Annotated in this window: 50 protein-coding genes and 7 pseudogenes (2 of these 57 only partly in view); 26 read left to right on the top strand and 31 right to left on the bottom strand. The window is 70.0% G+C overall.

The window, feature by feature from the left end:
• Positions 1–190 carry the beginning of a cupin domain-containing protein gene (locus M6G65_RS00555; protein ID WP_250103433.1) on the bottom strand. The gene continues 1,001 nt to the left of window position 1, outside the view, so 190 of the gene's 1,191 nt are visible here — the first part of the coding sequence; it begins with the start codon at positions 188–190; its stop codon lies beyond the left edge, outside the window.
• Between the two features lie 297 nt (positions 191–487).
• Here M6G65_RS00555 and proB point away from each other — a divergent pair, with 297 nt between their 5' ends.
• The 10 genes and pseudogenes from proB (at position 488) to M6G65_RS33860 (ending at position 10,148) form a co-directional block, all read left to right on the top strand.
• The gene (proB, locus tag M6G65_RS00550) at positions 488–1,603 is read left to right on the top strand and encodes a glutamate 5-kinase (protein ID WP_238197526.1); all 1,116 of its coding nucleotides are present in this window, start codon (positions 488–490) and stop codon (positions 1,601–1,603) included.
• Between the two features lie 159 nt (positions 1,604–1,762).
• The gene (locus tag M6G65_RS00545; protein ID WP_250103432.1) at positions 1,763–3,061 is read left to right on the top strand and encodes a glutamate-5-semialdehyde dehydrogenase; all 1,299 of its coding nucleotides are present in this window, start codon (positions 1,763–1,765) and stop codon (positions 3,059–3,061) included.
• A 52-nt stretch (positions 3,062–3,113) separates the two neighbouring features.
• A complete protein-coding gene (locus M6G65_RS00540; protein ID WP_238197588.1) occupies positions 3,114–3,755 on the top strand; it encodes a nicotinate-nucleotide adenylyltransferase in 642 nt (213 codons plus the stop codon).
• A 9-nt stretch (positions 3,756–3,764) separates the two neighbouring features.
• On the top strand, positions 3,765–4,202 hold the full coding sequence (gene rsfS, locus M6G65_RS00535) for a ribosome silencing factor (protein ID WP_373323820.1): 438 nt from the start codon (positions 3,765–3,767) through the stop codon (positions 4,200–4,202).
• 13 nt (positions 4,203–4,215) lie between these two features.
• Entirely contained in the window at positions 4,216–4,710 is a 495-nt protein-coding gene (gene rlmH, locus M6G65_RS00530; RefSeq protein ID WP_238197528.1) for a 23S rRNA (pseudouridine(1915)-N(3))-methyltransferase RlmH, read from the top strand.
• A gap of 6 nt (positions 4,711–4,716) precedes the next feature.
• Positions 4,717–6,099, top strand: a complete 1,383-nt coding sequence (locus M6G65_RS00525) for a murein hydrolase activator EnvC family protein (RefSeq protein ID WP_373323821.1) — start codon at positions 4,717–4,719, stop codon at positions 6,097–6,099.
• Positions 6,099–7,439 carry a S41 family peptidase gene (locus M6G65_RS00520; RefSeq protein ID WP_238197529.1) on the top strand — a complete coding sequence of 447 codons (1,341 nt, stop codon included), beginning with the start codon at positions 6,099–6,101 and terminating at the stop codon, positions 7,437–7,439. The genes M6G65_RS00525 and M6G65_RS00520 overlap by 1 nt, the downstream gene beginning before the upstream one ends.
• Positions 7,440–7,609: 170 nt before the next feature.
• Positions 7,610–8,842: a divergent polysaccharide deacetylase family protein gene (locus M6G65_RS00515; RefSeq protein ID WP_238197530.1), complete on the top strand. Its 1,233-nt coding sequence runs from the start codon at positions 7,610–7,612 to the stop codon at positions 8,840–8,842.
• Positions 8,843–8,937: 95 nt separating this feature from the next.
• Positions 8,938–9,492: an RNA pyrophosphohydrolase gene (locus M6G65_RS00510; protein WP_238197531.1), complete on the top strand. Its 555-nt coding sequence runs from the start codon at positions 8,938–8,940 to the stop codon at positions 9,490–9,492.
• A 24-nt stretch (positions 9,493–9,516) separates the two neighbouring features.
• A pseudogene (locus M6G65_RS33860) lies at positions 9,517–10,148 on the top strand (DUF2939 domain-containing protein).
• A 16-nt stretch (positions 10,149–10,164) separates the two neighbouring features.
• Here M6G65_RS33860 and M6G65_RS00500 read toward each other — a convergent pair.
• Together M6G65_RS00500 and M6G65_RS00495 are read right to left on the bottom strand one after the other, a co-directional pair.
• Entirely contained in the window at positions 10,165–10,527 is a 363-nt protein-coding gene (locus tag M6G65_RS00500; RefSeq protein ID WP_238197533.1) for a photosystem reaction center subunit H, read from the bottom strand.
• Between the two features lie 24 nt (positions 10,528–10,551).
• On the bottom strand, positions 10,552–10,983 hold the full coding sequence (locus tag M6G65_RS00495) for a response regulator (RefSeq protein ID WP_250103431.1): 432 nt from the start codon (positions 10,981–10,983) through the stop codon (positions 10,552–10,554).
• A gap of 207 nt (positions 10,984–11,190) precedes the next feature.
• Between M6G65_RS00495 and M6G65_RS00490 the strand changes: the two genes are divergently transcribed.
• The 4 genes from M6G65_RS00490 (at position 11,191) to M6G65_RS00475 (ending at position 14,825) form a co-directional block, all read left to right on the top strand.
• Positions 11,191–11,865, top strand: a complete 675-nt coding sequence (locus tag M6G65_RS00490) for a YoaK family protein (protein ID WP_238197535.1) — start codon at positions 11,191–11,193, stop codon at positions 11,863–11,865.
• Positions 11,862–12,875: a WD40 repeat domain-containing protein gene (locus M6G65_RS00485; protein WP_238197536.1), complete on the top strand. Its 1,014-nt coding sequence runs from the start codon at positions 11,862–11,864 to the stop codon at positions 12,873–12,875. Before M6G65_RS00490 ends, M6G65_RS00485 begins: the two co-directional genes overlap by 4 nt.
• Positions 12,876–12,945: 70 nt before the next feature.
• The gene (locus M6G65_RS00480; RefSeq protein WP_238197537.1) at positions 12,946–13,470 is read left to right on the top strand and encodes a DUF2937 family protein; all 525 of its coding nucleotides are present in this window, start codon (positions 12,946–12,948) and stop codon (positions 13,468–13,470) included.
• 116 nt (positions 13,471–13,586) lie between these two features.
• Entirely contained in the window at positions 13,587–14,825 is a 1,239-nt protein-coding gene (locus M6G65_RS00475; protein ID WP_238197538.1) for a peptide ABC transporter permease, read from the top strand.
• Between the two features lie 4 nt (positions 14,826–14,829).
• Here M6G65_RS00475 and M6G65_RS00470 read toward each other — a convergent pair.
• Both M6G65_RS00470 and M6G65_RS00465 read right to left on the bottom strand, forming a co-directional pair.
• A pseudogene (locus M6G65_RS00470) lies at positions 14,830–15,847 on the bottom strand (alpha/beta hydrolase).
• 102 nt (positions 15,848–15,949) lie between these two features.
• A complete protein-coding gene (locus tag M6G65_RS00465) occupies positions 15,950–17,308 on the bottom strand; it encodes an RsmB/NOP family class I SAM-dependent RNA methyltransferase (RefSeq protein WP_238197591.1) in 1,359 nt (452 codons plus the stop codon).
• Between the two features lie 153 nt (positions 17,309–17,461).
• Between M6G65_RS00465 and M6G65_RS00460 the strand changes: the two genes are divergently transcribed.
• Positions 17,462–17,635 carry a hypothetical protein gene (locus M6G65_RS00460; RefSeq protein WP_238197540.1) on the top strand — a complete coding sequence of 58 codons (174 nt, stop codon included), beginning with the start codon at positions 17,462–17,464 and terminating at the stop codon, positions 17,633–17,635.
• 21 nt (positions 17,636–17,656) lie between these two features.
• Here M6G65_RS00460 and panE read toward each other — a convergent pair whose 3' ends face one another.
• Positions 17,657–18,601 carry a 2-dehydropantoate 2-reductase gene (gene panE / locus M6G65_RS00455; protein WP_238197541.1) on the bottom strand — a complete coding sequence of 315 codons (945 nt, stop codon included), beginning with the start codon at positions 18,599–18,601 and terminating at the stop codon, positions 17,657–17,659.
• Positions 18,602–18,608: 7 nt separating this feature from the next.
• Entirely contained in the window at positions 18,609–20,102 is a 1,494-nt protein-coding gene (guaB, locus tag M6G65_RS00450) for an IMP dehydrogenase (RefSeq protein WP_238197542.1), read from the bottom strand.
• Between the two features lie 274 nt (positions 20,103–20,376).
• Here guaB and M6G65_RS00445 point away from each other — a divergent pair, with 274 nt between their 5' ends.
• Together M6G65_RS00445 and M6G65_RS00440 are read left to right on the top strand one after the other, a co-directional pair.
• Entirely contained in the window at positions 20,377–20,691 is a 315-nt protein-coding gene (locus M6G65_RS00445; protein ID WP_250103430.1) for a zinc-binding metallopeptidase family protein, read from the top strand.
• A complete protein-coding gene (locus M6G65_RS00440; protein WP_250103429.1) occupies positions 20,622–21,509 on the top strand; it encodes a M20 family metallopeptidase in 888 nt (295 codons plus the stop codon). Before M6G65_RS00445 ends, M6G65_RS00440 begins: the two co-directional genes overlap by 70 nt.
• Positions 21,510–21,526: 17 nt before the next feature.
• On the opposite strand, the gene M6G65_RS00435 is transcribed toward M6G65_RS00440, so the two are convergent.
• Positions 21,527–22,417: a DUF3313 domain-containing protein gene (locus M6G65_RS00435; RefSeq protein ID WP_238197592.1), complete on the bottom strand. Its 891-nt coding sequence runs from the start codon at positions 22,415–22,417 to the stop codon at positions 21,527–21,529.
• A gap of 205 nt (positions 22,418–22,622) precedes the next feature.
• Between M6G65_RS00435 and M6G65_RS00430 the strand changes: the two genes are divergently transcribed.
• Positions 22,623–24,071, top strand: a complete 1,449-nt coding sequence (locus M6G65_RS00430; protein ID WP_250103428.1) for an MFS transporter — start codon at positions 22,623–22,625, stop codon at positions 24,069–24,071.
• Here M6G65_RS00430 and M6G65_RS00425 read toward each other — a convergent pair whose 3' ends face one another.
• The 4 genes from M6G65_RS00425 to M6G65_RS00410 form a co-directional block, all read right to left on the bottom strand.
• A complete protein-coding gene (locus M6G65_RS00425) occupies positions 24,072–24,596 on the bottom strand; it encodes a DoxX family protein (RefSeq protein WP_238197545.1) in 525 nt (174 codons plus the stop codon).
• A gap of 75 nt (positions 24,597–24,671) precedes the next feature.
• Complete coding sequence (locus tag M6G65_RS00420) at positions 24,672–25,943, bottom strand: multidrug effflux MFS transporter (protein ID WP_192706903.1); 1,272 nt, start codon at positions 25,941–25,943, stop codon at positions 24,672–24,674.
• 87 nt (positions 25,944–26,030) lie between these two features.
• A complete protein-coding gene (locus M6G65_RS00415; protein ID WP_238197546.1) occupies positions 26,031–27,317 on the bottom strand; it encodes an MFS transporter in 1,287 nt (428 codons plus the stop codon).
• A 35-nt stretch (positions 27,318–27,352) separates the two neighbouring features.
• Positions 27,353–27,886, bottom strand: a complete 534-nt coding sequence (locus M6G65_RS00410) for a MarR family winged helix-turn-helix transcriptional regulator (protein WP_238197547.1) — start codon at positions 27,884–27,886, stop codon at positions 27,353–27,355.
• A gap of 43 nt (positions 27,887–27,929) precedes the next feature.
• Here M6G65_RS00410 and M6G65_RS00405 point away from each other — a divergent pair, with 43 nt between their 5' ends.
• A complete protein-coding gene (locus M6G65_RS00405) occupies positions 27,930–32,774 on the top strand; it encodes an NAD-glutamate dehydrogenase (protein ID WP_250103427.1) in 4,845 nt (1,614 codons plus the stop codon).
• An 18-nt stretch (positions 32,775–32,792) separates the two neighbouring features.
• On the opposite strand, the pseudogene M6G65_RS00400 reads toward M6G65_RS00405, so the two are convergent.
• A pseudogene (locus tag M6G65_RS00400) lies at positions 32,793–33,967 on the bottom strand (MFS transporter).
• Positions 33,968–34,235: 268 nt separating this feature from the next.
• Positions 34,236–34,736, bottom strand: coding sequence for a Ros/MucR family transcriptional regulator (locus M6G65_RS00395; RefSeq protein ID WP_238197550.1), 501 nt, complete (start codon positions 34,734–34,736; stop codon positions 34,236–34,238).
• A gap of 322 nt (positions 34,737–35,058) precedes the next feature.
• On the opposite strand from M6G65_RS00395, the gene M6G65_RS00390 reads away from it, so the two are divergent.
• Positions 35,059–36,864, top strand: a complete 1,806-nt coding sequence (locus M6G65_RS00390) for an outer membrane beta-barrel protein (RefSeq protein WP_238197551.1) — start codon at positions 35,059–35,061, stop codon at positions 36,862–36,864.
• A 6-nt stretch (positions 36,865–36,870) separates the two neighbouring features.
• Here M6G65_RS00390 and M6G65_RS00385 read toward each other — a convergent pair whose 3' ends face one another.
• Together M6G65_RS00385 and M6G65_RS00380 are read right to left on the bottom strand one after the other, a co-directional pair.
• Complete coding sequence (locus M6G65_RS00385; protein WP_238197552.1) at positions 36,871–37,575, bottom strand: SDR family NAD(P)-dependent oxidoreductase; 705 nt, start codon at positions 37,573–37,575, stop codon at positions 36,871–36,873.
• A gap of 55 nt (positions 37,576–37,630) precedes the next feature.
• A complete protein-coding gene (locus tag M6G65_RS00380; RefSeq protein ID WP_238197553.1) occupies positions 37,631–38,119 on the bottom strand; it encodes a nucleoside deaminase in 489 nt (162 codons plus the stop codon).
• A 144-nt stretch (positions 38,120–38,263) separates the two neighbouring features.
• Between M6G65_RS00380 and M6G65_RS00375 the strand changes: the two genes are divergently transcribed.
• From M6G65_RS00375 to rsmD, 4 genes and pseudogenes are all read left to right on the top strand, one after another.
• Positions 38,264–38,455 (top strand): CsbD family protein, encoded by a 192-nt coding sequence (locus M6G65_RS00375; RefSeq protein ID WP_238197554.1) that lies wholly within the window; start codon positions 38,264–38,266, stop codon positions 38,453–38,455.
• Positions 38,456–38,533: 78 nt separating this feature from the next.
• A complete protein-coding gene (locus tag M6G65_RS00370) occupies positions 38,534–38,710 on the top strand; it encodes a DUF1328 domain-containing protein (RefSeq protein ID WP_238197555.1) in 177 nt (58 codons plus the stop codon).
• Between the two features lie 125 nt (positions 38,711–38,835).
• Positions 38,836–40,685, top strand: a pseudogene (locus tag M6G65_RS00365) (pseudouridine synthase).
• Positions 40,682–41,239 carry a 16S rRNA (guanine(966)-N(2))-methyltransferase RsmD gene (gene rsmD / locus M6G65_RS00360; RefSeq protein ID WP_238197557.1) on the top strand — a complete coding sequence of 186 codons (558 nt, stop codon included), beginning with the start codon at positions 40,682–40,684 and terminating at the stop codon, positions 41,237–41,239. Before M6G65_RS00365 ends, rsmD begins: the two are co-directional and overlap by 4 nt.
• Positions 41,240–41,246: 7 nt before the next feature.
• On the opposite strand, the gene M6G65_RS00355 is transcribed toward rsmD, so the two are convergent.
• The 4 genes from M6G65_RS00355 to M6G65_RS00340 form a co-directional block, all read right to left on the bottom strand.
• Positions 41,247–41,603 carry a cupin domain-containing protein gene (locus tag M6G65_RS00355; protein ID WP_238197558.1) on the bottom strand — a complete coding sequence of 119 codons (357 nt, stop codon included), beginning with the start codon at positions 41,601–41,603 and terminating at the stop codon, positions 41,247–41,249.
• A 72-nt stretch (positions 41,604–41,675) separates the two neighbouring features.
• A complete protein-coding gene (locus tag M6G65_RS00350) occupies positions 41,676–42,125 on the bottom strand; it encodes a helix-turn-helix domain-containing protein (protein WP_238197559.1) in 450 nt (149 codons plus the stop codon).
• Between the two features lie 403 nt (positions 42,126–42,528).
• Positions 42,529–43,467 (bottom strand): alpha/beta fold hydrolase, encoded by a 939-nt coding sequence (locus M6G65_RS00345; RefSeq protein ID WP_238197593.1) that lies wholly within the window; start codon positions 43,465–43,467, stop codon positions 42,529–42,531.
• A gap of 2 nt (positions 43,468–43,469) precedes the next feature.
• Entirely contained in the window at positions 43,470–44,132 is a 663-nt protein-coding gene (locus tag M6G65_RS00340; protein ID WP_250103426.1) for a phasin family protein, read from the bottom strand.
• Between the two features lie 81 nt (positions 44,133–44,213).
• Between M6G65_RS00340 and M6G65_RS33635 the strand changes: the two are divergent.
• Positions 44,214–45,390, top strand: a pseudogene (locus M6G65_RS33635) (AMP-binding protein); the annotation flags it as partial.
• 45 nt (positions 45,391–45,435) lie between these two features.
• On the top strand, positions 45,436–45,867 hold the full coding sequence (locus M6G65_RS33855) for an AMP-binding enzyme (protein ID WP_430929586.1): 432 nt from the start codon (positions 45,436–45,438) through the stop codon (positions 45,865–45,867).
• 84 nt (positions 45,868–45,951) lie between these two features.
• Here the strand turns inward: M6G65_RS33855 and M6G65_RS00330 are convergent, their stop codons facing one another.
• From M6G65_RS00330 to M6G65_RS00280, 11 genes and pseudogenes are all read right to left on the bottom strand, one after another.
• Positions 45,952–46,275 carry a DUF6285 domain-containing protein gene (locus M6G65_RS00330; RefSeq protein ID WP_238197562.1) on the bottom strand — a complete coding sequence of 108 codons (324 nt, stop codon included), beginning with the start codon at positions 46,273–46,275 and terminating at the stop codon, positions 45,952–45,954.
• Positions 46,276–46,277: 2 nt separating this feature from the next.
• On the bottom strand, positions 46,278–47,291 hold the full coding sequence (locus tag M6G65_RS00325) for a phosphotransferase family protein (RefSeq protein ID WP_238197563.1): 1,014 nt from the start codon (positions 47,289–47,291) through the stop codon (positions 46,278–46,280).
• Positions 47,292–47,294: 3 nt separating this feature from the next.
• Positions 47,295–48,062 (bottom strand): SDR family NAD(P)-dependent oxidoreductase, encoded by a 768-nt coding sequence (locus M6G65_RS00320; protein WP_250103425.1) that lies wholly within the window; start codon positions 48,060–48,062, stop codon positions 47,295–47,297.
• Between the two features lies 1 nt (position 48,063).
• Positions 48,064–49,241, bottom strand: a pseudogene (locus tag M6G65_RS00315) (acetyl-CoA C-acyltransferase family protein).
• A gap of 16 nt (positions 49,242–49,257) precedes the next feature.
• Positions 49,258–50,463: an acyl-CoA dehydrogenase family protein gene (locus M6G65_RS00310; RefSeq protein WP_238197566.1), complete on the bottom strand. Its 1,206-nt coding sequence runs from the start codon at positions 50,461–50,463 to the stop codon at positions 49,258–49,260.
• Between the two features lie 163 nt (positions 50,464–50,626).
• A pseudogene (mutL, locus tag M6G65_RS00305) lies at positions 50,627–52,581 on the bottom strand (DNA mismatch repair endonuclease MutL).
• 68 nt (positions 52,582–52,649) lie between these two features.
• Entirely contained in the window at positions 52,650–53,006 is a 357-nt protein-coding gene (locus M6G65_RS00300; RefSeq protein WP_250103424.1) for a hypothetical protein, read from the bottom strand.
• A 138-nt stretch (positions 53,007–53,144) separates the two neighbouring features.
• Positions 53,145–54,131, bottom strand: a complete 987-nt coding sequence (locus tag M6G65_RS00295) for a branched-chain amino acid ABC transporter permease (RefSeq protein WP_192706881.1) — start codon at positions 54,129–54,131, stop codon at positions 53,145–53,147.
• A 21-nt stretch (positions 54,132–54,152) separates the two neighbouring features.
• A complete protein-coding gene (locus M6G65_RS00290) occupies positions 54,153–55,040 on the bottom strand; it encodes a branched-chain amino acid ABC transporter permease (protein ID WP_238197568.1) in 888 nt (295 codons plus the stop codon).
• A gap of 28 nt (positions 55,041–55,068) precedes the next feature.
• Positions 55,069–56,286, bottom strand: coding sequence for an ABC transporter substrate-binding protein (locus tag M6G65_RS00285; RefSeq protein WP_238197569.1), 1,218 nt, complete (start codon positions 56,284–56,286; stop codon positions 55,069–55,071).
• 293 nt (positions 56,287–56,579) lie between these two features.
• Positions 56,580–57,268, bottom strand: partial view of an ABC transporter ATP-binding protein gene (locus tag M6G65_RS00280; RefSeq protein ID WP_238197570.1) — the 3' portion only. It continues 55 nt past the right edge of the window; the window shows 689 of its 744 coding nt (coding positions 56–744); the start codon falls outside the window, past its right edge — the gene reads right to left on this strand; the stop codon is at positions 56,580–56,582.

The following is a 57,268-nucleotide window of genomic DNA, read 5'->3' as shown; positions in this document are numbered from 1 at the left end:
CGCCGACATCCTTGGGATCGTGGTAGGCAACCTGAGCGCCCGGGGGGAGCTGCTGAACGTCACGGCCGAAGCCGCCGGCGCCCGGCGCGCCGTGGTCGGTCGCCGCCGCAGCGGCCTGCTGCGTGAGAGCGACGAGACCGCCAGCGCCGAGCGCGGCGGTCCCGAGAAACGCGCGTCGATTCGCGTCCATCGTGTCTGTTTCCTGTCTGTCGTGAGGCCGGGCGACCCTGCGCCCGCTACGACGCGCCACCCGTGAGGCCCGGCGCGCTGTCGCGCTGCAATATCGACATTTGGAATGCCAAATACTCACGAGGTCGTGAGGGATGATGACGCTTCGGAAAACGTGTCAGGCGTGACGGTCGACCAGAAGCGGCGGATGTTTTCGGGATTCGGCAGTGCGGACCCGGGGCTGCACTGCGCCCCGGTGGCTGTTCAACCGCTCGGTCTTCGTCCAAACCGCGTCGGTGCAGCCGCCGCTACAAGAATCATGATCCCTGCCCTCGAAGATTTCCGCCGCATCGTCATCAAGGTCGGCTCGGCGCTTCTGGTCGATCGCGGCGCCGGCCGCCTGCGGCACGCCTGGCTTGCGGCCTTGGCCGAGGACATCGCGGAACTGCACGCCCGCGGGGTCGATGTGCTCGTCGTGTCTTCGGGCAGCATCGCGCTCGGGCGGACGGTGCTCGGCCTGCCGGCCGGCGCCCTGCGGCTCGAGGAGAGCCAGGGGGCTGCCTCGGTCGGTCAGATCACCCTCGCGCGGCACTGGGCCGAGGCGCTGGGCCACCACGGCATCGTCGCCGGGCAGATCTTGGTGACGCCCCAGGATACCGAGGAGCGCCGCCGCTACCTGAACGCCCGGGCGACGGTGCTGAAGCTCCTGGAGATGCGTGCGGTGCCCGTGGTCAACGAGAACGACACGGTGGCGACCTCGGAGATCCGCTACGGCGACAACGATCGACTCGCCGCCCGCGTCGCCACCATGATCGATGCCGACGTGCTGGTCCTGTTCTCGGATATCGACGGCCTCTACACGGCGCCGCCGAAGAGCGATCCGGACGCGCGCCACCTGCCGGTGGTGGAGCGCATCACCCCCGAGATCGAGGCGATGGCGGGAGGCCCGGCCTCGGAGCTGTCGCGGGGCGGGATGCGCACCAAGGTCGAGGCGGCCAAGATCGCCGCGTCCGGCGGCACGCATCTGGTGATCGCCGACGGGCGGGGAAAAAACCCGTTGAAGGCGATGCGGGACGGGGCTCGCTGCACGTGGTTCCTGTCGGGCTCCACGCCGACCGCCGCGCGCAAGACCTGGATCGCCGGCTCGCTCGAGCCGCGCGGGACGCTGACCATCGATCCCGGTGCCGTCAAAGCCCTGCGCGGTGGCGCCAGCCTGCTCCCCGTCGGCGTGCGCGCAATCGAAGGCAGCTTCTCCCGCGGCGATGCCGTGGTGATCCGTGATCCGGAGGGCCGCGTGCTCGGCCGAGGTCTTGTGGCCTATGACAGTGCCGAGGCCGGATTGATTATCGGACACCCGAGCGCCCGTATTCCGGACGTGCTCAATTATCCCGGCCGTGCCTGGATGGTGCACCGCGATGACTTGGCATTGTTCTAGTTAATCCGGTTCTCCCGCAATCTGCTTAATCTTTCCGGGATCGATGACTGAGCTGAAGGGCAACCAAGCGCTCTTGTATGTGCGGTGTCCGGTGTGCAAATAGCGTCCCTCAACCCCGTCCGGCCAGATGAGCGGCCGTCGCGTAGCGAGGACGCCGAAGTGCCCGTCCTGAACCTGAGATCGGATTTCGCCGAGGCTGACGCGCTTCCGGAGCAGATGGCCGCCATCGGCCGTCGCGCTCGGGCGGCGGCACGGCGGATGGCGCTGGCTTCGGCCCGGACCAAGGATGTCGCCTTGAAGGCGATCGCGGAGCGCCTGCGGGCGAGCCGGGATGAGATCCTGAACGAGAATGCCCGCGATGTCGCGGCGGCCCGCAATGCCGGCCAGAGCGCCGCGCTGATCGATCGGCTGACCCTCGATCGCGGCCGTCTCTCTGCCATGGCGGATGCCGTGGAGAAGGTCGGATCGCTGGCCGATCCGGTGGGGCGCCAGCTCGCCGCGATCGAGCGGCCGAACGGCCTGCTGATCGAGCGCATCGCTGTGCCGCTCGGAGTCGTCGGCGTGATCTTCGAGAGCCGCCCGAACGTCACCGCGGATGCCGGCGCCCTGTGCCTCAAGGCCGGCAACGCGGCGATCCTCCGGGCCGGGTCCGACTCTCATCGGACAGCCATGGCGATCGCCCGGGCGATGAGCCGCGGTTTGGCCGATGCCGGTCTGCCGGAGGACGCGATCCAGCTTGTGCCGACCCGCGATCGGGCCGCCGTCGGCCTGATGCTGGCCGGCCTCGATGGCTGCGTCGACGTGATCGTGCCCCGGGGCGGCCGCGGCCTCGCCGAGCGCGTCCAGGCCGAGGCTCGGGTGCCGGTCTTCGCGCATCTCGACGGAATCAACCACGTCTACGTCGCCGCGGCGGCGGACCTCGACATGGCCCGGACTGTCCTGCTGAACAGCAAGATGCGGCGGACCAGCGTCTGTGGTGCCGCCGAGACCCTGCTGGTCGATCGCGCCTGCGCGGCGACGCATCTCGCGCCCCTCGTCACCGCACTGGCCGATGCCGGCTGCGCCGTCCGGGGCGATGCCGAGACCCAGGCGATCGACCCGCGCGTGACTGCCGCCTCCGAGGAGGATTGGCACACCGAGTATCTCGACGCTATCATCGCGGTTCGCGTGGTGGACGGGATCGATGCGGCCATCGAGCACATCGAGACCTACGGCTCGCACCACACCGACGCGATCATCACGCAGGATGATGTCGAGGCCACGCGCTTCCTGGCCGAGGTGGATTCGGCGATCGTGACCCACAACGCCTCGACGCAGTTCGCCGACGGCGGCGAGTTCGGTTTCGGGGCCGAGATCGGCATCGCCACCGGACGCATGCATGCGCGCGGGCCGGTCGGTGTCGAGCAGCTGACCACCTTCAAGTATCGCGTCCACGGCAGCGGTCAGATTCGCCCGTGATGTCAGCCCAAGGCCCGGCGTGCGGCTGAACCTGCCGCCGAGCGCGCCCGGGATGCGGATCGGCCTCTACGGCGGATCCTTCAATCCGGCCCATGCCGGCCATCGCCACGTCACCCTGATGGCCCTGCGCCGGCTCGGGCTGGACCGGGTCTGGTGGCTCGTGAGCCCAGGCAACCCGCTCAAGAGCCGGAACGCTCTGCCGCCTGTCGAGGTTCGGTGTCGCCAAGCCGAGCGGATCGCCCGGCATCCGCGCATCGCCGTGACCGGCGTCGAGGCGGTGCTCGGCATTCGCTTCACCGTGCAGACCCTGCGCGTCCTCACCCGCCGATGTTCCGGCGTGCATTTCGTCTGGATCATGGGGGCTGATTCGCTCGGGACGTTTCACCGCTGGAAGGGCTTCGCCGAGATCGCGCATCGCGTGCCGATCGCAGTCATCGACCGGCCCGGCTGGACCTTGACCCCGCTGAGCGCGCGGGCTGCGCGCCGCTTGGCGGGAACGCGTCTGCCGGAGGCGGCTGCGCCGACGCTCGCGCTGCGCCCGCCCCCCGCCTGGATCTTCCTGCACGGTCCCCGGTCGCATCTCTCCTCGACCGCCATCCGCAACGGAATGCAGGGAAGTCGTGAGCGACAGGTCGCGGCGCAGTTGCAATCGGCGCCCGAAGCCGCCAATTTCATACTATCCCACGAGCCATGATGCGGCCGCGTGGCATCACGAGGAACTAGGACTCTGCCCGAGACCATCCGCACGGAGACGATCCGCACCCCCGTCCAGGCACCGGAGGAATCCGGTCAGGCGCGCTCGGACGATTTGAAGGCTCTCGCTCTCGGATGCCTCGACGAGATGAAGGCGGAGGAGACGATCGCGATCGATCTGGCCGGCAAGACATCGCTCGCCGACACGATGATCATCGCGTCGGGACGCTCGCAGCGCCATGTCGGCTCGATCGCCGACAAGATCATCCAGGAGATGAAGAACCGCGGCTTCGGCAATGCCCGGGTCGAAGGTCTGCCGGCCTGCGACTGGGTCCTGATCGACGCCGGCGACGTGCTGGTTCACATCTTCCGCCCCGAGGTGCGCGGCTTCTACAATCTTGAGAAGATGTGGGGCGCGGACCGTCCGGTCGGGCTCGCGGCCGGCTAGGCGTCTCACCCGCTTGCGCCTGCTCCTCGCAGCGGTCGGGCGGCTGAAGGCCGGCCCGGAGCGCGAACTCGCGTCACGATACCGCGACCGGACCGCCCAATTGGGCCGCGGGCTCGGCTTCCCGTCCTGCGACAGCGTCGAGATTCCGGAATCTCGCGCACGGAGGGCCGTCGATCGTTCTAGCGAGGAAGCTGCGGCGCTCGCCGCTCTGCTGCCCTCCGGCGGCGTCCTCGTCGCGTACGACGAACGTGGCCGGGCCGATCTAGCCAGCGAGGCTCTCGCGCAGCGCGTCGCAGCGTGGCGCGATGTCGGCCGGCCGACGCTGGTCGTGGCGATCGGCGGGCCCGACGGTCTGGACGCCTCAATTCGGACGAAGGCGGAGCTGATCCTGTCGTTCGGGGCTGCAACTCTGCCCCACGGACTCGTGCGCGTGCTGGCTCTCGAACAGATCTATCGCAGCCTGGCGATCCTGGCCGGCCACCCGTATCACCGGGGCGAAGCAGGCTGATCCGACGTGGCGACCGCAGACGCAGGCCCGACTGGTCACCCCAATCAAGTTCGCGCGTTCCGGACGGCCCTCGCCGCGCTCCTGGCTGTGTCGGCGTTCGTGTCGCTCGCCGTGCCGGTCTGGGCCGAAACGCCGCCGCCGAAGGACGCGGAGGCGATCCAGCGCGCGGACGAGGAGCGTGCCCGCCGGGCCGAGAACCTGAAGCGGGTGCAGGAGGCGCTCGCCGCCAGCGCCGGCCAGCGGACGCAGTTCGAATCCGAGATCGCCGCGATCGGTTCCGATCGTGCCAAGCTGGACGCCGCCCTCCTCGATGCCGGACGACAGGCGCAAGCCACCGAGGAGCGGCTGAGCCGCCTCGAGGAGCGCCTGAAGGCGATGAGCGAGAGCGAGGCCGCGATCCGGCATTCGCTCCAGGCCCGGCGCGGCATCGTGGCCGAGATCCTGGCCGCACTGCAGCGGATGGGACGCAGGCCTCCGCCCGCGGTGCTGGTCAGCCCGGAGGACATGCTGGCGGCGATCCGGACGTCGATGCTGCTCGGCGCGGTGGTCCCGGAACTGCGCGGGGAGGTCGATACCCTGGCGGCCGATCTCGCGGAGATGATCCGCCTGCGCGGCCTGATCGCGCAGGACAAGGAAGGCCTCAGCAACGACCTTGCGGGCTGGGCGCGTGAGCAGCAGCGGCTTCAGGCGCTGGTCGCAGCCCGGCGCGCCCGCCAAGCCGAGATCGAGAGCGGCCTCACCGCGGAGCGGCGGCGCGCCGCAGAGCTCGGCGTCCAGGCCAAGAACCTGAAGGATCTGCTGGACAGGACCGAGGCGGAAGTCGTAGCGGCGAAACGGTCGGCCGAGGAGGCGAAGGCCGCGGCCGAGCGCGAGATCCGGGTGACGCAGGAGCGATTTGCCGCGGCGGGCTTCCGGGATCCCGCCCGCCTGGCACCCAAGATGCATTTCGCCGACGCGCGGGGCGAAGTGCCGCGGCCGGTGAGCGGGCGCATGGCGCGGGGCTTTAACCAGCCCGACGGCAATGGGGGCAGCACCCGCGGCGTGTCCTTCGCGACGCGCCCGAAGGCGGTGGTGTCCTCGCCGGCGGATGGATGGGTGCAGTTCGCGGGCCCTTTTCGGTCCTATGGCCAACTCTTGATCATCAACGCGGGCGACGGCTACTATCTTTTGCTCGCGGGGATGGATCAGATCAGCGTCGAGGTCGGCCAGTTCGTGCTCGCGGGCGAACCGGTCGGCAACATGGGCGAGAAGGGTGCGGGCCCAGGCGGGTCCGACGGCGATCCCACCCTGTACGTCGAGTTCAAGAAGGACGGCGGCTCCATCGATCCGGAGCCGTGGTGGGCGAAGAGCCCCAACAATACGGTACTTGGCGAGAAGGTTCGCGGCTGATGCGCAAGACATCCCTGATCATGCTGGGCGCCTTCCTGGGTGCCGGCACCTCCATGGTGGCCACCCAGACCGACTTCCTGTCGGGGCCGCGGGCCGTGGCCGCCTCGGCCGAGACCTATCGTCAACTCAGCCTGTTCGGCGACGTGTTCGAGAAGGTCCGCACCGACTACGTCGAGAAGCCCGATGAGTCGAAGATGATCGAGGCCGCGGTCAACGGCATGCTGACCTCCCTCGATCCGCATTCGAGCTACATGGACGCCAAGGCGTTCCGCGACATGCAGACCACCACCCGCGGCGAGTTCGGCGGGCTCGGCATCGAGGTCACGATGGAGGACGGCCTGATCAAGGTCGTCACCCCGATCGACGACACTCCCGCCGCCAAGGCCGGCCTGCTCGCCAACGACGTCATCACGCAGATCGACGACGATCAGGTCCAGGGCCTCACCCTGAACCAAGCCGTCGACAAGATGCGCGGCCCGGTGAATTCCAGCGTCAAGCTCAAGATCTCCCGCAAGGAGTCGAAGGAGCCGATCGACGTCACGCTCACCCGCGACGTGATCAAGATCAAGCCGGTGCGCTCGAAGGTCGAGGGCGGCGACGTCGCCTACATCCGTCTCACCCAGTTCAACGAGCAGACCTTCGACGGCATGCGCGCCGCCATCGACAAGCTCACGAGCGATATCGGTGCCGACAAGATCAAGGGCTACGTCATCGACCTGCGTAACAACCCGGGCGGCCTGCTCGACCAGGCCGTGATGGTCTCGGACGCGTTCCTGGACCGCGGCGAGATCGTCTCGACCCGCGGCCGCAACCCGGACGAGACGCAGCGCTTCTCGGCCAAGGCCGGCGACCTGACCAAGGGCAAGCCGGTGGTGGTGCTGGTCAACGGCGGCTCGGCCTCCGCGTCCGAGATCGTCGCCGGCGCCCTCCAGGATCACAAGCGCGCGACCATCATGGGCACGCGGTCCTTCGGCAAGGGCTCGGTGCAGTCGATCATCCCGCTCGGCGGCTCAGGCGCGCTGCGGCTCACGACGGCTCGCTACTACACGCCGTCGGGCCGCTCGATCCAGGCGAAGGGCATCGAGCCCGACGTCGAGGTGCTGCAGGACGTTCCCGACGAGCTGAAGGGCAAGGACGAGACTAAGGGCGAGGCCGGCCTCAAGGGGCACCTCAAGCAGAAGGATACCGACGAGCGCGGCGGTTCGTCCGCCTACGTGCCGCCGGATCCGGCCAAGGACAAGCAGCTGATCTCGGCCGTGGACTTCCTGCACGGGATCCAGAAGGGCGCGGCCAACGGCACGCCGGCGGCGCAGCAGCAGAAGCCAAGCCTGCCGAACTGATTCTGTCGCAGAGACAGCTCGATAAGCGGTCCCGTCCGGCACACCAGCCGGGCGGGATTTTTGTCTTCCGGGGCTGCCGTTAGCGGAACGTTAACCATGCCGAACCGGAATGGGGCGGGATCCGCGCCGCGCTCGCCGGCGCATGGACCGCGATCCCGCAAGAGATCCGCTTGACCGAGTCCACCGACGATATCCTCACGCGGCCCCTCGGGGTGCCGGAGGCGCCGGAGCCACCCGCCGGCCGGTTCGAGCGCCTCGTCGCGGTGCTGCGCCGGCCCATGGTTGCGGGCAGCGCGATCGCGATCGCCCTCGCCGGTTCGGCCGGCCTCGTCCTGCTGCTCGGCGATCCCCAGGGCGGCGAGCCGCGCGTCGAGGCGAAGATCACCCTCCGCGAACCCTCGATTCGGCCCGCTGCTCCGATTCCGCCCGCCGTCGATCCGCAGGCTACAGCGCCAGCGCCCGCGGCGTCCCGGCTCCAGCGGAGCGCCGAGGAGCTGGAAACCGCGTCAGGCGTCACGGTCGTGCGTCCGGCCGGCTCCGGGCCCACCGATGCGGTGCTGATCCGGATCCCGCCGCCGACCGCGCCGCGGCTCGCCCCGGCGCCGGATCCGCGGATCAGCGAGACGGGACGCCACGGCCTTTTGCCGAAGCTCGGCGAGGGCCGCGTCCGCGCGCTCGACGTCTACGCCCGGGCCGAGGAGCCCGGCACCGGCCCACGCATCGCCGTCGTGGTGACGGGCCTCGGCGTCGGTCAGGCCGCCACGGCCGGCGCGACGGCACGCCTGCCGGCGGCCGTCAGCCTCGCCTTCCTGCCCTATGGCGGAGAGGCCGAGCGCGCCGCGGCCCGGGCCCGCGATGCCGGCCATGAGGTCTTCCTCCAGCTGCCCATGGAGCCGTTCGACTACCCCGACAGTGATCCCGGCCCGCAGACTCTTCTGACCGCACTCAAGGGACCGGAAAACGCCGAGCGCCTCGCCTGGGCGCTGGCGCGGTTTCCCGGCTACGTCGGAGTGGCGAACTTCATGGGCTCCAAGATGATGGCGGACGCCGCCTTCGAGCCCGTTCTCCGCGAGATCGGCGCCCGCGGTCTCGGCTTCCTCGATGACGGGACCGGGCCGAAGCCGGTCAACGCGCCCGCCAACAAGAGCCGGACGCCGATCGCCCGTGCCGAGATCGTCCTCGATGCCACGCCGCGCGCTGAAGCCATCGATGCGGCCCTGGCCCAGGCCGAGGCCCGAGCGCGCGCCGACGGATTCGTCCTCGTCTCGACGAGCGGATCCGTCCTCAGCGTCGACCGGATCGTCCGCTGGGCCAAGGATCTTGATGCGCGTGGTCTTCGCCTCGTGCCGGCCAGCGTGGCGCTGCGCGGCGCCCGTGACAAGCGCGTCTCTACAGCTGATTGAGTGATCAGTCAGTCTTATAGCGGGCAAGTCGATCCGGGGGCGATGCCGGGATCGCGTTCGGCGATCGCCGTTGCCGCGCCGGATGTGGCTGACCTATGGTCCTGGCGATGACGACGGATTCGGACCCGGGCGACGCCCTGCCCTACCGGCCCTGCGTGGGCATCGCGCTGATCGCGCCTTCGGGCGGCGTCTTCGTCGGTCGCCGGAGCAAGGATGCCGGACCCGAGCACGTGGCTGGCCCGCATATGTGGCAAATGCCGCAAGGGGGCATCGATCCGGGTGAGGATCCGGAAGTCGCGGCCCGCCGCGAGCTGTTCGAGGAGACCAATGTTCCGCCGGAAGCGGTCAAGCTGCTCGCGGAGATCCCGGATTGGCTCGCCTACGACCTGCCGCCCGCCGTCATGAAGCAGGCCTGGAAGGGCCGCTATCGCGGGCAGTCCCAGAAGTGGTTCGCCTATGGGTTCCTGGGCAGCGAGGATCTGATTGACGTGCAGCGTCCGGGCGGCGGCGCCCACAAGCCGGAATTCGACGCGTGGCGCTGGGCGCGGATGTCCGAGCTCCCCGACCTGATCGTGCCGTTCAAGCGACCCGTCTACGAGAGCGTGGCAACGGCATTCTCCGGCCTCGAAACATGGGCGAGCCGGCCATGACGCCGCCTCCGGGGATCTGAGGCGGTGCGCTGGCTGGCGATCCCGCTCGGCATTGCCCTCGCGTGGCTCGCCTTCACGATGAGTCCGCTCTGGTCGCTCTACGATCTCGCCCAGGCGGTCCGGCGGCACGACACCGTCTATGTCGAGAACCACGTGAACTTCCGGACGCTCCGGCTGTCCCTGGTGCGCCAGATCACGGCCGCCATGCGGAGTGCGTCGGAGACCGATCCGGATCTGGAACCCCGTGACCGCCAGCGCCTCAACGATGCCGCCTACGGGCTTGCGCTGGCCCTGTCCGAGACGATGGTCACGCCTGAGACCGTCATCGATCTGCTGGCGAACGGCTGGCCGGACAAGCTCGACGTGGAGCGTCCGGCCGGCACGCGACCGGAGGGCCTCGCGATCCGCAGTGTCGGGCGGCTGATGCCGTATTATGCGGCGCTGGAGATGCGGGGCTTTCGCGCCGTCGTCATCCCGATTCCCCCGATGGACCCCGCACGGAGCGGACCCGGATTCGCCTGCGCCTGCGCGGTCTCAGCTGGCGATTGGTCGATATCGAGATGGCCGACATGCTGCGCGAACAGATTGCCGCGAAGCTCGGACGGGCGCTGGCGCGGGCCAAGATCGGAGCCAGCGCGGGAGAGGAGCGTCAGTGATCTGCGGGCGGTGGCGTCATTTCGCCTTGGCGCCGGACGCGTCCTTGGGCTCCCGCGCCTCGACCAGGCCCTCGGCCTTGTCCTCGTCAGTGTCGCCGCCCTGCTCGATGGTCTTGCCCGGATTGGCCAGCAGCGACTTTGCGATCCCGAGCAGGACCTCGCACTCTCCGGGGAATTTATACGTCTCGAGAACGATGGCGGCGTCGCGCAACGTGCGCAGGTCCCGCACCGTCTGAGCGTTGGCGTCCGCGCGCAGCTCGCTCTTGGCGGCGATCGCTTCCTCGATCTGCGCACCTTTCACATCGCAGGCAGCCCGCGCCGGCAGAGCGACGGCCGCAAGGGCGAGAGCAAGGCCGGTCGCGGTTAGGGAGCGCCACATGGCGGTGATCCTCGAAGATCCAGTTCAGGCGTGGTGAAGGTGCGCGACGCGCAGGATGTCGTGAGTGAGTCCCACGAGCTGGCTGGGGCGGTAGGGCTTCGGCAGAAACACCGAATCCGTGACGGCCTCGCCGGCGGGCAGGCAGGCTCGGCCGCCCGAGGTGTAGACCACCGGAAGATCCGGGCAGAGGCTGCGCGCCCGGCGCGCCAGCGACAGGCCGTTCGTATTGCGGGCGAGGTCGATATCGGTGAAGAGCAGGTCGATGCTCTCCCGGGCGAGGATCGCCTCGGCTTCCCAAGCATCCGCGGCGGTGATCACCCGATACCCCTCGCCGATGAGCACTTCGGCGGCCAGCTCGCACACGGTCGGCTCGTCCTCGACAACCAGGATCGTGGCGGCGGCCGAGTCCAGCACAGGCATGGACGGGCAGACGAAAGCGGCGGCGAACGGAACCATGACGCAACTCCCACTCACCCGGCGGGGGCACGGTGTCCCCGGACCGGATCGCAGGGGCAACGGCCCCCTCCGACGGGGTGTTCACCCTGTTTCGATCAAATTGCTTGGGTTTGGTGAGCGGTGCGTTAACCCCGCCCCGGCACTCCTCAACGAAGCAGCTGTAATGGTTAACGACTGGTTACCGAGACGCGACCACGGAGCCGAAGCGTGAGCCGGTCCTGGCAGCTGGGCATCGGCCTCCTGCTGACCGGGCTCGCCGGATACGTCGACGCCCTCGGTTTCGTGCGCCTCGGCGGCCTCTACACCTCGTTCATGAGCGGGAACACTACGCAGCTCGCCGTCTTCGGCGCGGAGGCCGAGCTTCACCGGATGGTGCTGCCCGCGACACTGCTCCTCGCCTTCCTCACCGGGTCCGTCCTGGGCAGCGGATTGGCGATCCTGGTGCCCCCGCGATGGACGACGCCGATCGTGCTCGCCTACGAGTCGCTGCTGATCCTCGGCGGCCTCGGGCTGGGGCTCGAGTCGCCTGAGCTCGGCCTCGCGGCGTTTTTCGTCGCCGTGGCGATGGGTTCGCAGAACGCGGTCCTCGCGCAGGTGAAGGGCTTCCGCGCCGGCACGACCTTCGTCACGGGGGCGCTGTTCAGCCTGGGCCAGAAGATCGCCCAGGCGTTGACCCGCACTGGTGATCCCCTGGGCTGGGTCGGCGACGGGCTGGTCTGGCTGTCTCTGCTGTTCGGCGCGTATCTCGGGGCGCACGCCTACGGGATCTTCAGCCTGTACGCCCTGATCGCTCCGGCCGCGATCTCGGGCGGTCTCGCGCTGATCACCGCCATTCTCGTCTTGCGCGCCGGTCCGCCGGCCACGAAAGTTCCTTCGCTATGAGCAGCTCCGTCAGCAATCCCTCCCTCACCGAGCACGTCGCCGCCCTCGAAGCCGGCGCTCACGTCGTCGCGGCGCACTTCCTGAAGGACGTTCCGGCCCTGGCGCTCAGCGACGGCACGGTCGCCCTGTCCCGCGGCGGCGACGCCACGCGTGTTGCCGCTCATCCCGAGAGCGGGATCCTCGTTGCGGCCAGTGGCGGCGACCGCTTGGTGACCGGTGGCGATGACGGTCGCGTGGTCGCGATCCGGGCCGACGGAGCGATGGACCAGCTCGGCCTCGCCAAGGGCGGCGCCTGGATCGACGCGCTCGCGGTCCATCCGGACGGCGCGGTGGCTTGGTCGGCCGGCCGCGCCGTCGTGGCGCGCGACGCCAAGGGCCGGGAGCGCAGCTTCGAGGCGCCCTCGACGGCCCGCGGCCTCGTCTTCGCGCCCAAGGGCTACCGGCTGGGGGTCGCCCACTACAACGGCGTCAGCCTCTGGTACCCGAACCTCGAGACCCCCGCCGAGGTGATCAGCTGGAAGGGCTCGCATATCGACGTGACGTGGTCGCCGGACGGCCGCTTCGTGGTCTCGACCATGCAGGAGAACGCCCTTCACGGCTGGCGTCTTCAGCCGGATCGCGGCCACATGCGGATGTCGGGCTATCCCGGCAAGGTCCGCTCGATGTCGTGGTCGTCGGACGGACACTGGCTCGCGACCAGCGGTGCCGAGGCGGCGATCGTCTGGCCGTTCGACTCGAAGGAGGGCCCGACCGGAAAGGCCCCGCGAGAATGCGGCGTCCGGCCGGCGCGGGTCTCCCGGGTCGCCTTCCACCCGAAGGCACCGGTCCTGGCGATGGGCTACGAGGACGGCTGCATCCTGCTGGTGCGCTTCACCGATGCCGCCGAACTTCTCGTGCGTCCGGCGGTGCCCGGCAGCGGCGTGACCGCGCTCGCCTGGGACGGCCGCGGCAGCCGGCTGCTCTTCGGCTGCGGCGACGGCAAGGCGGGGCTGCTGACCCTGCCGGGCTGAGCCGCTGCTGGAACCGGGACGGCCGGCATGCTCTTTGTCGGTGACCGAGTCACCCCGCCGGAGTTTCGCCGTGTTCCGCGTCATCCGCACCTTCGGCCTCGCCCTGGGCCTGCTCGGCGGTGTGGTCGCGGCGCAGGCGCCCGAATTCGCGCAGCAATACGCGCAACGTCTCGGCGGTGCCGCCGATGAGCTGCGCCGGCAGGTAGCCGTGCTGGAATCCGACGCGCAGGCGTCCGGCACGACCCGCGACGGCGCCGTCGACCGGCTTCGGTCCAATCCGGACCAGCTCGTCGCGCGGCGCGGCGAGGCGGCGCGCGACGACATCGCACGGCTCGCCCGGCTCAGCGCCCAGCAACAAGCCCTGGCGACGGCGAGCAGCCCGCTCGGCCGCGTCGTGGCGATGCTGCGCGATCCCGACCTTCCGGTCGTTCGAGCCGCCTACCACGATTTCAGCCCGGCCGTTCCCACCACCGCCGACGGCCTGGCGGCCGGTCTGATCGGGTTCTTCGCGGCCTGGAGCGGCTGGCGCGTCGTGTCGGATGTCGGCCGGCGGGTCGTGCGCCGTCGCCCGCGCACGGCTGCGACGGTCGCCTGAGGGCAGCGCGCAACTGGAAGTGCGCCGCGCAGTGTGGCGCAACGTCTACAGCGGCTTGCGCGAGCCTTGCGTATCGAGCAGGGATCCGGCCGTCCCGGTCCGGGAAAAGGCACACGATGCCGCGCGCGTCGAAATCCACGACCATCGACCCGGCGCTCGACGCCGCCGCGCTGCTGCGGCGCATCGGCTTCTTCGGCCTGTTCGTCGTGCTTCCCGTCCTCGCGCAGGTGGCGCGGCGCGCCTCCGTGATCCTGGCGCCGATCGCCGTGATCCTGCTGATCATCGCCAGCGTCATTGACAGGCGGCAGCGGCCGGTGCGGCCGGCCACCTCCCGCCTGCTGACCGCCCCGGCCTTCCTGGCCGGGATGCTGGTGGTGCTGTGGTCGGCCCTGTCGCTGACTTGGACGCCGTTCCCCGGGGCCGCCCTCGAGCGGCTGGCGAACCTCGCCGCCACGATCGGGCTGGCGCTGCTGGGCTACCTGGCGCTGCCCGACCGGATGCGCTCGGCGAACCTCTACCTGCTTCCGCTCGGCGTCGTGGCCGGCGCCATCGTGGCGATCGTGCTCGGCGTCTTCGGGGCCCATATGGCGCCGTCCGGCACCGAGGATGACGGCGCCCTGGATCGCGGCCTCGTCCTGCTGATCCTCCTCGTCTGGCCGGCTCTGGCCTGGCTCCGGTCCCGGCGCCGCGACCGCGAGGCCCTCGGGCTCGCCCTCCTCGTCGCCCTCGCCCTCACGGTCCAGCCGGACGCGACCCAGATCGCCGCGCTCGCGGTCGGCGCCCTCGCCTTCGCGGTGACGAGCTACCGGCCGAAGCTCGGCGCGATCCTGACGGCGACCCTGTCGGCCCTGCTGTTGGCCGTGGCGCCGCTGCTGCCCTTCCTGGCGCGCCCGGTCGGCGCGACCATCCTGGGACCCCTCGCCCCGGCGGTGCTGTCCCTGAAGAGCTGGCAGAAGGTGGTGACCACCGACCCGGTGCGTCTGATCACCGGCCACGGCTTCGAGACGGCCCTGCGCGGTCGTCTGGTCGGGCTCCTGCCGCTGAATGCGCCGACCACGGCGCTGTTCGAGTTCTGGTACGAGCTCGGCATCGTCGGGGCGCTGGCGGCCGCCTTCGCGCTCTACGCCTCGATCCGGCGGGCGGGACGGGACGGTCCAGCCCTGGTCCCGGGCGCGATGGGCTGCTTCGCGGCCGCCTTCACGGTCGCCTGCCTCGGCGTCGGCCTGACGGCGATCTGGTGGCTGACGACGCTCGCCATCGCGATTGTCGTGTTCGTGTCGGTGGAGCGGGGCCAGTTCCGCACCAGCCGGCCGAAGGTCGCCAAGCTGCACCGCCTGAACACCAGCGAGAGCTGAGGGATCAGCTCCGCAGGAAGCCGTGCAGCCGGATCCAGGCCAGGAACAGGCCGGGCCGCAGCCACGGGCGTGCCGGGCGCGCCCAGACCAAACCCGTGTCCACCGCGCTCGAACAGGTGGAGCTCGGCCGGGACCCGCGCCTTCCGCAGGGCTGAGAACATCAGCAACGGGTGGTCGGCCACCGCGACAGGATCGCCGATGGCCTGCACCAAAAAGGTCGGCGGCGTCTCCGGCCCGACCTGCAGGTCGACCGAGTAGGTCTTCATCTCCAGGGGCGTGACCTCGTCGCCCACCAGGATCCGGCGGGTGTGGGTCCGGTCGAACGGCTTGCGCATGGTGATGACCGGGTAGATCAGCCCGGCCAGGGCCGGCCGCACCGGCTGGGAATCCATCGCATCGACGCCCGGGTAGAGGTCGAGGGCGCTGCCCACCGCCGTCTCGCCCATCAGATGTCCGCCCGCCGAGAAGCCGAGGACGCCAACCCGTGCGGGGTCCACGCCGAGCTCCGTACCGCGCGCCCGAACCAGCCGGAGGGCGCGCTGCGCGTCCTGCCGCGGGGCGTCCGGCCCCGCCGCCCAGCCCTCGGCGGGCAGGCGGTAGACCAGCAGGAAGACCGTGATCCCCGCGGCGTTGAGCACCCGACCGACCGGAACGCCCTCGTTGCCGAGCGCGATGAACTCGTAGCCGCCCCCCGCCGCGACGATCACCGCCGCGCCGTTGGCGTTCGCCGGCCGCATGACCAGAAGGCAGGGTCGGGCCACGCGGGTGATGTCGCCGAAGGTGCCCTCCACGTAGCGATACCCGTCGGCGTCGGGTCCGCTGCCGCCGCCCGGCGGTGCTCCGGGCCAGAGGTCGATCACCTGCAGATCCGCTCCCGGCAGCGAGCGCGGCAGCGCGCGGATCGCCTCGTGCGGGGCCGCCTGGGGAGCGGCATGCGACGTTCCCTCGCTCTCAGCCCGCGCGGAGCGCAGACCGAAGGCGCTCCCCAGTCCGGCGAGCAGCAGTCGACGGTCTAGGCGCAAGGGCATCTCCGGGATGAGGCCGCATTCGAGGCCGCCCGTCGACGGACCCGGCTCCCGCGGGAGCCCGGGTCCAACGTCGCGGTCCCGTCGCGGTTTCGCGCCTCAACCCCGTCGGGCGATCACAGCCACGTAGAATCCGTCTGTGCCGGTGCGCAACGGGCTCATCTGCACGCCGTGCGCGGTGATGCGCACCGCGTCCCGCAGCGAGGCCGGTCCCGCCGCCAGCACATCTTCCGCTGGAACGACGTCGAAGCGACCGCGCCACTGGGAGATCAGGCCGGCCACTGCCGCGTCGTTCTCGGAAGGGAGCAGCGAGCAGGTGATGTAGACGATCCGCCCTCCGGGCTTCACCAGCCGCGCCGCCCGGTCGAGGACCTGGGCCTGCTCGGCCGTCCGAAGCGCGAGGCTGCCGGGCCGCAGGCGCCACTTGGCGTCCGGGTTGCGGCGCCACGTGCCGGAGCCGGTGCAGGGTGCGTCGACGACGACCCGGTCGACGCGGCCGTCCAGATCCTCCAGGACGTCGGCGCGCGCCTTGCCGGTCCGCGGCGTGCGCACCTCGGCCACGGCGCCCGAGCGGCGGAGGCGCTCATGGATCGGCGCGAGGCGGCGCGGGTCGCCGTCGGTGGCGATGAGGCGCGCGCCGTTCCGGGTTTCGGCGGCAAGGGCCAGGGTCTTGCCGCCGCCGCCAGCGCAGAGGTCGACGATGGTCTCGCCGGGCCGCGGGGCCGCCAGGAGTGCGGCGAGCTGCGAGCCCTCATCCTGGATCTCGTACCAGCCGTCCAGGAACTCCGCCTCGACATGGAGGGCAGGCCCGCGTCCATCCGCGCCGATCGGGATCCGCAGGCCCTGCGGTGCGTGGGGAGCCGGCGCCGCCTCGAACGCCGCGAGTGCCGGCATCACGTCCTCGCGGCTGCCGCGCAGGGCGTTGACGCGGATATCCAGAGGTGCGCGCCGGGCCAGCGCCTTCAGCTCGGGAACGAGATCGTCACCGAGCGCGGCCGCCAGTTCCGGAAGCGCGAAGGCCGGCGCATCGCCCGCCACCTCGGGCGGCGCGTCCTCCAGCGTGCCGGTCTCCAGGCGGACGCGCTCCACGTCGCTCAAGGGCTCCGGCGCGAAACGATCGCCCGAGAACAGGGACGCCACCGAGGCCGCGGCGAGCCCCTGCTGGAGCCGCAGCGCACCGATCAGGATGGCGCGCGGCGTGTCCGAGCCCATGATCCATGCGGCCGACGACCGGCGGCGGAGGGCGTCGTAGACCAAGCTCGCGATGCCGGCGCGGTCGCCCGATCCGGCGAAACGGTGCGCGAGGCCCCAATCCTTCAGCGCATCGGCGGCGGGCCGGCGGCGCTCGGCGATATCGGTGAGGACTTCGATGGCGGCGGAGCAGCGAGCGGCGGGGGTCAGGGTTCGGATCCTTTGGAATGCGTCAACGACAACGTAAAACGGCCACGCTTGGCCCACGAAGCCGCCACGATACGGCCGAGCTTCCAGCACGTTCGCGGCCCAGACCGTCCGGCGGTTGGTCCATCGCGGCCCGCCGCGTGTCCTATGGCATCCGTCTGCGGCCGACCAGCGCGGACCGCCGCCGGTCGCCTCTCAGGAGTATCTCAGCCCATGACGAGCGTTGTTCGGGTCGCCTGCGCGGCCCTGGTCGCCGCTTCCCTCGCTGCCTGCGCGAGCGCACCCGCCGCCCAGCCGGACCTCACGCCGCCCCCGCGCCGGCCGGCCGATGCCAAGACCCAGCTGGAATACGGCAACCCGCCTCCGCCGCCGCCCGGCCGGTACTGAGCGATCGGCGCGGGGCGCGGCTCAGGCCGCTTCCCGCGCCCGGCGGGCCTCGTAGGCCTTGAGGCCGGTATAGACCGCGGCCAGGACCGGGAACGACGCCTCCGGCGCCAGCCGCTGGCCACGGGCGATCAGATCGCCGATCACATGGTCCGCCTCGATCCGACCCTTGTTCTCGATGTCGCGCAGCATCGAGGCCGTGAACGTCGACCCGGCCGTGGTCAGCTGCGCCCGGGCCCTTTCCGCCACGACGGCCCGCGGCTCGAATCCGCTCGCGGCGGCCACGGCCGTGCATTCCGCGTGGAGCGCCGCGATGAACGCGGTCCCCTCGGGCGCCGCCACGATGTCGCCGACGGCGGCGCGCATCAGGGTCGTGGCGCCCGCGAGCGTCGCGAGGAAGACCCACTTCTCCCACATCTCGAGCAGGATCACGTCGCTGAGCCGGGACTGGAACTTCAGCCCGCGCATCAGGGCGTCGACCGCCTCGATCCGACTTGAGCGCGATCCGTCCCGCTCGCCGTAGGTGATGCTGCACAGCTCGCTCATGTGCCGGATCGCTCCGTCCGGCGCGACCGTCGCGGCGATCGCGCAGGATCCGCCGAGCACGCGTGCGGCGCCGAAGCGGGAATCGAGCGCGTCGAGATGCGACATGCCGTTCAGCACCGGCAGGATCGCGGTCTCCGCACCCACGGCGGGGGCGAGATCTGCGAGAGCGCTGTCGAGGTCGTAGGCCTTGCAGGACAAGAGGATCAGGTCGAAGCGCCCTGCCTCAGCCAGCCGGTCGGCCGTGACCGTCGGCGGGTTCGGCAGATGCAGGTCGCCGAGCGGGCTGCGGACGACGAGCCCGTCCGCCGCGAGCTTCGCCGCCCGTGCCGGCCGGACCAGGAAGGTCACGTCGGCGCCCGACTCGGCGAGCCGGGCGCCGTAATAGCCGCCGGTCGCGCCGGCTCCGACGATCAGCGTGCGCATCGGTGCCTCAGGTCCGCGACGGGTAGTTCGGGCTCTCGCGGGTGATCGTCACGTCGTGGACGTGGCTCTCGCGCAGGCCGGCATTGGTGATGCGGATGAACCGCGCCCGCTCCTGGAACTCCGGGATCGTGGCGCCGCCCACGTAGCCCATCGCGGCGCGCAGGCCACCGGCGAGCTGGTGGAGGACGTTGCCGACCGGGCCCTTGTAGGGCACCTGCCCCTCGATGCCCTCAGGCACGAGCTTGTGTGTGTCGTTCACCTCGGCCTGGAAGTAACGGTCGGCCGAGCCGCGGGCCATCGCGCCCACCGAGCCCATGCCGCGGTACGACTTGTAGGAGCGGCCCTGGTAGAGGAACACCTCGCCGGGCGCCTCGTCGGTGCCGGCGAGCAGCGAGCCGAGCATCGCCACGGAAGCGCCCGCCGCGATCGCCTTGGCGAGGTCGCCCGAGTACTTGATGCCGCCGTCGGCGATCACCGGGATGTCGGCGTCGGATGCGGCCTCGACCGCTTCCATCAGGGCCGTGAGCTGCGGAACGCCGACGCCGGCGACGATGCGGGTCGTGCAGATCGAGCCCGGGCCGATGCCGACCTTGATCGCGTCGGCGCCGGCATCGATCAGTGCCTGGGCGCCCTCGCGGGTGGCGACGTTGCCGGCGACCACCTGCACGGCGTTGGAGAGCTGCTTCACCCGCGCGACGGCGTCGAGCACCTTGATCGAGTGGCCGTGGGCGGTGTCGACCACGATCACGTCGCAGCCGGCGTCGATCAGGCGCTCGGCCCGCTCGAAGCCGCTGTCGCCCGTCGTGGTGGCGGCGGCGACCCGCAGGCGGCCCTGCTCGTCCTTGACGGCGTTCGGGTAGGTGACCCGCTTCTCGATGTCCTTGACGGTGATCAGGCCGATGCAGCGGTAATGGTCGTCCACGACCAGCAGCTTCTCGATCCGGAACTGGTGGAGCAGGCGCTTGGCCTCGTCCTGCGTGACGCCCTCGCGGACCGTGATCAGGCGGTCCCGGGTCATCAGCTCGGCGACCGGCTGGTTGGAATTGGTCGCGAAGCGGACGTCGCGGTTGGTCAGGATGCCGACGAGCTTGCCCCGCGAGCCGTTGGGTCCCCGCTCGACCACCGGAATCCCCGAGATCCGGTTGAGCTTCATCACCTCGAAGGCGTCGGCCAGCGTCTCGTCGGGATGGATGGTGATGGGGTTCATCACCATGCCGGACTCGTACTTCTTGACGAGCCGGACCTGCTCGGCCTGCTCCGGCGGCTCAAGGTTGCGGTGGATCACGCCCATTCCGCCGGCGGCCGCCATGGCGATGGCCATCGGCGCCTCGGTGACCGTGTCCATCGCGGAGGCGAGGATCGGCAGGTTCAGCGGGATCGTGCGGGTGAGCCGGGAGGCCACGCTCACCTCGGTGGGCATCACCGAAGAGGCGGCGGGCCGCAGGAGCACGTCGTCGAAGGTCAGGCCCTCGATGATCGATGCGGTTTCTACTCGGGCCATGTGCCAACTTTCCTCGGACGGCGGCGCGTTGGGGGTCGCGCTACGGGATCGGGTTGGCAAGTGCCAGTATCACGGGCCCCGCGAAGGCGCCAATGCACGCTTGCCGCGTCGTCCTACGAAAACACGCATGGCTCGCGGCTTTTCCACGCTTGGCTGTGCAGGAAATTCACGCCGCGGCGTTGACGTAGATTCGGGTCAAGTCGGGCACGGATCCTGCGGAGTCGATCCGGACCGCCCGGCGTTGTCTCAGCCGCCCGGCCGGAGGATCTCCCGCATGCCTATCGATGCCGTCACGCTGGCGCAGCAGCTCATCCGCTTCCCGTCGCTCAATCCGCCCGGACTCGAGAAGGAGTGTGCCGCGTTTCTCGCGGAGCTGCTGTCGGAGCACGGTTTCGCGGTCGAGAGCTACGCCTTCGCGGAGGATCGCCCGACCCTCATCGCGCGCATCCCCGGAACAGGCAGCGGCAAGCCGCTCTGCTTCACCGGCCATATCGACGTCGTGCCGGTGGGCACGAACCCGTGGAGGTTTCCCCCTTCGCGGGGATCGTGCACGAGGGCCGGCTGTACGGGCGCGGCGCGAGCGACATGAAGGCGGGGGTTGCCGCCTTCATCGCGGCCGCGTGCAATGTGCGCGCGGACGAGCCTCGCTTCCACCGCGGCCTCACCCTGGTGATCACGGCCGGCGAGGAGACCGGCTGCGAGGGCGCCTTCCATGTCGGCCGGGAACAGGTCCTCGGGCCGGCAGAGCTCCTGATCGTGGCGGAGCCGACCTCCAACGCCCCGATCTTCGCCCACAAGGGTTCGCTCCGCGTGATCGTGACGGCCCGCGGCCGCACCGCGCATTCGTCCATGCCCGAGGAGGGGCAGAACGCCGTCGCCAGGGCTGCGGCCTGGATCCACGCCCTCGGCACGCACGATTTCGGTGTCCGCCATCCGCTGCTCGGGACGACCACGGCCTGCGTCACCACGTTCCGCGGCGGCGAGAACATCAACTCCGTGCCCGACTGGGCCGAGTTCTCCGTCGACATCCGCACCCTTCCCGAGCAGGACCACGGCCGGCTCCTCAATGCGCTGAGAACGCTGTTCGGCCCGGATGCTGAGATCCGGGTGGTCACGAGCTTCCCGGGCTTCTCGACGGCGGTCGAAGATCCCGCTGCCGCACCGCTGCTCGCGCTGCTGCATGAGCGGACCGGGTTGGCCGCCGAGCCGGCGGGCGCGCCCTATTTCACGGACGCGTCAGCCCTGGTGCCCGCCTTCGACAACGTCGCGACCGTGGTGATCGGCCCCGGAGAGGCGGCGCAGTGCCACAAGACCGACGAGCATTGCCGCGTCGACCGGATCGAGGAGGCGCAGGCCCTCTACACGGATCTAATCCGGCGGCTGTGCATCGACGAAGCGGGCGGCTAGCCGCTCGCGCGGCCGGCTCAGCGCATCGCCGGCGTTCTGGCGCCCTTGTCGGTGTATTCGGGCGGCAGGCCGATATAGTCGCCCAGCATCCCGTCGATGCCGGGCGCCCGGCCGTACGCCTCGCAATCCGGATCCAGCGGCGCCTCGCCCAACGTGGTGATGCGGATGCGGTCCCAGGTCGGCAGCGTGTTGGGCGCCGTGAACGGATCCTCGCCGGTCGCCAGCATGAAGCCGAAATCCTGCCCGAACTCGCCGGCGAGATCGTAGGCGTCGCTCGCCCGCGAGAAGCGCGGCTGGCTGGTGAAGGAGTTCGCTGCCCCGCCCCAGACCATGGCGGCGCGCTGCTCGCGCCTCCGGTCGAGCGCCTCGGCCTCCACCGTCAGGCTGCCGAGGCCGATCGGCACCCGCGGGATCGGCACGCGCCCGACGCCCTCAGCGAAGCTCAGGCCGAGCTGCGACGCGACCGTGACGCCGGCCGAGCCGGCGATCGTGGCCCCGGCCCCGAGCAGATCCGTCGGGTCCACCCGGGTGACCTGCGCCCGCACGGTCAGGTCCGCATCGCGGCTCGTGACGACGTCGTACTTCAGCGACAGGTCGTAGCAGAGCGCCCGGTCGGCGGCGTTGGCGATGAGACGCCGTTCGGCCTGGGTCAGCGGCGCGGCTCCGGCGACATCGGCGTGGAAGGCCGTCGGGATGATGCGGACGGTGCGGGCTTTCGCCAGCGCCGGACGGTCGACGTAGATCCGCGAGGCCGACGCCACCTGGTCGCTGGACTTCAGACGGTCATAGCGGGTGAGTGAGCCGCGATCGTTGAGCAGGACGGTGCCGCAGGCGGCCACCATCGAGAGAAGCGCGACGCCGGCGGCGATCCGCGTCAGGGAGCGGACCTTGTCGGGGCTGGACTGCATCATTTCCTCGTGGCCCGACATCGTGCCGGCTGCAGCCACTTCACGGCCGCGTGATTAAACGTAGCCATTCGGCCTCCCGCAAAAAAGGTGGCCGACCTCAGGCGCCCGACGTCTGTTGCAGGAGAGATACAATCGCGAAACACGAGGGTGCGAGTTGGCCGTGCTGCCGTGCAACCGTCGCGGCACGACATGCGTCTGCTGTCTGATGCCCCCTACAGCCCAAAGACCGCTCTGGATCGTCCCGCTGACGGTCGCCACCGCGCTGTTCATGGAGAACACCGACTCGACGGTGATCGCCACGGCGCTGCCCAGCATCGCGGCGAGCCTGCACGAAGACCCGATCGCGCTGAAGCTCGCCCTGACCTCCTACCTGGTCAGCCTCGCGATCTTCATCCCGGTGAGCGGCTGGATGGCCGACCGCTACGGGTCGCGGACCGTCTTCCGCGCCGCCCTGGTGGTGTTCATGGCGGGCTCGCTGGCCTGCGCGGCCGCGAACGGTTTGGCCTGGTTCGTCGCGGCGCGGTTCCTCCAGGGCATGGGCGGCGCCATGATGGTGCCGGTCGGGCGCCTGGTGGTGCTGCGCAGCGTGCCGAAATCGCAGCTCGTCACCGCTCTGGCCTACCTGACCTTTCCGGCGCTGGTCGGCCCGGTTCTCGGGCCGCCGGTCGGCGGCCTGATCACCACCTGGTTCGATTGGCGGTGGATCTTCTTCATCAACTTGCCGATCGGCTCCGCGGGGATCGTGCTGGCGAGCCTGTATTTCGAGGATATCCGCGAGCCGGAGCGGCCGCCTCTCGACTTGCTCGGCTTCGTGCTGCTCGGCACCGGGCTCGCCGCGCTGATGCTCGGCCTCGCATCGCTGGGCCGCCACCTCCTGCCGTCCGCAATCTCCTGGGGCTGCCTCGCCGCGGGGGCGGTCCTGCTGCCGGTCTACTTCGCGCATGCCCGGCGGGTCGCCCACCCGATCGTGCGGCTCGACCTGATCCAGCGCCCGACCTTCCGAGTCGCCGTCATCGGCGGCAGCCTGTTCCGGATCGGCACCGGGGCGATCCCGTTCCTGCTGCCGCTGATGCTGCAGGTCGGCTTCGGCCTCGACGCCCTGCATTCCGGCCTGATCACCTTCGCGGCGGCCGCAGGCGCCATGTTCGTGAAGACGCTGGCGCCCAAGATCCTGCGCCGCACCGGGTTCCGGACGCTGATGGTCTGGAACGCGCTGCTCGCCTCGGTCTTCCTGGCGGTCAACGGGCTCTACACCGCCGAGACGCCCCACTGGATCATGCTGGTCCTGCTGTTCATCGGCGGCTGCTCGCGCTCGGTCCAGTTCACCTGCGTCAACGCCATCGCGTATGCCGATCTCGAATCGCGTGAGATGAGTGCGGCGACCAGTTTCGCGAGCGTCTGCCAGCAGCTCTCGCTGAGCCTCGGCGTCACCCTCGGGGCGCTGGCCCTGGAGGGGACAGCCGCCTGGCATGGGCGGACGCAGATCGAGGCCGGCGATTTCGGGCCGGCCTTCTTCGCCGTGGCGATGATCTCGGCGGCCTCCGTCCTAGGCTTCCGGCAGCTGTCGCCGGATGCCGGAGCCGAGGTCTCCGGCCGGAAGAGGGTCGCGGCGGCGACGCCGCCGTCGGCCGAGATGACGCCGCGGCACGGCTGATCAGGCCGCGGCCCGGGCGGGCTGGCGGCCGGCCGTGCGCTTGCCCCCGCCGCGCGCCGCAGCATTCTTCGCCGCGGTCTTGGCGGCCGGCTTGGCGCTCGGCGCAGGCGCCATCGCGCCCGCGCGCCAGCCCTGCCAGCTCCAGGCGCCCGGTCCGGTGAGGGCATACATCAGGAAGCCGCCCGCAAGGCCGAGATCGGCCAGCATCAGCGTGCGCTCGGCGACAGCCGTCGGGCCGATGTAGTGCCAGAAATCGTGGATCACGAAAGCCGTCGCGGTCGCGAACACGGCGAGGGCGAGCCCGGTCAGGCGCGGCAGCACGCCGAGGATCAGCGCCAAGGGTCCGAAGACCTGGACCACCACGGCCGCGGTGGCGACGCCGTTCGGAAACGGCATGCCGTTGCCGGCCAGCGTCAGCGCGAAGCCCGAGACGTTCAGCGCCCGGGCGATCCCGGTGGGCAGCAGCGCGGCCGCGAGCAGCAGACGCGCAGCGAGGAGGGTTCCGTCCTGGGCGCGGGCGATCATGGGCGGGTCCGGTCAGCGGGGATGAGGACCGGAGCTTGACGGTTTCCCGCTGAAGACCGCGTTAAGCCCGACGCTTCAGCCACCGACCCCAGCGCGGAACAGCCGGCCCCGTTCCGTCCAGGCCACCACGAGCAGCGCCAGGATGCCCAGGCTCGCGTAACCGATCCCGACTGGCAGCACAGTGCCGTCGAAGGCCTGGCCGATTACGAAGCCGCACAGGGCGCCCAGGATCGTCGTGTAGAAGCCGAGGAATGACGAGGCGGTGCCGGCGATGGCGCCGAGCGGCTCCAACGCCAGCGCGTTGAAGTTCGGCATCGCGAAGCTCATCAGGAACTGGTTCAGTGCCAGCAGTGTGAGGAACAGCGCCAACGGCGGACGGCCCTGGTAGGCGAAGCCGACGCCGACCTGCACCAGAGCGACCAGCGTGAAGGCGATGATGCCGCCGTGGGACATCGCCCGCATCCCGACCCGCCGGACGACGCGCGCATTGATCAGCGTCGCCGCGCCCATGGCGCCCGCCACCAGCCCGAAGGCCAGGGGAAAGAGCGGGCCGAGATGGTACAGGCCGGTGTCGAACACCTGCTGGGCCGAGCCCACGTAGCCCATGATGCAGCCGGTCATCAGGCCGAGCGCGGTGGTGTAGCCGATGGCGACGCGGGTCCTGAGCGTCAGGCGGATCGCCTCCCAGGTCGCGGCCGGCGAGAGCGGCCGGCGGTACTCCGGATGCAAGGTCTCCGGCATGCGCAGGGAGAACCACAGGGTCAGCCAGAAGGCCAGGACCAGCATCGAGACGAAGACGTAGACCCAGGAGCCCAGCGCCAGCATCAGGCCGCCGATCGCCGGCGCGATCATCGGCACGATCAGGAACACCATCATGGTGAGCGACATGACGCTCGCCATCTCGCGGCCGGAGAAGCGGTCGCGCACGATCGCCACCGACAGCACGCGCCCGCCGGCCGCGCCGATCCCCTGGATAATCCGCGCGGCGAGCAGCCAGCCGAAGCTCGGCGCCACCATGGCGAGGCCGCAGCCGACCACGTAGATCGCGAGGCTCGCGAGCAGGACCGGCCGGCGGCCCAGGGCGTCGGAGACCGGCCCGTAGACGATCTGCGCGACGCCGAAGCCGATCATGTAGACGTAGACGAGGAGCTGCAGCCGGTTCGGATCCGGCACGCCGAACCGCGCCTCGATGGCCGGGAAGGCCGGCAGCAGATTGTCGATCGAGATCGCGGTGACCGCCATCATCAGCGCGATGATGGCGACGAACTCGGCAAATCCCGGACCCGACCAGGGGCGCGGGGCGCGGACGTCCTGGACCGGCGGTACGGGCCGGATCGCGATGGTCAAGGCGGGCTCTCGGGATGCGCGGGGACGGGCCGATCAGGGCTCGTCCTTCGCGGCACACTTGTGACAACCGCGCCCGCCCGACGCAGTTCAGGCCGGCAGCGGACGCAGGGCGGGCTCGGCGGGCTTGCGCCCGACGAAGGCCGCCATGAGCGCCGCGACCAGGCAGAGCAGGCCCGCCGACACGAAGGCGCCGAGATACGTGCCGGTGTCGGTCCGCACCATCCCGGCAAGCCACGCCGCCGAGGCCGCGCCGATCTGATGGGCGGCCGCGATCCAGCCGAACATCAGCGCGGCGTTCTCCTCGCCGAAGGACTTGCCCGCGAGCTGGACGGTGGGCGGCACCGTGGCGATCCAGTCGAGCCCGTAGAAGACCGCGAACAGCGACAGGCCGTAGAAGCTGTAGTCGAAGGAATAGGGCAGGAAGATCAGCGAGAGGCCGCGCAGCCCGTAATACCACGCCAGGAGCTTGCGCGAATCGAACCGGTCTGTGAGCCAGCCCGACGCCGTGGTGCCGATCAGGTCGCAGATCCCCATCAGCGCGAGGAGACCCGCGGCGGTCACCTCCGCGATACCGTGATCGATGCAGGCGGGGATGAGGTGCGTGCCGATCAGACCGTTTGTCGAGGCGCCACAGATGAAGAACGTGCCGGCAAGCAGCCAGAAATCCCGTGATTGCAGCCCGATCCGCAGGCCGCGCAGGGCGCGACGCGCGGGGTTCTCCGTCAGGACGGGCGTCGGCGTGATCGCCGCCTCGCCGTAGCGGGGCAGGCCGAGATCGGCCGGACGGTCGCGCAGCAGGAAGGCGACGAGCGGGATCAGCGCCAGCGTCGCGGCCGCCACAACCAGGGAGACCGAACGCCAGCCCTGCTCGACCGCCAGCGAGGCCAGAACCGGCAGGAAGACGAGCTGGCCGGTGGCGCTGCTCGCCGTCAGCATGCCGAGCACCAGCCCGCGCCGCTTGGCAAACCAGCGCCCCGCCACGGTGGCGCCGAGGACGTTCGCGACCATGCCCGAGCCCGAGCCGACCACGATGCCCCAGAGCAGAACCATCTGCCAGGGCGCGGTCATCAGGCTGGTGGCAGCCGTGCCGACCGCCAGGATGAAGAGGGCGCCGCAAACCGAGCGGCGCAGGCCGAACCGCTCGATGATCGCCACCGCGAAGGGACCGATCATCCCGTACAGGAAGATGTTCAGCGCGATCCCGACCCCGATCGTCGCCGCCGTCCAGCCGAATTCGCGCTCCCACGGCACGATCAGCACGCTCGGCGTCGCCCGGACGCCGGCCCCGACGAGCAGGACCAGGAACGTCACCGCGGCGATGATCCAGGCGTAGTGGAGGCGCTGCTTAGGGCGCGTCTCTGAGAGAGCGGACATGTCGGGCTCCGGTTGAAACGGCTGCTGCAGGTCGATCAGGCGGCGGAGATCAGGGCGTCCGTCAGGGCCACGACCGCCCCGGGTGCGATCCGTGCGTTGATGCGCGCCTGCGCATCCCGCCAGTAAGGCATCGCCGCCGCGATGGCTTCGCGCCCCGTATCCGTGAGCGTGACGACGCGTTCGCGGGCATCCGCCGCACCCGCCGCGATCTGCACCAGACCGCGACGCTCCAGCGGATCGAGGTTGCGTCCCATCGTGGTGCGCTCGAGAGCGGCCTCGGCGGCGAGCCGCGTCACGGGGCTCGGTCCCAGGCGCTCCAGCAAGCGCAGGATCGCGAATTGGGTCACCCGAAGCCCGGACGGGCGCAGCGCCGCATCGTAGGCCGTCGTCACGGCGCGGGTCGCCCGCCGCAGCGCGGAACAGGTGCAGGGCTCGACCGGCAGATCGTCTGTCATGATGCGTGTATATGCACGTTTCATTTGTAAAACAATCGGGGCCTGACGGTTCTCACCGATCGACACAAGCAGGGCGCCAAACTGGTGGGGAGTGTCATCGACACCTTCGATCACGCTGCTATCGCTAAGGCGAGTGACCCGGTTCGGGAGAAGCGCGATGACACTCGAAACTGCGACGGCGTTGTCCTCATCGGAGCAGAAATCGGCCCGCACGGGGCTGATCGATGCGGCTGCCGACATCGTCACCGAGCAGGGCGGACCGGGCGGGTTCGTGCGCGACCTGTTCGGCCGGGTGACGCCCGAGGATCTGGCCCCCTACCCCGCCGACGTCCTGGCAGAACTGGCAGGCCGGGCCCGCGCCTTCCTGGCCGAGCCGCGGCGGACACAGGATCCCGCCCGGATGCGCCTCGCCGACGCTGAGCTGTCGCGGGCCGGCCGGCGGCACGAACTGACGATCCTGGAAGTCATCAACGACAATCGTCCGTTCCTGCTCGATTCGACCCTCGCGGAGCTGACCGAGCAGGGCCTGTCGCCCCACCTCGTCGCCCACCCGATCCTCGGCGTCGAGCGCGATCCGGACGGCTCCCTGATCCGCGTGGTCGGTGAGACGACGGCGGACGCGCATGGCAGCCTCGCGCGGGAGAGCTTCCTCCACATCCACCTGGACCGGCTGGACGCGGAGGCCGGGGAGCGGCTGCTGGACGCCCTCGCGCCGGTCTACCGCGATGTCGCCCTGGCGGCCGTCGACCACGACGCCATGCTGGCGCGCCTGTCGGACCTCGCGACGAATCTCGGCGGGGCACCCACACCGATGCCGCAGGAGGAGACGGAGGAGGCGCGCGCCTTCCTCGACTGGCTGACGGACGGCCAGTTCCTGATCCTCGGGATGCAGCAGCACGGTATCGACGGCGAGGCCCATCCCCTGATCGAGGGGTCGAGCCTCGGCGTCCTGCGCGATCCCGGCGCCACGCCCCTGCGCCGCGGCCGGACGCCGGTCGACTACACGCCCGAGATCCTGGCCTTCCTCGAGGAGCCGCAGCCGCTCATCATCACCAAGGCGAGCGTGCGCTCCCGCGTCCACCGGTCGGCCTATCTCGATTATGTCGGCGTCAAGCTGTTCTCCGCCCACGGCAAGCTCTCGGGCGAGATGCGGATCGTCGGGCTGTTCACCGCCTCCGCCTACACGAGCCCCACCCGCGAGGTGCCGATCCTGCGCCGGAAGGTGGCATCCGTGGTCCAGCGCGCGGGCCTCGATCCCACGAGCCATGCCGGTCGGAGCCTGCTGGCGGTTCTGGAGAGCTACCCGCGCGACGAGCTGTTCCAGATCGACGTCGAGCGGCTGTATCGGTTCACCCTGGCCATCGCCAATCTCGCCGACCGGCCGCGGATCCGGGTGCTGTCGCGGCCTGACCGGTTCGGCCGCTTCGTCTCGCTCCTCGTCTACGTCCCGAAGGACCGCTACGATTCGACGGTCCGGCAGCGGATCGGCGGCTTTCTCGCCGAAGCCTATGGCGGACGGCTCAGCGTCGCCTATCCGGACTACCCGGAGGGCCCGCTCGCCCGCATCCACTACATCATCGGCCTGCCCGACCAGGGCGCGCCGGAGCAGGACCCGGCCGCCCTCGAAGCCGGGATCGGAGACTTGGTCCGGACCTGGGGCGACGCGTTGCGGGCCGCCCTCGCCGAAGCGCAGGGCGGTGACCGCGCGCGGATCCTGTCCGCGCGCTACGGCGACGCGTTCTCGGCCGCCTACCGCGACAATTTCCAGCCCGAAATCGCGGTGGCGGACGTCGCCATCCTCGAAGGTCTCGGCGGGGCGCAGCCGCGCGCCGTGCATCTCGGTCGCCGCCCGTCGGATTCGGATGCGCAGGTCCGCCTGAAGGTGTTTTCCCGCGGCACCGCCATCGCCCTGTCAGACCGCGTTCCGGCCCTGGAGAATCTCGGCTTCCGCGTCATCAACGAGCGGACCTACCGGGTCATGCCCGCGGGTGCCGACGAGGCCGATCGTGTCTGGCTGCACGACATGCTGATCGAGCGGGCCACCGGCGCGGCGATCGACCTCGCGGCGCTGGAGCAGCCGCTCGAAGCCGCCATGCTCGCCATCGCGGACGATCTGGCGGAATCCGACGGCTACAACCGGCTCGTCCTCGAGGCTGCCCTGCCCTGGCGCGAGGCCGCCCTGCTCCGGGCGCTCGGGCGGTACCTGCGCCAGCTGCGGATCCGCTACGGGCAGGATTACCTCGCCGGCACGCTGAGCCGGCATGCCGGGATCGCCCGAGCGATCGTCGCGCTGTTCCGCACCCGGTTCGACCCGGCCCTGGCGGGGGATCGCGACGCTCAGCAGGCGGAGGTCCGCGCCGGCATCGAGGCGGCGCTCGCCGAGGTCACCAGCCTCGACGACGACCGGATCCTGCGCCGGTTCGTCAACCTCGCCGAGGCGGCGGTCCGGACTAACTTCTTCCAGACGGGCGCGGACGGAAAGCCCCGGGAGACGATCAGCTTCAAGTTCGCCTGCTCCAAGGTCACGGCGATGCCGCTGCCGCGGCCGCTCTTCGAGATCTTCGTCTACGCGCCCCGCGTCGAGGGCGTGCATCTGCGCTTCGGCTATGTGGCCCGCGGCGGCCTGCGCTGGTCGGACCGGCCGGAGGATTTCCGCACCGAGATCCTGGGTCTCGTGAAGGCCCAGCAGGTGAAGAACGCCGTGATCGTTCCGGTCGGTGCCAAGGGCGGCTTCTTCCCGAAGCGCCTGCCGCCGGCCTCGGACCGCGCCGCCTGGATGCAGGAGGGGACCGAGAGCTACCGGATCTTCATCCGCACGCTCCTCGAACTCACCGACAACATCGTCGACGACGCGATCGTGCCGCCGCCCGACACCGTCCGGCACGACCCCGACGACGCCTATCTGGTGGTCGCGGCCGACAAGGGCACGGCCACCTTCTCGGACATCGCCAACGCCCTCTCGCTGGAGAAGGGCCACTGGCTGGGCGACGCCTTCGCGTCCGGCGGCAGCCAGGGCTACGACCACAAAGGCATGGGCATCACCGCCCGTGGCGCCTGGGAGGCGGTGCGCCGCCATTTCCGCGAGCTCGATGTCGACGTGCAGACGGATCCGATCGTCACGGTCGGCGTCGGCGACATGTCGGGCGACGTGTTCGGCAACGGCATGCTGCTGTCCGAGAGCATCCGGCTGATCGCGGCCTTCGACCACCGGGACATCTTCCTCGACCCGAACCCCGATGCGGCCGCGAGCTTCGCCGAGCGGCGGCGGCTGTTCGATCTCGGACGCTCCTCCTGGGCCGATTACGACCGGAGCCTGATCTCGGAGGGCGGCGGCGTATTCTCGCGCAGCCTGAAGACCATCGCCCTCTCGGAGCCGGTCCGCGCCGCCCTCGGGTTCGACCGCGCCGAGGCCACGCCCACCGAGCTGATGCAGGCGATCCTGAAGGCCCCGGCCGACCTGCTCTGGTTCGGCGGCATCGGCACCTACGTCCGCGCCACCACGGAGACCGACGAGGATGCCGGCGACCGTGCCAACGATGCCGTGCGCATCACCGGGCCGGAGCTGCGCGCCAAGGTCGTCGGCGAGGGCGCCAATCTCGGCCTGACCCAGCGCGGGCGCATCGAGGCGGCGCGCGCGGGCGTCCGGCTCAACACCGACGCGATCGACAACTCGGCCGGGGTCAACACCTCGGACGTCGAGGTGAACATCAAGATCGCGCTGATGACGCCCGAGCGGGACGGCCGCCTGAGCTACGAGGCGCGCAACGCCCTGCTGGCCGCCATGACCGACGAGGTCGGGCACCTCGTCCTGCGCAACAATGAATTGCAGACCCTCGCCCTATCCCTCGCCCAGCGCGGCGGCCTCGACGAGACCGGCTTCGCGATGCGGACGATGCAGGCGCTGGAGGGCGAGGGACGGCTCGACCGCGCGGTCGAGTTCCTGCCCGACGATGCCGCACTCACCGAACGCATGCGCCGGAACGAGGGGCTGACCCGTCCGGAATACGCGGTGCTCCTGGCCTACGCCAAGCTGTCGCTGCACGATGCGATCCTCGACAGCGCCGTTCCGAACGACCCGTATTTCGACCGCGAGCTGCAGCGCTATTTCCCCAAGGCGTTGCGCGAGCAGTTCCCGGATTCGGTGCAGGGGCACCGCCTGCGGCGCGAGATCATTGCCACTGCGCTGGCCAACATCATCGTCAACCGCGGCGGCCCCTCGCTGATCACGCGCCTCGCCGACGGGACGGGTGCCGATGCCGCGACCATCGCCAAGGCCTATGCGGTGACCCGGGACGCATTCGGGCTGATGGAGCTGAACCTCGCCATCGACAGCCTCGCCGGCCGCATCTCCGGTCAGGGCCAGCTCGGCCTGTACGCGGAGGTCCAGGGTCTGCTGCTCAACCGGATCGTCTGGTTCATCCGGAATCTCGATCTGAGCGGTGGTCTCGACCCGGTGGTCGCCCGCTACCGCGACGGCATCGCCGCCTTGGAGGCGGCGCTTCCGAAGGTTCTCGGCGAGGAGGCTCTCGCGGCCGTCGGAGCCCGGGAGGCGGAGCTGGCCGGGCTCGGCATGGCGCCGGCCCAGGCCCGGCGCCTAGCTTCCCTGAGCGCCCTCATCTCGGCCCCCGACATCGTTCGGGTCGCTGAGGCGAGCGGGCGGCCGGTGGAGGCGGTGGCGGCGACGCACTTCGCGCTGGAGCACGCCTTCCGGCTGGACGACCTCGCGGCCGCGGCGCGGACCGTTCCGGTCGCCGACACGTTCGACCGCGTTGCGCTGGAGCGCGCGGTCGCAGGCATCGGGGCGGCGCATCGCAAGCTGACGGCCGAGGTCGTGACCGATCTGGGCGCCGGTCCCGACGCGGTCGAGGCCTGGGCGAAGGCTCGGGGTGCGCCGCTGGCGCGCATCCGCGAGGCGGTGGACGCCATCGGCGATTCCAGCCTCACGGTCTCGAAGGTCACCGTGGCGGCAAGCCTTCTCGGTGACCTCGTCCGGACCGATTAGAGGCGGCCGCTTCCGCGATCACGGCCTCGTCGCGGACGGAGACAGCATGCGCCGGCCGGTCCGGCTGACGGCCGTGAGCACCAGTCCGAGGCCGACCAAGGATACGGCCGCGGCGATCAGGGGAAGCTGGGCGTAGCCCGCCCCCAGCGTCAGGGCCGTACCGCCGATCCAGGCGCCGGTCGCGTTGCCGAGGTTGAACGCGCCCTGGTTCAGGGTGGAGGCGAGGTTCGGGGCGTCGCTCGCGGCTTCGACCACCCAGATCTGGAGCGGGGAGACCAGCGCGAAGACCAGGGTCGACCACAGGACCAGCACCGCCAGCGTCATGCCCGGATGATGGGCGACCGCGGCGAGCAGGAGTAGCGCCGCGACGATCCCCAGGAAGCTCCCGATGATCGTCGTCATCTGCCCGCGATCGGCGAACAGACCCCCGGCGAGGTTCCCGATCGTCAGGCCCATGCCGGCGGCGAACAGCACGCCGGTCACACCCTGCGGCGAGTACCCGCTCACGCCGGTCAGGAACGGCGTGATGTAGGTGAACACCGTGAAGAAGCTCACCGAGGACAGGGTCGAGATCAGCATCGGTCGCAGCACCGGCCAGCGGCCGAGCGCGCGGAACTCGCTCACCAGCCGGCCGCGCGCGCCGGGAGCCCGGCCGGTACGCAGAGCTGGATCGCGAGGCCGGCTGCGAGGCCGATCGCCACCACGGCCCAGAACGTCGCCCGCCACCCGACGGCCTGTCCGAGGGCGGTGCCGAGAGGGACGCCGAGCACGTTGGCGAGCGTGAGCCCCGCGAACATCAGTGAGACCGCCTGGGTGCGCTTCTCCCGGGGCACCAGATCCCGGGCGACCACGGCGCCGATGCCGAAGAACGCGCCGTGCGCGAAGGCTGTGAGGATCCGCGCCGCCATGAGCAGGCCGTAGCTCGGGGCCAGGGCGCAGCCGAGATTTCCGATCAGGAAGACGCCCACGAGGGCGAGCAGCGCGGTCTTGCGCGGCAAACCCGCGGTCGCGATCGCCACGATCGGTGCGCCGACCACGACGCCCATCGCATAGCCCGAGACGAGATAGCCGGCCTGCGGGATCGTGACGCCGAAGCTCTGCGCCACCTCCGGCAGCAGCCCCATGATGACGAATTCGGTCGTGCCGATCCCGAACGAGGCGACGGCAAGAGCGAGAATCGGCAGTGGCGGCACGCGGTCGTTCTCCGGCGCAGGATCTTCGCACGATTGTGCGGAGCAACATGCGCAGGATGGCAGCGTGGGATGATCTGCCTAGCCGAGAGGACGCGGCGCACGGTTGCGCGACGCGCACGTGCAGGCTTTTGCCGGGTTGGCCGCCAATACAGCGTCGCGCAGCCCGTCTTCGCCTGGAGCATCTGCGTCTGACACAGCCGTTTTGAACGCCCGACGCACTCTCGTTGCGAGCCGCTGCTGCCAGGAGCAGCGGCAGAGGATCGGACTTCTACTCTGCCGGTGCTTTCCGTCGAGCCCGCGCCTTCCGTGTTGCCGCGGCCGGTGCCTCTGCAGGTGCCGACGATGCGCCGCGGTGCTTGCGGCGCTGCTGACCGAGCCCCAGGGCGCGGGCGAGCTCGGAACGTTGGGCCGAGTAACTCGCCGCGGTCATCGGGTAGTCGCGCGGCAGGCCCCACTTCTCCCGGTAGGCCTCGGGCGAGAGCCCGCGCAACGTCAAGTGCCGACGAAGGGTCTTGTACGGTTTGCCGTCCTCGAAGCTGACGATGTGATCGTGCGTGATCGACTTCCGAATCTGAGCCGGACTCAGCTTTTCGACGGTCGATTTCGATGTCCGTCCCGCAGTAGAGAGATTGTCTAGAGCGGCGTGGATCACGGCGATCAGGCCCGCCAGCTCCGACGACGGTACCGAGTTGTTCGACACGTAGGCCGCGATGATATCCACCGCGAGCTCAACGTGCTCAGCATGTCCGCTGACTGTGCTTTCGTTCACGGCCCACCTCTATCTTTGTAATGATTCGGACCAATCTATCCCTCGTGGATGCGATTGAATTCTGAAAGACAGTATCTGATTGTAAAACAAATCTCAATCGGCTCTGTCGTGTCGACGGAAGGTTCTGCGGCAGATTTCAAGTGCCCGCAGCCTCGGCCGTTGACGCTGCATTAACCATGAGTCCGCTAGCCTTCATTAACCATGCCGATGACCTGTTTGGCTGCGGCGTGACCAGTGGATCCCAGGCTTCGGTGCTCGGGACTTTGGCGAGGACCGTGATCAGGTGCGGACGGCTGGGGCTGACCGGCGACAACGACAGGAGATGCGGCTCGCTGTCGCGGCGCTGGCGCTGGCGCTCGCGGCCTCCCCTGCGCGTGCCCAGCGCTTTGACGCCACCAGCCCCGTTTCGGGGCAGCCCGACAACCCGGGCATCGGCCAGGACACCGCACCCAACGGCTTGCCCGCGCTGCGGCGGCGGATCCCGGACGGTCTCTCACGCGACGACGGGCGTGGCTCTCCGGGCGGCGACGCGACGAGCGGCGACCAGACCGGCGGCGACAGCCTGAGCTCGCCGCTCTCGCCTCCAACGATCCCGACACAGACGCAAGGGCAGCCGGGGGTCTCGCAGCTCAACACACGCATCACCAACGGCGGTCAGCGCACCGGCGGCAGCGGCACGACGCCAAGCAATCTGGCGCCGTCAAATCTTCTCCGGACCCGGGCGGCTCCACCGCGGCGGATCGGGTCGGCGACCCGCAGGATCACCCAGGAAGTCACGCAGGTCCCGAGCCCGGCGTTACGGCTGACGCCGATCATTCAGCAGCCCGTGGTCGGGGTTCCCCTGCCGCCGGTGGCGGCGCCGGTCCGGACGATCCTTCCGCTCCTGGCGATCTCCCCGGCCCTCGGCCTTCTGACGCCGGGCTTCATTCTCGGCACCGACTTGGCGCGCGCGATCCCGACGGATCCCGCCTACGCGCCGATCGGCTACCAGTTCGGCAGCTTCACCATACTGCCGACCTTCGCGCAGAGCCTCGGCTACGATTCAAATCCGGACCAGACGAGCCGGCAATTCGCCAAGGGCTCGGTGGCGCTTCGCACCGACGCCTCCCTCGATTTCCAGAGCAACTGGTCCTCGAGCTCGTTCCAGGGCTCCTTGCGCGGCTCGTACCTTGAGACGCCCCAGAACGAGGCCGCGAGCCGCCCGGCCGCCGACGGAGTCGTGCGCCTGCGGATCGACGCCAACCGGGACCTGCACATCGACGCGGAGGGCCGGTTCCTCGTCGATACGCAGCGGACGGGAAACCCCAACCTGCTGGCCGCGGCCGGCAACGTCCAGGTCGCGACCGCGACCAGCCGACCGCTGCTTGCCGTCTACGGCGCGTCGCTTGGGGCGACCGAGACCTTCAATCGTCTGTCGGTCACGCTGCGCGGCTCGGTCGACCGCTCGGAATTCGACAATGCCCGCCTCTCGGACGGGACAATCATCAACCAGTCCGACCGAAACCTCAATCAGTACAGCCTGCAGCTTCGCACCGCGTACGAAGTCAATCCAGACTTCAGCCCGTTCGTCGATATCACCGGCGATACGCGCGTCTACGATCTCCGCCGCGATACGACCGGCGTCCAGCGGGATTCCGATGGAATCTCTCTGGCGGTCGGCGCGAGCTTCGGGCTCGCGCGGTCCCTGACGGGCGAGATCTCGGCCGGGATCCAGCATCGGACCTACGTCGATCCGACCCTGCGCGACATCAACGCGCCGCTGGTCAACGCGGCCCTGGTCTGGTCGGCGAGCCCGCTCACGACGGTCCGACTGACGGCCGCGACCGGTGTCACCGAAACCACGATCCCGGGCTCCAGCGGCATCTTCACGGATGTCGCGACGCTGGAAGTCCAGCACGACCTGTTGCGCAACCTGTCGCTCGTAGTCGGCGGCTCGTTCCTGCAAAACGTTTATCAAAACAGCACGATCCGGGAGAACGGCTTCTCCGCGACCGCGCGGCTCGACTACCATTTCACGCGCTGGCTGACCCTCAGAGGCACCTACATCTACCAGCAGATCAACAGTACGCAGGTGGGTTCGAGCTTCCGGGACAACACGTTCCTGCTCGGCTTGCGGGTCAACCCGTAATCCGGATCAGAACCGCTCTACCCAGGGACGCAGCTCAAGCTCCGACGTCCACGCGCTCCGATCCTGGCGCAGCAGGTCGCGGTAGGCTCGCGCGATGGCATCCGGATCGAGGTGGCTGTCGGGAGCGTCGGCCGGCTCGCCGCCGCGGTCGGGGTTCCGGATCGCGCCGTCGATGACGATGTGGGCGACGTGGATGCCCTGCGGCTGCAATTCGCGGGCGAGGCTCTGTCCCAGCCCCCGCAGGCCGAATTTGCCCATGGCGAACGGTGCCGAGCCCGCGAAGCCCTTCACGCTCGCCGACGCGCCCGTGAGCAGGATCGCCCCGTGGCGGTGCGGCAGCATGCGGCGCGCCGCGGCCTGCGCCACCAGGAAACCGCCATACGCCGACACCATCAGCGACCGGGCGACCGCGTCCGGATCCAGATCCGCGATGGAGCCGCGCAGCCGCCCGCTGGCATTGTAGATCACGACGTCCGGAGCGCCCCCAAGGGCCGGCTCCAGCCGCGCGAACAGCGCCTCGACCTCAGCAGGCCGGCTCGCGTCGCAGGCATGCACGGCCGCACCTGTCTCGGCGGCGAGGGCCGCAAGCTTCTCGACGTTCCGGGCCGCGAGACCGATCTTGAGGCCGTCCGCCGCCAGGAGTCTCGCAAGCGAGGCACTCAGGCCGGAGCCGGCGCCGACGATCAGGGCTCGCGCATAGGTCGGGATCATCGTGCTGGCCTCCGATCCTATGAGAACGTGGGACCAGGGCCGGCATCCGCCAGTCCTATGTCCGCTTCTCTGCGAAGAACGCGCGCAGCAGCTCGGCCGCCTCGCGCTCGCGAAATCCGCCATAGACTTCCGGCGCATGATGGCAGGTTGCCTGGTTGAAGACCCGCGGACCGTGCTCGACGCCGCCGCCCTTCGGATCGGCCGCGCCGTAATAGAGCCGCCGGATCCGCGCGAAGGAGATCGCGCCCGCGCACATCGGGCAGGGCTCCAGGGTCACGTAGAGGTCACAGCCGGCCAGACGCTCGTCGCCGATTGCCGCACAGGCCGCGCGGATGGCCAGGATCTCGGCGTGCGCCGTCGGGTCCAGGAGATGCCGCGGCTGGTTGTGCGCGACGGCCAGGAGCACGCCGTCCCGCACCACCGCGGCGCCGACCGGCACCTCGCCGGCCGCGCCCGCGGCCCGCGCCGCCGCGAACGCGTGATCGAGGGCGGTCAGCGAAGCCGATACGTCCGACTTCTGAGCGTGGATCGGATCTGCTGCCAAGGTGTTCCTATCCCGTCGCCGATGCGGGCCTTCACGGATGCCGCTGCTTAACACAGGGCAATGTTAAGGCCTGGAACATTCGAGCGACCGTGACCGTTTGTTGGATGAACGCGGCGCCGCCGCAGCAACCACAAGGACATCGCCATGAGCAGCACCACGGACAAGATCAAGGGCGCCGCCAACGAGGCTCTCGGCAAGGCCAAGCAGGGCATCGGCGACGTGTCCGGGAACGACAAGCTGAAGGCCGAGGGTGCGGCTCAGGAGCTCAAGGGCAAGGCCCAGGGCACCGTCGGCGACGCGAAGAGCGCCGTGAAGTCGGCGACCGACAAGCTCTGATCTTAAAGCCTTAACTGGAACGGGGCCCGCTCTTTGCGGGTTCCAACCTTGGATCGACTTGAACAACGCGAGGATGCCATGATCGGCTGGGCAGTCACATTTCTCGTCGTCGCATTGATCGCCGCTCTGCTCGGCTTCGGCGGCATCGCGGGCACCGCCATGGAGGCGGCCAAGATCGTCTTCTTCGTGGCGGTTGCCTTGTTCCTTATCTCGGCGGTGTTCGGCGTAATGCGCGGCCGCTCGCCGAGACTCTGACGCCAGCGGTTCGGCATTCGCTGCGGGGGCGGTCCATGGGCCGCCCCTTTTGCGTGCGGGCCTCGTCTCAATGCGGCTGCAGAACCCGTCTCGCCTGATGGTACGGGCTCTGGTAAGGCCCTGGCATGAGCGACGTGCCGAACGACAAGACGCCGGAGGGTTCCGACCGTCCGGACCCCGAGATCTCGCGCGGTAAGGGCTGGACGCCTGCAACCGACGCGGGCAGCGAAGACCAAGACCGCGAGCGCGCTAAGGCCGCTCCGCGCAAGAGTGCGGCGGAGCCGAAGACGCCCCGGCCCGAGCCGGATAGCGCGGCCGGCGATGAGGCCGCGGCATCGACACCGCCGGGCGAGCGCATCGCGAAGGCGATGGCGCGGGCCGGCATCGCCTCGCGGCGCGACGCCGAGACGATGATCCTGGCCGGCCGGGTCAGCGTCAACGGCGAGACTCTGACCTCACCGGCGCGCAACATCACCGAAGACGACCGAATCCTGATCGACGGCGAGCCGATGCCGTTGCGGGAGCGGAGCCGCCTGTGGATCTTCCACAAGCCGCGCGGTGTCGTCACGACGGCGCGAGATCCCGAGGGTCGGCAGACGGTCTTCGACATCCTGCCGGAGGATCTGCCCCGGGTCGTCGCCATCGGGCGCCTCGACATCAACACCGAGGGGCTGCTGCTGCTGACCAATGATGGCGGTCTCGCCAAGGTGATTGCCCATCCCGACACGGGCTGGCTGCGCCGGTACCGCGTCCGCGCACATGGCGATACCGACCAAGCCCAGCTCGACCGGCTCGCCAAGGGCGTGACCATCGACGGCATGGAGTATGGCCCGGTCGAGGCCAGCCTCGATCGCGTGCAGGGCGACAATGTCTGGCTGACGCTGGGCCTCCGTGAGGGCAAGAACCGCGAGGTCAAGCGGATCCTCGAGCATCTCGGTCTCTCGGTGAACCGTCTCATCCGGCTGTCGTTCGGACCGTTCCAGCTCGGCGACCTGGAGGTCGGCCTCGCCGAGGAGGTGCGGACCCGCGTGCTCAAGGATCAGCTCGGCAAAGCGCTGTCCGAGCAGGCCGGCGTCGATTTCGAGAGCCCGGTGCGCGAGCCCATCACGCCGTTCGGCGGACCGAAGAAGGCCGATTCCGCCGCCAAGCCCGCGCAGGCGTCAGGCGCCGGCCGGCGCAACGCCGCTCGTCCGGCACCGGCGCCGCGTGTTTCGACGGGCGGGTCGGGCTCCAATCCGCGCAACGCGACGTGGCGGGATGAGGACGCTTCGAAGCCGCGCGGGACTCGCGTACCGCGCCGGGGTGCCGACCCGCGCGCCGCGCAGGCGAGCGCCGCGGAACGGGGCCGCGAACGGGTCGGCTCGATCCGCGCCGGCGAGCGCCGGGTCGTCGCCGAGCGTCTGTCGGCGACGCCGGTCGAGGCCGCGCCGGCCGTCAAGCCGCGCCGCCGCTACGCCGAGGACGGACCGTCCGAGCGATTGCCGCGCCGCGAGGGCGGACGCCCGGGACGAGATGCCGGGCCGTCCGGCGAGCGCGGCTTTGCGCCCCGCGGCGAGCAACGATCGGGACCGCGTGGCGACCGCAGACCCGACTCGCGCGGCGAGCGCAGCGAGGGCGAACGTCCGCGTCGTGACATGGCGCGGTCCGCCGACGGTCCGCGCGGCAGGTCCGACAGGACGATCGCCGTGGTCCCAGACCGGAGGGTCGGCCCGGGAAATCCTTCGGGTCCGGCCCTTCCGAGGGCGGGCCGCGGGCGAAGGGTGGTTTCCGGTCTGAGAGAGCGGACTCGCCGGCTGGCAAACCGCGCTTCGGTGGCCCCAAGCCGGGCGGTTCCAGGCCGGGTGGCTTCGCCGGCAAGGGCGGCGGCAAGGGGGGTGGCACGGGCGGCGGCAACGCGCGACCCGGCGGTCGGCCCGGTACACCACGGGGCGGCGCCAAGCCCGGCGGCGGACGACCGCCGCGCGGAACGCGATGAGGATTGTCGGCGGGGCGTGGCGGGGCAGACGACTCGCAACACCGCGCACTGACGCGATCCGGCCGACCTCGGACCGCCTCCGCGAGTCTTTGTTCAACGTGCTGCTGCACGCCTACGACGAAACCTTCGCGGGCGCGCGGGTTCTCGATCTCTTCGCCGGCACCGGCGCGCTCGGCTTCGAGGCGCTCTCACGTGGGGCCGCCTACGCGCTGCTGGTCGATGAAGGCGCCGAGGCCCGCGCGGTCATTCGCGCCAACATCGAGGCGCTCGGCGCTGGGGGCGTGACCCGGCTTTTCCGCCGGGACGCCACGCGTCTGGGACCTGCCGGCTCGGCCGGCCAATTCTCCCTCGTGTTCTGCGACCCGCCCTATAGCCGCGATCTGGCGCCGCGCGCGCTCGCGAGCGCGGCCGCGGGGGCATGGCTGGCACCCAACGCCCTGGCGGTGGTCGAGGAGGCCGAAGGCGCGTCAGTCACGTGGCCGGAGGGATTTACCGAACTCGAGCGCCGCGTCTACGGGGAGACCGCCGTAAGCTTCGCGCGATACGCCGCCTGAACGCGGTTCAGCCGGCCTCCACCAACTCGCCATCGGGTCCGAAATGGATCGCGAGCCAGATCGTCGGCGACTCGGTCCGGTCTACGCGATGCCGGCGATGCGCCGCGATCAGGACGGCGTCTCCCGCAACGAGGTGTTGCGGCTCCGTCTCGTCGGCGAATCGCAGATCGGCGGAGCCCGCCAGGACCGCCACCCACTCCGCCTGCGGCTGATCATAGTAGAAGCCCGGCGGGCTCGCCTGGCCGGTCGAGACGATGCGCTCTACCCGCAGCCCCGGCACGGCGAGGAGCACGGACACGACCTCCTCGGGAGAGTCGGCAGGTAGGTCCGCCAGGAGGTTGATGACGGTCGTCGGAGACTTCATCGCCTTCCCCCTGCGCAACCCGGCGGTCCGGCGCTGGGGCTCACCCGGCGCATGCGGCTCGGCCGACGGCGATCAGGCGCCTTTGGCAGCGTCGCGCAAGTCGGATTCCCGAGAGGGCGCCTCGTCGGCCGCCCGGCTCTGTCCGACCCGAGCCGCGGACTTCACCAACGACAGCACGTCGCGACGCATCTGATCGTCTGCGATCTGATTATAGGCGCGCAGAAGCTCGACGGCGCCGGAGATGCGCAGCAGAGCCGGCCCGCTGTCGCCCGCCACTTCCGGCTCGGGCTCGAAGAAGCTCGACACCGGGACGCCCAGCCGCTCGGCGATCGCCTGGAGGCGGCCCGCCCCGACCCGGTTCTTGCCCGTCTCGTACTTCTGAACCTGCTGGAAGCTCACGCCGAGCGCGCTGGCCAGCGCCGACTGGCTCAGCCCGTTCGCGGCCCGCAGGAATGCGATGCGGCTGCCGACCCCGTGATCGATGGCTGTGGTCTGCTTCGGCTTGAGGGTGGGATTGGCCATGTGAGGTAGTCCGAACGTCGTGTCAGTTGGAAGGCATGGTCGGCTGGACCAATGCCGCCGACAACAACCCTCAGGTGCTTCATCGCGCGGCGGAGATCCCGGCCTGACAGCCGTTGATGCCACAGTCCCGCCGCGCACGCAACGAATGGTCACGCTCGTGAAATCTGAGGTCACCAGCATATCCGAGCCGCGCATGACGTGACGGCCCGTCTGGCCTATGAGATCCTCGATTTACGCCCATGAAAACGAGCAAAAAGATGCGGAAATTGACTATCGAACATTTGATCACGACGGTGAAATTTTGCGGCATCTGGGTTTTGGTTGACGGATCGATTGCCGTCGTCCGCGACGTTCTCTCGAGCAGCCAGACGAATCCTCGGGCAGGCCGCGATCGGCGCCGCTCTCACGCGGCAGGACCGAGCCAGTCGGTCACGATCTTGAGTTGATCGTCATCCAGCAATGCGGGCGCGTGGCCGCAATCGGGGATCTCGATCCGCTCCGTCGGCGGGCCCCGCCGCGTCATCTCGTCGGCCGTCGAAGCCAGGAGCAGGTCCGATTGCGCGCCGCGCAGCAGCAGGACGGGACAGGTGATCGCGTCCCAATCGCGCCACATGCTGACGCTGTAGACCCGCCCGGGCCGGAACGCGTCGCCGATGCCGGGATCGTAATGCGGGCGCCATCCGCCATGCGGTTCGCGGAAGAAGCTGTGCTTGGCGATGTGGCGCCACTGCTCGTCGGTCAGCGATCCGAACGCGGCCAGCACGGTGCGCAGACGCGATTCGCCCGAGGCGAGGTTGTGGTGCAGCCGCGGCGCGTCGCGCAGGCGCGAGCCGATGTGGCGGATCGGCGCCCAGGGCAGGAACGGGCCGATGTCGTTGATCACCATGCGGCGGATCGGCGTGTTGGCCGCCGCGGCCAGAACCATGCCGGTCAGACCGCCCAGCGAGGTCCCGACCCAATCGATCTTCCCGGAAACGCGGAGATGGGCGATCAGCGCCGCCATGTCGCCGGCGTATTGCGGCAGGGCGTAATGTTCTGGATCCTTCAGCCACCCGCTGAGGCCGCGCCCGGGCAGGTCCGGGCAGACGACCCGGTAGCCCATCTTGGCCAGCCGGTAGCCCAGAGGATCGAAGTCGCGGCCCTGCCGGCTCAGGCCGTGGACGCAGATGACCACGTGCGGGCTGTCCGGATCCCCCCATTCGACATAGGCGATCCGGTGGAAGTCGTGCGGCGCGTAGGCCCAGAACTGCCCGGTCCGGAACGGCACGTCGGCACGGCTGAGATCGTCCAGACGCGGCATCGTTGCGGCCGGACCCGCCGCGACCTGCCCCCCCGAGAGCATGGTCACGGTGTTTCGGTACGGGCCGCCGCCTCGCGGGCGAGACGGCTGGTCGTCTGGTGAAGATCGACCATCTGCTCAGTCAGACGGCGCGACTGTTCCTGCAGGAAGGTGACGTTTAGCGCAGCGACTTCCCGGGCGTCGGCCGCCTTGGCGACGCGCTCGGCGAAATCCAGCGTGGCACGAACGTTCGTGTCCGTGGCCACCAGCATCCGGTGACCGATCTCGCGCATCGCCGCCATGGCATGGACGGCGTTATCCTCGAAGGCGTTGTAGAGCCGCGCGCCGGCCGCGTCCCATTGCTCGCGCATCTTGCGGGCGCCGGCGACGTTGCTGTCGGTGAGCTGGTGTGTGGTCTCGCGGCTGGACCCCATCACCGAGCGCCAGCCCTCGAAACTCTGGGCCATCGAGGCCTCGAACGCGTTGAGCGCCATCTCGCCGGCCTCCGCGAAGCGCTCGTAGGTCTCGCGCGCCCGCGCGACGCCGCTCTCCGCCATCGCGCGCCCGGCCGGCCGGAGACCGCCGGCAGGTTGTCGTTCCCCACTGTCGTCTCCCGTTGCTCGCGAGACGCCGGCCGCCCGCACCAACGGCATCCGCCAGCGGCGTCCCGTCGTCAACCGTACCTTGTGACAGAAACGGATCCGGGCCCCGACCAGGGCGGCGTTCACGATTGACAGCGGGCTCTGCCGCGAAATCATTTCATCCCGGGAGCGAACGCCACGCCCACCGCCCGACCAGAAGGCAGAACGATGCCGGAGACCTGCCCGCCGTCCCTCCGGCCAAGAGTGGCCGGCCGTCATCCCTTCGAGACAGGGCTGGACCGGACGCCCGCCAATTACGTGCCGCTGACCCCCGTGAGCCTTCTGGCGCGCGCCGCCGCCGCATCGGGAGCCAAGATCGCCGTCATCGACGGCAGCCGGCGCCTCACCTACGCGGACCTTTACACGCGAAGCCGCCGCCTCGCCTCCGGCCTCGCGCGTCTCGGAATCGGACGGCTCGACACCGTGGCGATCCTCGCGCCGAACGTGCCCGAGATGATCGAGGCCCATTTTGCCGTGCCTATGCTCGGCGCCGTGCTGAACCCGCTCAACACCCGCCTCGATCCGGCGACGATCGCCTTCTCCCTGTCACATGGCGGCGCCCGGGTGGTGATCGCCGAGGCCGAGTACGGAGCGCTCGCGGCACGGGCACTGGCGGATCGGGCCGAGCCCATTCTCGTTGTGACGATCGGCGAGACCGGCATCGCCGGGGCGATCCCGTACGAAGCTCTGCTGGCTTCAGGCAACGCCGACTACGCCTGGACCGGCCCGGAAGACGAATGGCAGTCGCTCTGCCTCCTGTACACGTCCGGCACGACCGGCGACCCGAAGGGGGCGGTCTACAGTCACCGCGGCGCCTATCTTCAAGCCCTCGGCAATGCCGTCACCTTCGGCCTGACGACGGAGAGCGTGTATCTCTGGACCTTGCCGATGTTTCATTGCAGCGGCTGGTCGTATCCCTGGGCGAGCGTCGCCGCCTGCGCCACCCAGGTCTGCCTGCGCAAGGTCGAGCCGGCGGCGATCTTCCGTCTCATCGCCGAGCACGGCGTGACGCATCTCTGCGGCGCCCCGATCGTGCTCTCGATGATCGCGCACGCGCCGGAGAACGATCGCCTGGCCTTCCCGCAACGGGTGCGGTGCGCGGTCGGCGGCGCGGCCCCCTCCTCGGACGATCATCCGCACGATGGAAGAACTCGGCTTCCAGGTGACGCATCTCTACGGCGCGACCGAGAGCTACGGGCCGGCCACGGTCTGCCTCGCGCAGCCCGATTGGACCGCTCTGACGGACGCCGACCGTTACGCCCGCATGGCGCGTCAGGGCGTGCCGCTCGCAACTCTCGAGGGCGTTTCGGTCATCGACGTGGCGACCGGCCGGCCCGTCTCGCAGGACGGCACGACGGTCGGCGAGATCTGCCTGCGCGGCAACACCGTGATGAAGGGCTATCTTGGCAATCCCGACGCCACCGGACGGGCGCTGGCCGGCGGCTGGTACCGGACGGGCGACCTCGCCGTCTGGCATCCGGACGGCTCCGTCGAGATCAAGGATCGGGCCAAGGACATCATCATCTCGGGCGGCGAGAACATCTCGAGCCTGGAGGTGGAGGAGGTGCTGATGCGCCATCCGTCGGTGATGCTGGCGGCCGTCGTGGCGCGGCCGGACCCGACCTGGGGCGAGAGCCCTTGTGCGTTCCTCGAAGTGAAACCGGGCGGCGACGCACCGTCCGACCAGGAGGTGATCGCTTTCTGTCGCGAGCGCATGGCGCGATTCAAGGTGCCGAAGACGGTCGTGTTCGGCGTGCTGCCGAAGACCTCGACCGGCAAGATCCAGAAGTTCGTGCTGCGTGAGCAGGCGCGGGCACTGTGAGCCGCTGAAACGGGAGGTCCACCACTGACCTTATCCTGAGGTGCGGCTCAGTTGGGACACTCAGATCAGCCGCTGCCCGCCCGCTCAGCCTTTGGCGACCCCAGGCTTCCAAACCTGCGCGGCGGCCTCCGCGGCCTCCGTGAGCGCGGCGTGCAGATCGGGATCGGCGTCGCGCGTGCCTGCGCGGATCGCCTGGACCAGCGCCTCGACCGGCGCGCCGGCCAGCACGCGCTCGGACGCCGCCTGCAAGGCATCGGTCTCGGCGATCTCGCGCGCGGCGATCCCGATCGCGTTGGCGACCATCAGCGCGACGTAGCGCGGCCGACCGGTCAGGCCGGGGATTACCTCCTCGATCAGTGACCGGCGGGCTGCGTCGAGGAGGGCAGCGCCGGAAGGCTCGTCCTGCATGCTCAGCTCCAGGCTTCGGGGGCGGTCGCCTGCAGAATGGCCCGCTCCAGGTCGGGGACCATCCGGCCGGTCAGCGCCAGTTCGAGGGAGAACTCGCGGCCGGAGACGTGGCGGGCACCCTGCTCCAGGGCGATAACCGCCCAGCGCAGATGGGCCAGCACCTCCCAGTACGCGACGCGGTCCGGATCGATCCGACGACCGCTCGCGGCGGTGTAGCCGCGGTAGAAGGCGGCGCGGGACCCGATCCCGCCGGCCTCCAAGTCCGGTCTGCCGAACCGCCAGCAGGCGGCACAGAACCAGCCGAGATCTTGCGCGGGATCGCCCCAGCCGGCGAATTCCCAGTCGAGCACGGCGGTCAGGCCCGACCCGTCGACCATGTAGTTGCCGGTGCGGAAATCCCGATGGACCAGAGTCGGCTCCGGGCAATCGGGCGCGCGCAGCTCGCCCCAGCGCAGGCCCCATTCGATCGCCGGCCGCCGCACATCGATCCCGTCGAGGCTCGCGCGCAGCCGTGCGATCTCGGCGCGAGCCGGGTCCGCCTCCGGCGCCCCGAGGAAGGCCAGTGCGGGCGGCAGCGGCTCGCGCGCATCCAGCGTGTCGTGGATCTTGGCGAGTTCTCGTCCGAGATCTTCCGCGAGGCGCCCGCGGTCACCGCCGAGGCTCAGATCCTTCGCGATGCGCGGACCCAGGCCGACCCCCTCCACCAGGCCCATAAGCGCGAACGGCGCGCCGACCACGGCCGGGTCCGTGCAGAACCCGACCGGCTCCGGCACGCGCACGCCGGCGCGCCAGACGGCCTCCAGGATACGGAACTCCTCCGCGCGCGATCGGCTCGACGCGATGGTGGCGGCGGCATCCATGCGCAGCACGTAGTTACGGACGCCATCGCCGAGGCGGCAGCGCACCAGCCTGTTCTCCTGGATCGAGCCGCCGCCGAGCGGGCGGATCTCCTCAACGACGAGGTCCGGGCAGCCGAGATGGCTGGCCATCCAGTCGCGCAGGCGTGTCGCGTCCATCCGCTACAGGCCCGAAACGAGGTGACCGCCGTCCACCGCGACGACGCTTCCGGTCATGTAGGCGCCGGCATCGGAGGCGAGCAGCAGCAGCGGGCCGTCGAGTTCGGCCGCCTCACCGAGCCGGCGCTGCGGCACGCGCTTGATCAGCGCCTTGCCGGCATCGGATTCGAAGAAGGCGTCGTTCAGCTCAGTCTTGATGTAGCCAGGCGCCAGGGCGTTCACCCGGATGCCGTGGCGCGCCCACTCGAGCGCGAGGCTCTTGGTGAGCTGCACCACTCCGGCCTTCGAGGCCGCGTAGGGTGCGAGGCCGCCGGTGACCCGCAAACCTAGGATCGACGCGATGTTGACGATGCTGCCGCCCGTGCCGTCGCGGACCATGCGCCGTCCGGTCGCCTGGGCGACCAGCCAGACGCCCTTCAGGTTCGTGTCGAGCACCGCGTCCCAATCGGCCTCGGCGAGGTCGAGGGCGGGCTTCGTCGCGGTGATGCCGGCATTGTTGACGAGCACCCGGACGGGGCCGAACCGCGCCTCCGCGGCATCCAGCGCCTGCTCGACACTCGCCGCGTCGGTCACGTCCATCACCACCGCGTGGGCACGGCCGCCCTCCCCTTCGACGCGGGCGACGGTCTCGGCCAGGGCGTCGGCCCGTCGCCCGCAGAGGGTCAGGTGCGCCCCGGCCCGCGCCAGCGTCCCGGCGAAGTGGCGGCCGAGGCCGCTCGACGCCCCGGTCACCAGGACGTGCCGGCCGGCGAGATCGAAGGGGTTTGCCATCTCAGTGCAGCCGCTCGACCGCCAGGGCGATCCCCTGACCGCCGCCGATGCACATGGTCACCAGCCCGTAGCGCCCGCCGCTGCGGGCCAGCTCGTAGAGCGCCTTCACGGTGATGATCGCGCCGGTGGCGCCGATCGGATGGCCCAGCGCGATGGCGCCGCCGTTGGGATTCACCCTGGCGGGATCGAGGTCCAGTTCGCGCGACACCGCGCAGGCCTGGGACGCGAAGGCCTCGTTCGACTCGATGACGTCGAAATCCGCCGCGCGGAGGCCCGTGCGATCCAGCAGGCGCCGTACGGCCGGGACCGGGCCCATGCCCATCTCGGACGGATCCACGCCCGCATGGGCGTAGCCGACGATGCGCGCGAGCGGCGTGCGGCCGTCGCGCTCCGCGCGGGCCGCGCTCGACAGCACGAGCGCGGCGGCGCCGTCGTTGAGGCCCGAGGCGTTGCCGGCCGTGACGCTGCCGGTCTTTGAGAAGGCGGGGCGCAGCTTGGCGAGGTCCTCGGCGCTGGTCGATTTCGGGTGCTCGTCGGTGTCAAACGCCACCGTCTCGCGCTTGCGCTGGATCTCGACGGGCAGGATCTGCTCGCGGAATCGACCCTCCTGGATCGCCTGAGCCGCACGAGCCGGCTCTCGGCGGCGAAGGCATCTTGCGTCTCGCGGGGGATGCCGTAGCGCTCCGCGATGTTCTCGGCGGTCACGCCCATATGGCCGTTTCCGAACGGGTCGCTCAGCGCGCCGAGCATGTAATCGACCAGCACCGCGTCGCCCATGCGCTGCCCTGTGCGCCCGTTCTTCAGGAGATGCGGCGAACGACTCATGCTCTCGGCGCCCCCGGCCACCGCCGTGTCGGCATCGCCGAGCAGGATGGACTGCGCCGCCGAGACGATCGCTTGGAGGCCGCTGCCGCAGAGCCGGTTGACCGTCATGGCCGGCACTTCCTTGGGGATGCCGCCCTCCATCGCGGCGACGCGGGCGATGTAGGCGTCCCGCGGCTCGGTCGGGATCACGTTGCCGAGGACCACGTGGCCGACCGTGTCCGGCGCTGTGCCGGACCGGCGCAGCGCCTCCGCGATGCATTGGGCCGCGAGCTCCGAGGGCGGAATCGCGGCCAGCGCACCGCCGAAGGTGCCGATCGCGGTCCGCACCGCGCCTGTGATCACGACGTCGGTCATGCTCGTCATCTCTCGCTCACGCGCCCACCGGCCACGACCAGAAGGCGTCGCCCTCAGTTTCCAGGTTCCGGTTGAGCACCATCTTGTGGACCTCGTCGGCCCCGTCCACCAGCCGCGCCTGCCGGGCGTAGCGGTAGATCCATTCGAGCGGCGTGTCGGTGGAATAGCCCCGGGCGCCGTTGATCTGGATCGCCACGTCGGCGGCCGCGTGCAGCAGGTTGGCCACGTGGACCTTGGCCATCGAGACTTCCTTGCGGGCGAAGCTGCCCTGGTCGAGCGCCCAGGCGGCCTTCATGACCAGCAGGCGGCCGATCTCGATCCGCATGGCGAGGTCGCCCAGCATCAGCTGGATGCTCTCCCGGTCGGCCAGGCGGATGCCGAAGCCGTGGCGCTCGGCCGCGTAGGCCCGGGCGATCTCGACGCAGCGCTTCGACAGGCCGAGCCAGCGCATGCAGTGGGTCATCCGTGCCGGGCCGAGGCGGATCTGCGTGAGCTTCAGGCCGTCGCCCTCGTTCATCAGGACATTCTCGGCCGGGATCTCCAGCCCCTCGAACAGCAGCTCGCAATGGCCGCCATGCTCCTCCGGTCCCATGATCGGGATGCGGCGCAGGATCCGCCAACCGGGCTGGTCCTTGTGGAACAGGAAGGCGGTCAGACCTTTCCGCGCGTCGTCGGAAGTGCGGGCCATCAGGATGAAGTGGTCGGCTTCCTCGGCGCCGGTGATGTACCATTTTCGGCCGGTGACCACGTAGGTGTCGCCCCGGCGTTCGGCCCGGGTCTGGATCATGCCGGGATCGGAGCCGCCGCCAGGATGCGGCTCGGTCATCGCGAAGGCCGAGCGGACCCGTCCGTCCACGATCGGCGCGAGCCAGCGCTCCTTCTGGGCCGGGGTTGCGACCTTCTCCAGCACCATCATGTTGCCGTCGTCCGGCGCGGCCGAGTTGAACACGACCGGCCCGAAGATCGAGCGGTTCATCGCCTCGTAGCAGACCGCCATGCCGACCTTGTCGAGCCCGGCGCCCCCGGTCTCGGGCTTCAGCTGAAGGCACCACAATCCCTGATCTCGGGCGAGGCCGCGCAGCCGGGCCAGCTCGGCGAGGCTGATGTTGCCGTGCCCGTCATAGGCTGCCGGCACGGATTCGAGCGGCACAACGTGGGCATCCACGAAGTCGGCGATCCGGGCGCGGTACGCCTCGACGCGGGGCGAGATGGTGAAGTCCATGGTCGCGGCCTCCGGCAGATGCCCGTGCGCGGTCGGGAGGCGCCCGTCGGGCTGGGCGCACCCGCTCTCGCCCGTTCTCTCCACGATCGGGACCCGGTCAGGCAACCGCAAGGCGAAACGAAGTGCCGCGGCTGTTCGGCGCCCAAGCCGTCCGCGGCGGTGGTCAGCGTCTGCCGAACAGCCGCTCGATGTCGGACAGTTTCAGCTCGATAGATGTCGGACGCCCGTGATTGCACTGACCGGAATTGGGCGTCGCCTCCATCTCGCGGAGCAGGGCATTCATCTCCTCCGGGCGCAGGCGCCGCCCGGCACGGATCGAGCCGTGGCAGCTCATCCGCGACAGGACGGCGTCGAGGCGCCGCCCGAGCGGACCGCCCTCTGTGGCCGGAGCGCCGCCTTCCTCGTCTCCGCTGGCATCGAGGGCGTCGAGGATGTCGGTGACGAGGTCCCGTACCGAGGCGCCGATCAGCGCCGCGGGCACCTCGCGCACCAGCACGGCGCCGGGGCCGAAGGGCTCGATCGCGAGACCGAGGCGGTCCAGATCCGGCGCCGCGGCGACCAGCCGCTCGGCTTCCTCCGGGCTCATCTCCACCACGTCGGGAATCAGCAAGCCCTGCCGGGCGATGCCGCCACGCGCCCGCTCGGCCTTCATCCGTTCGTAGACGAGCCGCTCGTGCGCGGCGTGCTGATCGACGATCACGAGGCCGTCGCGGGTCTGGGCGAGGATGTAGGTCTCGTGGATCTGGGCCCGCGCCGCGCCGAGCGGGTGGTCGATGGCTTCCGCGGCCTCGGCAACGGACCGGACATCCGCATGGGGCGGGGCCTCGATCTCCGGGCGCGCGAACGGAGCCTGGGCCGCCTCGGCGAAACCGCGCTCGTCCGAAAGGGCAAAAGCCGGATCCGGCGCGCGCGCCGCCGTTGCGGGCCGCCAAGCCTCCGACCGGCCGTAACCGGGAGGCGCCGCCACCGAGGGCGCATGGGCCGGAAACGGACCCGGTCGCGCGGGCTGAAACAGGCTCGGCGCGGCGATCCCGCTATGGATCGCGAGCGGCGGCCCGGCCGGGCGCAGGGCGTCGAGGGTCCGGGCCGCGCCCGTCGTGGCCGACCGGGCGCCGCCGCGGCGCAGCGCGTCGTGGATCGCGCTCACCACAAGGGCGCGCACGAGGCCGGCTCGCGGAACCGCACCTCCGTCTTGGCCGGATGGACGTTGACGTCGGCGAGCTCCGGATCGCACGCGATGCTCAAGCCGAGCACCGGGTGCCGGTCGGAGGCCAGCGTGTCCGCGTAGGCGCCGCGTACCGCCCCGAGCAGCAGACGGTCGCGCACCGGGCGGCCGTTGACCGCGAGGTGGATGTGGGTCGCCGCAGCGCGGTGATAGGTCGGCAGCCCGACATGCCCGGTCACCGCGAAGCCCTCACGGGCGAGCGATGCCGGCAGGGCGTTAGCGGTGAAATCCGGTCCCAGCACCGCGGCGAGCCGGCGCAGATCGGCCTCCGGCCCACTTTCCGCCGGCAGAAGCAGCGGCTGGCCGGCATCGGCCCGCAGGGTGAAACGGATCCCGGGCTGGGTAACGGCGAGCCGGCGCAGGATCTCGGCGATGGCCGCGTTCTCGGCGCGATCGGATTTCAGGAACTTGAGCCGGGCCGGCGTCGCGGCGAATAGCTCGGTCACCTCGATCCGCGTGCCGCGCTGCGCCGCCGCTGGGCGCACCGGCCCCTTCAGGCCAGCCTCGATGGTGAGGCTTGCACCCGCCTCGGCATCCGGGGTCCGGCTGACGATGGCGAGCCGCGACACCGCGCCGATCGACGGCAAGGCCTCGCCGCGAAAGCCCAGCGTGTCGATCGCCGACAGATCGCCCCCGGGCAGCTTCGAGGTGGCGTGACGCTCGACCGCGAGGTCGAGATCGTCCGGCGTCATGCCGCGTCCGTCATCGACGACGCGGATCAGCCGCCGGCCGCCGGCCTCGACCGTGACCTCGATGGTCCGCGCCCCGGCATCGATGGCGTTCTCGACGAGTTCCTTCACGGCCGAGGCCGGGCGCTCCACGACCTCGCCGGCCGCGATGCGGTCGGCGAGCACGGGATCGAGGCGGCGGACGGAGGGCGCGGCGGCGGTCATGGACATCTGCCGCCAAGATAACCGCTGGGCGGTCCCGATCCAATCGGGCGCCGGCAGAGGTCCGGCGCTCAGGCGCGCCGCTTGGACCCGCCCAGGGAGATCCGGCCGGCGCTGCCGGTCCGCGTTCCGTGGTTCGGCGCCGCGTAGGGCCGGCGGGACAGGTCGTAGAGGACGTTGCCGACGAGCCCGGCCGTGCGCCGCAGCGTTGCGCCGTCGCAGGTCGCCGCGACCCGGACCCCGATCTCGTGCGTGTGGCTGCGGCCGTAGAGCCAGACGGCCAGCCGCGCTCGGGTGGCTTCCGGGATGCCGTCGAGCAAGTAGGTGGCGCCCTCGGCGTCGGATTTGATCAATTGCCCCACCGTCTCGGGCGAGACGGGGCAATCGTTGGCGGGATCGCCGACGCTGAGCGCGCGGGCCTTCGTCATGGCGGCACCTGACCGTTCTGGAACTTCAGGTTGAACGTTCTTGGTTAACGAACGGTGACCACGGGCGACGGCTTGTTTCATCCTCCGACGAGAGGGACTGCTCCACCGACTTGGGCGGCGCAGCCCGGAAGCGATATTTCAGAGCGGTCTGCGGATCAGGCGCGCGATCAGGCCGATGATGCCTTCGCGGAACAGCAGAACACACAGAACGAAGACGCAGCCCTGGATGATCGTCACCCAGGCGCCGAACTGGGCGAGGTAGGTCTCCATGGTGACGATCACCAGCGCACCGACGATCGGCCCGAACACCGTGCCCATGCCGCCGACGAGCGTCATCAGCACCACCTCGCCCGACATCGCCCAGTGGACGTCGGTCAGCGAGGCGAGCTGGAAGACGATCGCCTTGGTGGAGCCGGCGAGCCCCGCCAGCGTCGCCGAGAGCACGAACACCGCGAGCTTGTACTGGCTGGCCCGGTAGCCGAGCGAGATCGCCCTCGGCTCGTTGTCGCGGATCGCCTTCAGCACCTGCCCGAAGGGCGAGTGGATGATCCGGTAGATCAGCAGCATCCCGGCCAGGAAGATCACGGCGACGACAGCGTACATCGCCCGATCGTCCGCGAGGCTGATCACCCCGAACAGCGCACCGCGCGGCACCGCCTGGATGCCGTCCTCGCCGCCGGTGAACTTCGCCTGCAGCGAGAAGAAGTACGCCATCTGGGCGAGCGCCAGGGTGATCATCGAGAAGTAGATGCCTTGCCGGCGGATCGCCAGCGCGCCGAAGACCAGCCCGAGCAGGGCCGCCGTCGCCGTGCCGGTGAGGATCGCCACCTCGGGCGTGAAGCCAAGATGCTTGGCCGTGTAGGCGCAGAGATAGCTCGCCATGCCGAAATAGGCGGCGTGACCGAAGGAGAGCAGGCCGCCGTAGCCGAGCAGCAGGTTGAAGGCGAGCGCGAACAGCGCGAAGCACAGCACCTTCATCAGGTAGACGGGGTAGAGCACCAGCGGCGCCACGATCAGCAGAACGGCGATGCCGACGAAGATCAGGCGGTGGAGTGCCTTGTCGTCCCGGGTCGTCGGCAGAGCGGCGGCGATCGGGGCGGCGTCGATGGCGGCGGTGTCGGCCATGGGAGATGCCTCAGTTCGCGGTCAGGCCGTGCGCCCGAACAGGCCGGCGGGTTTGACGAGCAGCACCAGCACCATGATCACGAAGATCACGGTCGCTGAGGCTTCCGGATAGAACACCTTGGTCAGCCCCTCGACCAGGCCCAGGGTGAAGCCGGTGATCACCGAGCCGATGATCGAGCCCATGCCGCCGATCACCACCACGGCGAAGACGACGATGATGATGTCGGCGCCCATGTTGGGGTTCACCGAGTAGATCGGCGCGGCCAGCACCCCGGCGAAGCCCGCGAGCGCAACGCCGAAGCCGTAGGTCAGCGTCAGGAACAGCGGCACGTTCACCCCGAAGGCCTGGACCAGGGTCGGGTTCTCGGTGGCCGCCCGAAGATAGGCGCCGAGCTTGGTCTTCTCGATCACGAGCCAGGTGGCGATGCACACGGTGAGCGACGCGACCACCACCCAGGCCCGGTAGTTCGGCAGGAACATGAAGGGCAGCCGCTGGCCGCCCGACAGCTCGGCCGGGATCGCGTAGGGCAGGCCCGAGACGCCGTACTGGTTGCGGAACAGGCCCTGGATGATCAGCGCGAGGCCGAAGGTCAGCAGCAGGCCGTAGAGATGGTCGAGCTTGTAGAGCCGGGCGATCAGCACCCGCTCCAGCACGATCCCGAAGGCTCCGACCACCAGGGGCGCCAGCCCCAGTGCCCACCAGTAGCCGAGGCCGACATAGGTCAGCAGCATCCAGGCCACGAACGCGCCCATCATGTAGAGCGCGCCGTGGGCGAAGTTGATGATGTTCAGGAGCCCGAAAATGATCGCCAGCCCCAGCGACAGGATCGCGTAGAACGAGCCGTTGATCAGGCCGAGCAGCAATTGCCCGAACAGGGCCTGCGTCGGCACTTCGAAGATCGTGGTCATGGCCGTTTCCCGCGCCCCAATCGCATGCTCAGCCCTTCACGAGGGGGCAGTTGCCCTCGTTGAGCGGCCGGAAGACCTGCTCGCCCGGGATGGTCTCAAGCGTCTTGTACAGATCCCACTCGCCCTTCGACTCGGCGGGCTTCTTGACCTCGAACAGGTACATGTCGTGGATCTTGCGGCCGTCGGCGCGGATCGTGCCCTTGCCGAACAGCGGGTCGTCGGTCGGCATCGCCTTCATCTTGGCGACCGTGGCGGCGCCGTCGGCGGTCGATTTCAGCTCGGCCACCGCCTTCAGGTAGTGAAGCACGTCCGAGTAGACACCGGCATGGTTGGCGGTGGGCTTCGAGGCGTTCTTCATCTGCTTGGCGAAGCGGTCCGAGAAGGCCCGGGTCTGGTCGTTCAGGTCCCAGTAGAACGGCTCGGTCAGCACCAGACCCTGCGCGACCTTCGTGCCGAGGGAATGCACGTCCGAGGAGAAGACCAGGAGGCCGGCGAGCGCCTGCCCGCCCTCGGTGATGCCGAACTCACCCGCCTGCTTGATTGAGTTGATCGTGTCTGTGCCGGCATTGGCGAGGCCGATCACCTTCGCGCCCGACCCTTGCGCCTGGAGCAGGAAGGACGAGAAGTCCGAGGTCGGGAACGGCGTCTTCACCGAACCCACGACCTTGCCGCCGTTCTTGGTGATGACCGCGCTGGTGTCGCGCTGAAGGGTCTGGCCGAACACGTAGTCGGCGGTGAGGAAGTACCACGTATTGCCGCCGCGCTTCACCATGGCACCGCCGGTGCCGTTGGCCAGCGCCACCGTGTCGTAGACCCAGTGAATCGTGTTCGGCGTGCATTGCGGGCCGGTGAGGTCGGCGGTGCCGGCGCCAGTGTCGATGAAGACCTTGTTCTTCTCTTTGGTGACCTGGCTGATGGCCAGCGCCACCGAGGAGGTCACGCCGTCGGTGATCATATCGACGGCGTCGCGGTCGTACCATTGCCGGGCGATGGCCGCGCCGACATCCGGCTTGTTCTGGTGGTCGGCCGAGACGATCTCGACCTTGAGGCCGTGCTGCTCCGGCTTGAAATCCTCGACGGCCAGCTTGGCGGCGACCACCGAGCCCTCGCCGCTGATGTCGGAATAGGCACCCGAGCGGTCGCCCAGGATGCCGATCTTCACGTTCGTCTGCGCGGCCGCGGTGCCCATCATCAGGGCGCCCGCGAGGGCGGCGAGAGTCACGGGCCCACCAATACGTCCGAACATGTGCGTTTCCATCCTTGATCTTGTGCACCCCCTCGCGCCGACCCTGTATTTGGGCCGACGGGGAGTGATCGAGTTGCCTAACGTCGTCGTATTCTTGAGCAGGTATCCGTCACCGTCATTCCGGGGCCGCGTAGTGGAGCCCGCAATCCAGAGCCGCCGTCGGAGCTGATCGCTGCGCGACACTCCGAGCCCGCGGTGTTTCTGGATTCCGGGCTCCCGCTTGCGGCGAGCCCCGGTACGACGGCGTCTTGATCTGCCTTGATCCGTTGTCTGGACCGATCCGAGACATGATGTCAGACGCCGAGATAGGCGTGAAGCTTGTCGATATTGGCATCAAGCTCTGCATTGGGGATCATGTCGACCACCCGGCCCTGCTCGATCACGAAATGCCGGTCCGCAAGCGTCTGGGCAAAGCGGAAGTTCTGCTCCACCAGCACGATGGTGTAGCCTTGAGCCTTCAATTGCTGAATCGTCCGGCCGATCTGCTGGACGATGACCGGCGCGAGACCTTCGGTCGGCTCGTCGAGCAGGATCAGCTTGGCGCCGGTGCGCAGGATCCGGCCGATCGCCAGCATCTGCTGCTCGCCGCCGGACAGCTTCGTGCCCTGGCTGCCGGATCGCTCCTTCAGGTTCGGGAACAGCGTATGAATCTCCGCCACCGACATGCCCCCCGGCTTCACCCGGGGCGGCAGCATCAGATTCTCGTGCACCGTCAGGCTCGCGAAGATGCCGCGCTCCTCCGGCACGTAGCCGAGCCCGAGCCGGGCGATGTTGCGCGACGCCATCCGGATCGTCTCGACGCCGTCGTAGACGATGGAGCCCGAGCGCCGACCGAGGATGCCGATGATCGCCCGCAGGGTCGTGGTCTTGCCGGCGCCGTTGCGGCCAAGGAGGGTAATCACCTCGCCGGCCCGGACGTCGATATCGATGCCGTGCAGGACGTGGCTCTCGCCGTACCAGCCCTCCAGGCCCCGGACGGTGA

Source organism: Methylobacterium tardum (assembly GCF_023546765.1).
Classification (GTDB): Bacteria; Pseudomonadota; Alphaproteobacteria; order Rhizobiales; family Beijerinckiaceae; genus Methylobacterium; species Methylobacterium tardum.
This window is presented reverse-complemented; position numbering and strand designations above follow the sequence as displayed.

Coding starts and splice junctions, on each gene's coding strand:
- proB (WP_238197526.1), top strand. CDS start 488: ATGATCCCTGCCCTCGAAGATTTCCGCCGCATCGTCATCAAGGTCGGC.
- M6G65_RS00540 (WP_238197588.1), top strand. CDS start 3,114: ATGCGGATCGGCCTCTACGGCGGATCCTTCAATCCGGCCCATGCCGGC.
- M6G65_RS00520 (WP_238197529.1), top strand. CDS start 6,099: ATGCGCAAGACATCCCTGATCATGCTGGGCGCCTTCCTGGGTGCCGGC.
- M6G65_RS00510 (WP_238197531.1), top strand. CDS start 8,938: ATGGTCCTGGCGATGACGACGGATTCGGACCCGGGCGACGCCCTGCCC.
- M6G65_RS00500 (WP_238197533.1), bottom strand. CDS start 10,527: ATGTGGCGCTCCCTAACCGCGACCGGCCTTGCTCTCGCCCTTGCGGCC.
- M6G65_RS00495 (WP_250103431.1), bottom strand. CDS start 10,983: ATGGTTCCGTTCGCCGCCGCTTTCGTCTGCCCGTCCATGCCTGTGCTG.
- M6G65_RS00485 (WP_238197536.1), top strand. CDS start 11,862: ATGAGCAGCTCCGTCAGCAATCCCTCCCTCACCGAGCACGTCGCCGCC.
- M6G65_RS00475 (WP_238197538.1), top strand. CDS start 13,587: ATGCCGCGCGCGTCGAAATCCACGACCATCGACCCGGCGCTCGACGCC.
- M6G65_RS00460 (WP_238197540.1), top strand. CDS start 17,462: ATGACGAGCGTTGTTCGGGTCGCCTGCGCGGCCCTGGTCGCCGCTTCC.
- panE (WP_238197541.1), bottom strand. CDS start 18,601: ATGCGCACGCTGATCGTCGGAGCCGGCGCGACCGGCGGCTATTACGGC.
- guaB (WP_238197542.1), bottom strand. CDS start 20,102: ATGGCCCGAGTAGAAACCGCATCGATCATCGAGGGCCTGACCTTCGAC.
- M6G65_RS00445 (WP_250103430.1), top strand. CDS start 20,377: ATGCCTATCGATGCCGTCACGCTGGCGCAGCAGCTCATCCGCTTCCCG.
- M6G65_RS00435 (WP_238197592.1), bottom strand. CDS start 22,417: ATGCAGTCCAGCCCCGACAAGGTCCGCTCCCTGACGCGGATCGCCGCC.
- M6G65_RS00430 (WP_250103428.1), top strand. CDS start 22,623: ATGCCCCCTACAGCCCAAAGACCGCTCTGGATCGTCCCGCTGACGGTC.
- M6G65_RS00425 (WP_238197545.1), bottom strand. CDS start 24,596: ATGATCGCCCGCGCCCAGGACGGAACCCTCCTCGCTGCGCGTCTGCTG.
- M6G65_RS00415 (WP_238197546.1), bottom strand. CDS start 27,317: ATGTCCGCTCTCTCAGAGACGCGCCCTAAGCAGCGCCTCCACTACGCC.
- M6G65_RS00405 (WP_250103427.1), top strand. CDS start 27,930: ATGACACTCGAAACTGCGACGGCGTTGTCCTCATCGGAGCAGAAATCG.
- M6G65_RS00390 (WP_238197551.1), top strand. CDS start 35,059: ATGCGGCTCGCTGTCGCGGCGCTGGCGCTGGCGCTCGCGGCCTCCCCT.
- M6G65_RS00385 (WP_238197552.1), bottom strand. CDS start 37,575: ATGATCCCGACCTATGCGCGAGCCCTGATCGTCGGCGCCGGCTCCGGC.
- M6G65_RS00375 (WP_238197554.1), top strand. CDS start 38,264: ATGAGCAGCACCACGGACAAGATCAAGGGCGCCGCCAACGAGGCTCTC.
- M6G65_RS00370 (WP_238197555.1), top strand. CDS start 38,534: ATGATCGGCTGGGCAGTCACATTTCTCGTCGTCGCATTGATCGCCGCT.
- rsmD (WP_238197557.1), top strand. CDS start 40,682: ATGAGGATTGTCGGCGGGGCGTGGCGGGGCAGACGACTCGCAACACCG.
- M6G65_RS00355 (WP_238197558.1), bottom strand. CDS start 41,603: ATGAAGTCTCCGACGACCGTCATCAACCTCCTGGCGGACCTACCTGCC.
- M6G65_RS00350 (WP_238197559.1), bottom strand. CDS start 42,125: ATGGCCAATCCCACCCTCAAGCCGAAGCAGACCACAGCCATCGATCAC.
- M6G65_RS00345 (WP_238197593.1), bottom strand. CDS start 43,467: ATGCTCTCGGGGGGGCAGGTCGCGGCGGGTCCGGCCGCAACGATGCCG.
- M6G65_RS33855 (WP_430929586.1), top strand. CDS start 45,436: ATGAAGGGCTATCTTGGCAATCCCGACGCCACCGGACGGGCGCTGGCC.
- M6G65_RS00330 (WP_238197562.1), bottom strand. CDS start 46,275: ATGCAGGACGAGCCTTCCGGCGCTGCCCTCCTCGACGCAGCCCGCCGG.
- M6G65_RS00325 (WP_238197563.1), bottom strand. CDS start 47,291: ATGGACGCGACACGCCTGCGCGACTGGATGGCCAGCCATCTCGGCTGC.
- M6G65_RS00320 (WP_250103425.1), bottom strand. CDS start 48,062: ATGGCAAACCCCTTCGATCTCGCCGGCCGGCACGTCCTGGTGACCGGG.
- M6G65_RS00310 (WP_238197566.1), bottom strand. CDS start 50,463: ATGGACTTCACCATCTCGCCCCGCGTCGAGGCGTACCGCGCCCGGATC.
- M6G65_RS00300 (WP_250103424.1), bottom strand. CDS start 53,006: ATGACGAAGGCCCGCGCGCTCAGCGTCGGCGATCCCGCCAACGATTGC.
- M6G65_RS00295 (WP_192706881.1), bottom strand. CDS start 54,131: ATGGCCGACACCGCCGCCATCGACGCCGCCCCGATCGCCGCCGCTCTG.
- M6G65_RS00290 (WP_238197568.1), bottom strand. CDS start 55,040: ATGACCACGATCTTCGAAGTGCCGACGCAGGCCCTGTTCGGGCAATTG.
- M6G65_RS00285 (WP_238197569.1), bottom strand. CDS start 56,286: ATGTTCGGACGTATTGGTGGGCCCGTGACTCTCGCCGCCCTCGCGGGC.